Below are 57,671 nucleotides of genomic sequence, written 5' to 3'. Positions count from 1 at the left end.
ACGTGCATTTGCGAAGTGAGGTTAGGTACGTGACTGTAGAAAGTGCAATGCCCATTGAGTTTTCTGAGGCAGCGGCAAAAAAAGTGAAAGCGTTGATTGAGGAAGAAGAGAATCCTGAGTTGAAGCTACGTGTGTATATTACTGGTGGTGGTTGTTCAGGTTTCCAATACGGTTTCACCTTTGATGAAAAAGTCAATGAAGGCGATATGACCATCGACAAAGATAGCGTCACCCTTGTGGTTGACCCAATGAGCCTACAATATCTGGTCGGCGGCGTTGTTGATTATACCGAAGGTTTGGAGGGGTCACGCTTTTTGGTCAATAACCCTAACGCAACAACGACTTGCGGCTGCGGCGCTAGCTTTAGTATTTAAATGTGGTAGGGCAGTTGCATCGCCCGGATTGCAACTGCTAATCTCTGTACACGTTCTGTTGAATAGCACACTGTTATGATGAAGTTATACGGTTCAACCACCTCTCCATTTGTTCGCCGTTTACGTATATGGCTTTCCGCCGTTGAGCACGAATTTATCAACATGCAAATTTTTGATGGCCCCGACCGTGAACAGCTAGCGGCGCAAAACCCAGCCATGAAGATCCCCATGCTCGATGATGACGGTAACGTTATTTTCGATTCACGGGTCATTTATCGTTATGTCAGTGATAAGTTGAAATACCCGTCGCCGAGTTGGGATCAGGAAAACCAGCTGACCGTTATAGACGCAGTGAATGATTCACTCGTACAGATTTTGTTGCTACAACGTTCGAACATTAATACTGACGACGACAAAATGTACTTCCGGTTACAGCGCGAGCGTGCCGATATTAGCTTGCTGTATCTCAACGAGCAGGTGCAACAGGGGCAGTTTGACGACTGGCATTACCCCTCTATTTGCTTGTACTGTTTGATCGATTGGATTGAGTTTCGCACTCTGCACGACCTCTCTAAGATGGATCATTTAAAGGCGTTTCATCGCGCCAATCATGATCGCATTGAAGTCACTGCTACCGACCCACGCACAAGCTAAGCTTTTACTGGCTTCCCCACGCTGGAGGCGGCGTGGGCTGAGGTTTACTTAAATCAAAATCTACCCGGAATTCGCGGGCTGGGCGAACCAATCGGTAGCTAAAGGTTTTCTCATCAATGAGCATTTGCCACGTATTGTCATTCGACTGCGGGATGTGTTGCTCGACAAACATTGTCTGAGTGAATGTGTCAGCGGGGAAAGACTGTACACTCGGCCATCCTACGGTCGTTGCAACACCGCCATACTGTGTCAGGGCGTCCTCACTGCCATCGGCATGGCGATGATCATGTTTCAGCATTAAGTTGCCGCCGACATTGCTTAACACCCATGTGCGTGAACGATCTTCGCCGACATGAAACGGGATGCGGATCACGCTTTCAGAGCAATCGCTGATGTGCATAATGAGCGTATCATCAAACCCGTCACTTTTCGGTGTATCAACCGTCACTTTACCAGCAAATGCCTGGCCACAGAGCGAACTTAAATGATTGAAAAATGTTTGCTGCGCTGCTGGCAGGGCGGGAAGTGCTGCCTGAATAGTCTGTTGTTTCGCGACTGCCGAACTGATGCCAATCAATGAAATGACTAGCATGGTGTGCTGTAGTGCTTTCGCCGTACTTGTAAACATGAGGGCCCGTAAGTGAATTAACTCAACGTGCGCAAAGCATGCCAGTAAATTAGCAAATCGGCAAATAAACACGCCCTAGTACCCTCTGGCAAAATCCACCACGTAATTGAGCGGCTCGTTGCGCTGCCAACGCATACAATTTTCTCGAAAGACATCAAATACGCTATCCGGACGGGATATGGCGGCGGTGTGACAGGTGACAATGGCATTGGGTAACTGCCAGTACGGGCTGTCAGGCGGTAGAGGTTCCTGAGCAAACACATCCAATACAGCCGCCTTTATCTGTTGATGTTGGAGTGCGTGGATCAGTGCTGTGTCATCGACTGTCTGACCGCGACCCGCGTTGATCAATACGCTGCTGCTGGGAAGCGCGCCAATAAACTCGGCATCAATAAAATGCTGCGTTGCCGCCGTGTCGGGCAATAGAGAAACGACATAATCTGCGCCATCAGCAAATGTTAAGCGCTGCTGTGGTGTAAATACGGCGTCATAGTGTCCGTTTGCTTGGCCACTGCGAGTCAATGCCCTTGTTTGCATACCAAAGGCCGTCGCTATCGGCACCAAGGCTTTGGCAATATCACCGGCGCCTAGCAATGCCAGCGTCTTACCCTGCAATGGCTCAAACACAGGGCGATGCCAGCTTTTCGTTTCAAAGGCAGGCAGATTTCGCGCAAAATGCAATAGATAGGCGAACACATATTCCCGCATAGCAGCACCAAAGATACCTTTCGCGGCAGTGAGGATGTAATCATGTTTTGCATGATTGATCAGCGGCGCATTGCCAGCCCACATGGACTGTAGCCACTGTAAATTGTTGCAGTCACCAAGTACCTTGAGCGCTAAATCAGGTTCGCTGAGCAATACCTGAACGCGGTTAGGTTGAATGCGCAAAGGATTGTCGGTAGCGATTGCCAGCGTCAGCTGATCGTGAGCACTGGTTGATGTTGGCTGTTCCATCCAGTTGCGAAACAAAGTCTCGTACGTGGCCGCATCGCGACTAAGAATGGTGACTTCAAGCATGACGTTTGCGCATCCTCAATTGGTTTAAATCGTGTGTACACGCTTGTCGGGCAGTGTGCACAACTGATTCGTCAGAGTAAATCTATATTGACAGTGCTAGACAAATCGTTCCTTTCTAATGTCATATATTCGTTTACAGTGCCGCTTAAGCGAATTATATTCGTTACAAAACGATTAAAAGAGAACTGAAATGTCACAGCTGCCTTCATCCTTTAATAATTCCAAAGTGCTTTCTCCAAAGCGCAATACTTCAAGTGCAACAAATATTGATGAACTGGTGGTAGAGCAGTTAGCGCACTTTGGCATTGAGCGCGATACTGAATATGGTCAGGCGCTGGCCGCTGCGGCTGCGCATTTGTATCAAACGCAATCGGATGTCATGCAATTGTGGTCAATTACGCAAGCAACCTTATCCACCATTAGCCAGCAAGAAAAAGTCGCTTATTTTAATGCAAAGAAGTTTCTGTCATTTCAAATTGCGAAAATCTTAGACTCGCTGCAAAACCCGTTTCGAGCCACTTACCAAAGTCTGTCGAGTGCAGATGCCAACGCTGGAAAATCACATTACCCCCTGTTTGACAATGTCACCGCGTTGTTCTCAGCAACCCCGGTGGTTGTGCGCACTGCGACCTATGTTTACGCCTGTACCGAATGGGTAGATGATGCGTTTCAGGGAAAAGAATCGACCCACCAGATTTATACACGCCTGCTCAACCCCACCAATATTTCACTGGCAAACGCTATTGTCGATATGGAGGCCGGCCCCCATGCCGCCGATTATCTCGCTTGGAACTTCAATTCGGGCATGGCGGCGATTGATGCACTGCTGTCCAATGTGCTGTCTCGCGGTGATGTATTGGTTGTTTCCCGCAATGTTTACGGAGGCGTGTACCAATTACTGCATGACTTTTTTGCACGTGAAAATCGTTATGATATTCAACTTGTCTGGTTTGATGGTTACAGCGCAGACGAGTTTGAAGCGTGCTTTACTCAAGCGCAATCGGATTATGCTGATCGCCTCGCTAATGGCAGCAAGTTGCATGTCTACATGGAGTCGCCGTGTAATCCGCACGGCTATGTGTTAGATGTGGCCGGAATTAGTCACATTGCGCATCAGCACAACGCACTGGTGATGCTTGATAGTACGCTAGCAACGCCGGTGTTGGCGCAGCCGCTGCAACACGAAAACAAAGATTGTCGCCCTGACTATGTGGTACACAGCTATACCAAAGACATTTGTGGCACAGGCGCGACGACAGCGGGCGTCGTCATCGGTGAAGCCTACCGCATGTTTCAATCTAAGGGTGATTGCGTTAATGGTTGGGACTGGTCGAAAACCCTGTTCTGGGATGTTTACTATATCAAAGGCGCGTTCCTCGATTCTGAAAAAGCGTTCGACGTGCTCACGGGTATGAAAACGCTGCCGCAGCGGAGCATGAACAAGGTCATCAACACGCGTGTCTTTACTGAGTTTCTGGCTTCTCATCCCGCATTCAACGTTAACTCCCACGCACTGGAACAACACAAAAATGCGGCACTGCGCCGGCACACGATGAAACACGCTTGGCCATGCGCTCTGTTCACGGTTGATATGGAATCTGCTCAGCTTGAGCGCGATACCTTCGTACGCTTTTTCGATGCATTAGAACCCGCATTTGGGCATCAGGTAAGTATCGGTCAAACTAACACCATTGTCTTGTGCCCGGCACTTACGTCACACAGTGAGCTAAGTGCTGAGGAGCAGCGTAAAGGACAAATCTACCTGACCACCATGCGCATCGCTATGGGTACCGATAGTGTGAAAGCATTGATTGCTCACTTCATTCAAGCTGCCAAGCTGCATATCGATCCCAGTCATGCTGGATTCTCCGAGCAGTTTATGTCGCCAACTGAAATCGATGCACTTCACCAACGTATTGCTGGTGAAGTGTGTCAACAGCATTTCGCAGCGCAACCGAGCATGCAGGCGCTCATGGGGTTATCTGAGTAACGCTATAGACACCGGAGTCGCAGTCGATACACTAGTGACATGATTTGTACGGGATATAAGTAACGATGTTTCAGTTATCGCTGACCTTGCTGGTAAACGCAGATGCCGAAAAAGCTTTCACGGCTTTTTCGGTACCTGAAAAACTTATTCAATGGTTTGCGCCGGGTGATGCTCAAGTCACGCAGGTAATGGCAAATTTTACGGTCGGCGGACGATACGCATTGACCATGCGGGAACCCAATGGCGAAGAATTCCAACTGGTGGGTGAATACCTCGCCATTGAGGATAATGCCCATCTGCGTTACTCGTGGGCGTGGGCCGATGCGCGGGAAGAAACCGTCATGACCGAGGTTGATGTCGTATTCGTTGAAACGACTCCTGACACCACGGAGATCACGCTAACCCATTCGGGTTTTGCCAATGAAGCGGAGCGCGATCAACATCAACACGGCTGGGTTGCTTGCCTTGAGAAGTTATCGCGCCTGACACTTTAGCTGGCAACGTTCTCAACTACTGGGGAGTTTCATGCTCGCGCAATAGGGCGTCCATAAATCGTACTCCCCAGCCGGATGCGCCCTTCGGGGCGATATCGGTTGCTTCGCTCAAATAATCGACACCTGCGATGTCCAAATGTATCCACGGAAGATCATCAGCCACAAAAGTCCCAATCACTGCGGCGCCGATACTCGCACCAGGGTTACCTGCGCCAGAATTTTTGATATCAGCAATGTCTGATTCAATTTGTTTGTCATGATTAGGGTGTAGCGGTAAAGGCCACACGGCTTCGCCCGAACGCTCACCCAATGCCATCATCTGCTCGCTCAAGGCCCAATCACGCGTGATCAGTGCCGCGTACTCGTCACTCAATGCGCGCGCCGCAGAGCCGGTGAGTGTGGCAATATTCAATAACAGCTTCGGTTGATATTGTTGCTGAGCATAAGTAACAGCATCCGCCAAAATGAGCCGCCCCTCTGCATCGGTCGATATGATTTCAATGGTTGTACCCTGCATGGTGGTCAGCACATCGCCGGGGCGTATAGCGTCTTCGGCAGGCATATTTTCTGCCAGTGGCATAAGTCCCACGACATTAATTTTGGCATTGCGCTTCGCGGTGGCAAGCATTGTACCGGCAACCGCAGCGGCACCAGACAGATCGGATTTCATGGCCCACATCCCATCGTTGCGTTTCAAGCTGATGCCGCCGGTGTCAAAGGTAATTCCTTTGCCAGCCAGAGCTATCGGCGCAGTGTCATCGTTCGCGCCGCGATATTCAATGATCAACAAGCGTGGCTCGTGGATAGACCCTTGACCGACGCCCAACAAGGCGCCCATGTTGTACTCAGTCATTTGCGCAACATCGAGCACCGTGATCGTGACATTATCCAGTCCAGAGAAACGTTCAGTGACTTGGTCAACGAAGGCTTGCGGGTAAATGGTTTTACCGGGTTCGCTCGACATATTGCGTGCGAAGCTGACCCCTTCAACTAAATGCGCCAACTCTTTAGTATACAGCGTTGCAGGCGCCTCACCTTCGGTGGAATGAACAACCAGTTGGCTAGCCTGCTTGGGTTGAGGCGTGGTTTTGTACTTATCAAATCGGTAACTACGCAGCGCAGCCCCTGCTGCGAAGTGAGCAAGATGGGCTGAAGATGCCGAAGACGAACCCACAATAACGTGTAAGTTATCCGTCGGCTCGTGTTGATTTGCAAGCGCGATCGCTTGACCACCGAGGCTTTGCCACTGTGATAATGCGGATTTTTCGGCAAGCTGCTGTTGAGGAACGTACTTGATTAACACCTTGCCCGACGACATGATGCCATACAGCACTCTCGTTTTTGCAGTGTCGTCAAACGCAAACGACGTCATGGCGTCGGTAAGGCGTTGGCTTGCATTTTTACCCAATAGATCAGCGTGCTGACTGATCGCCTCGGGGCTGTCGACCAACAACAATACGTCACCAGACAGTGGCGTTGATTGAGTGTTGGCGAAGCGCACTTCAAGTGCTTGGGCCTGTTGGCCTGCGAAGGCAAAAGCCATAGCAAGCGCTGCAATAAATCGGATCATGAATAAACTCCTTGTTTAATGGACATCTAGTATTACTAAATGACATGCACAAAAAAACCTGATTATTTATACCAAATAATCAGGTTTTCACTGTGCTTTAAAAACGCTCGACGTTACGGAACTGGGGGGAACTCGGCCAGCATCGCCGCGACAACCGTGTTAATTTTCTCTTCTCGCTCTTCAGGCGATAAATGTTTAGACAGGGTGTTTTCCGCAGAACTGCTCCACACGACCGCTTTCTTATCGGCATCAATAATATCAACCACTAACGTGCCGACTTTATACTCTCTTACGCGTGTTTGGGGGATATGGCCCCGAAACAGTGGGTCATAACCCCAGTAAGGGCGGATCCCCCAGGCGGTATAGTAAGTGTCAACGTCGATACGCTTTTCATAACTGGTATGGTAAGCAACCAAAAAATCAGCGTCGGCGTCACTCGTTTTAGTATGCCCATTTGCCACTAGATGACGCTCTAACGCATCACGTACACGTTTAGATAACAAGGTGGTGACCGTGGCTTGTTCAGCGGAGTCAGGGGCAAATGCGAAAGTTTTATACTGCGCAAAATTGCTGGCGGTATCAAAATCGGTATGAACACGCGGCGCAGACGCACAGGCACTTAAAAGTACTAAAACCACAGCGGCAATGCCAACTCGAAAAATCATGTATTAACTCCTGAAAATAAGGAAATGTACAACAACACTATGGTATAGACACTCAAACGTCCGCACAAGTTCAGACTGCGACAGCGCGGCGTGAATATGCACAACCGGCAACCATCACCAGGAGGCTCATATAGAATACACCGCACTATCAACCAAGGGGAGGGACTCAAATTCGGGTTTAGCGAAATAATAGCCTTGAAACAGGTGAATACCGAGCGTTCTAAGTGCAATCATTTCTTCGCGACTCTCTACCCCTTCTGCCAACGTGGTAATGCCCAGTTCGTCATTGAGTTCGACCATTTTTGACACAATGGTGCGCTTGATCGGATTCAGGTGAATATCGCGGATCAGTTCCATGTCTAATTTAATGATATTGGGTTGAAAGCTAGCCAGTAGGTTAAGGCCAGCGTAGCCGGCACCAAAATCATCAAGCGCTGTTTTGAACCCCTTGGTTTGGTAGTATTTAACAATATTGCTGAGGTGTTCGTTGCTCTCTACGCGTTCTACTTCGGTCACTTCAAACAGTATGCGCTCAATTGGGAAGCCATGAACTTCGGCGGCCTCCAGCGTTGTGCGGATGCATTGCTCTGGGCGATACACGGCATTAGGTAGGAAGTTAATGCTAACGTAGGAGCGGATGTCTAACTGCGCCGCTAAACGGATGGCTATGACACGGCAGTCTTGATCAAAACGGTACACGTTTTCATCCGTAACCTGGCTGATCACATCACGAGCAGGTTGCCCCTGCAACCCTCTGACCAGTGCTTCATAGCCAAATATACGCTCATTTTGGGTATCCACAATCGGCTGAAACGCCATGGAAAAATCAAAATCTAAAGGCTCGCTGTTTCTGCATTGCTGGCAAGTAAGTGATTGCGGAATATCGCGTTTTTGCATCGGCGGCGAACACTCTTATTTTTTTCAATAGTGGATAGAATAGGCCAAGTCAGCTGAAATGCAAAAGTTACGGATACACCGGTAGCTGTTGGCTCACTTTTACATCGTACACTAAGGCAGTTTCAACATGGTTGACTTCTTGGCGACTGGTTATTTGGTCAAATACGAAATCGCGCAGGTGAAGCGCGTTAGGTACGCTAACGTGCAGGAGAAAATCGTTTTCGCCGCCAGTGTGGTAAATTGAAACAACTTCGGTCGTTACCAGTAAGTCACGTTGGAAGCCAGCCACGGTGTTGCGGTCATGAGCCGACAACCGCACCGCTACCATGGCCTGAATATGCCCACCTAAGCGCTCCATATCAACGTGCAACTGTGTTGAGATGATCACGCCTTCATTGTGCAATCGCTTGACCCTTTCATGACAGGAGGATGGAGCAAGCCCGACCTGTTCTGCCAGCGTTTTATTATTCAAATCAGGCTGCGTATACAGAGCAGCGAGAATCGCTATATCAGTGGTGTCTAGTCCGCGCACAGGCTCAATTGTCTGTGCGGTTAAGGGCCAGGGCCAGCATAATACGCTTGTTGTTACTGAGCTGTTCGATACGGGTTGCTGCCAGTTCAGTGAAAGCAGCGCGCTCTTTCGCATCAATCGGGTCAGCTTTTGGCAGTTCTACGGTGCGAGGGTTACGGTGTACACCATCAACTAAAAACTCGTAGTGCAAGTGGGCGCCAGTGACCATGCCGGAGCTTCCCAAGTAACCTATCACTTCGCCCTGTTTCACCCAATCCCCAACTTTCACCGCGCGTTTTTTGAAGTGTAAATACTTGGTGGTGTATTTCTCGCCGTGTTGAACGAACACATGATGCCCGTTGTATTTGTCGTAGCTGGACCGGATCACTTTACCATCGCCCGCAGCCATAACTGGCGTACCGACTGGCGCGGCGTAATCAACGCCCCGGTGCGCTTTCCAACGCTTTTGCACGGGGTGGAAGCGGCGCGGATTAAAATTAGAACTTACATAAGAAAAATTCACTGGCGCGCGCAGGAAGCTTTTCCGCATGCTACGGCCATCTGCGGTATAAAAATTACCGTCAGTGTACTTAATGGCGCTGAAAACTTCGCCTTGGTTACTAAATTCCGCCGCAACAATGTCGCCGAAGCCAACGAACTCGCCATCAATGTAGCGCTCTTCAAACACCATGTTGAATGTATCGCCTGCGCGTAACTCAGTGGCAAAATCAATGTCCCAGCCGAAGATACCGGCCAGCCGCATGATCTGATTATTGGTTAAGCCTGCTGCAACACCCGCATTCCAGAAACTGGACGTGATTTCACCCTGTGCAAAGTTATATCTAATATCGACATCTTTTCGTTCAACGGACGATGTGAGCGTTCGTTGTTCCGCTTGATCCATCGTGGGCGTGATATACAGGGTTTCGGTCGGGGAAAAGGCATAACTCAACCCGCCAAACCCGTGTTCTGGATCTAACTTGATGTTGATTTGCTCTCCGGGCAGCAAAGAGACCAGCATCTTTGCTAGCTCGCCAGCACTGCTTACGTTATACGTATCGCGGGCAGTTAAACCAGCGCGTTTAAATATTTTTGCGAGAGTATCGCCTCGTTGCACTGTGTAAGTTGCCCACTCCAGACTATCAGGCTCTTCAATGATCAAGCTATCGTCGCCGATCGTGGGGACATCTAATTGATAGCGAACGCCGGTTTCTAAAAGCGCTGTTTCCGTGTGCTTTGAGGCCACAACGGGTTCCGAGGGTAAAAAAAGCAAAACTGCACACACCGCAGCGGAGGTGGCCACCGCTATTTTATGAGGATGCGGCAATTCCTTAATGAACTGCATAAGGCGTTGTTTAAGTAACATATCCAAGAATCGAAGCTTCAACACCACGGCAGCTTATAATGAATTGACGGATAACTCCAGTAAAGCGACGCTGCAAAACACATTTTTTAGGTTGTTTTATAGACAATGGGGGTTAAAAAATTATACCTAATCCTTCCCATCAAGCGCACTGGAAAGTACACTACGCGGTTTATTATCAATGACCTAAACAGTGGGAATAAGCATGGCGGATTGGCAAGCGGCGTTGGCCGAAATTAAGCGCGGCGCAGACGACATTTTGGTTGAAGCCGAGCTAGTCGAAAAGTTAAAGACGGGTCGTCCGCTAAGAATAAAAGCTGGTTTTGATCCTACCGCGCCTGATTTGCACCTTGGGCATACCGTGCTAATCAACAAACTGCGCGCATTCCAGCAGCTCGGCCATGAAGTCATTTTTTTGATCGGCGATTTTACTGGGCTGATTGGCGATCCAACCGGTAAAAATGTGACGCGCAAACCACTCACACGCGAAGCAGTGCTGACGAATGCAGAAACCTATAAGGCGCAGGTTTTTAAAATACTAAATCCTGAAAGAACCACCGTTCGTTTCAATTCTGAATGGATGGATTCACTCGGCGCCGCTGGCATGGTTAAACTAGCCGCAAGCCAAACCGTTGCCCGCATGCTGGAGCGAGACGACTTTAAAAAGCGCTATGCGGGGGGGCAACCCATCGCTATTCATGAATTTCTCTACCCATTAGTCCAAGGTTGGGACTCCGTTGCATTGGAAGCTGATGTCGAGTTAGGCGGAACCGATCAGCGGTTCAATCTTCTGATGGGGCGTGAACTACAAAAAGAGCAAGGCCAATCGCAGCAAACCGTGCTAATGATGCCGTTGCTGGAGGGGTTGGATGGTGTGCAGAAGATGTCTAAGTCGCTGAATAACTACATTGGTATTACTGATGCGCCGAACGACATGTTCGGTAAAGTCATGTCAATTTCTGATGACTTGATGTGGCGCTACTACGATTTGCTCAGTTTTCAGCCGTTAGATACGGTGGCTTCAATTAAGCAGTCTATCGCTGAGGGAGCCAATCCCCGAGATGCTAAAATTGGTCTTGCTAAGGAACTTATCGCTCGCTTTCACTCGGAAGAGGCTGCAAAAGCGGCTCATAACGATTTCATCCAGCGCTTTTCGAAAAATGCCATCCCTGATGATATGCCTGAACTGACCTTAACACTGTCATCGGAAGGGGTGGCAATTGGTAACTTGCTGAAAGATGCGCAGTTAGTGGCATCCACTTCAGAGGCGATGCGAATGATCAAGCAGGGTGCTGTTAAAATTGATGGAGAGCGGGTGGAGGACACTCGCCTCGTGCTTTCAGATGATGGCACTTTTGTCTTTCAGGTCGGCAAGCGCAAATTTGCACGTGTAGCGCTTAAAAGCGCGTAAAAGCGCCATTAGGCGCTTTTACGTCAAGCGCTCGATAGGCGCGGCAGGTATTACGGTTTAACGTCGGGTTTTTCCAGAGGCAAATTGCTTTCTTTCCACGCCATAATGTCGCCTTCAAGATGCAGAACATCACTAAAATTCGCTTCGCTTAAGATATCTGCGGCTTTCGCTGCTCTGTACCCAGAGCGGCAATAAACCACCACGGGTTTGTTCTGGTACTCGCGAATATCCGCCAAACGACCCGCTAGCTCGGTGTGGCCGATGTTCATTGCACCCGGCACATGGCCATCGGCGAACTCTTCTGCACTGCGCACATCAAGGATCAACCATTCAGAGTAGTCCGCTGCATTTAGCTCACTAGCAGAAACGGATGCTACTTCATCTGCGATGGCGCTCGCCGAGGTCATCAGGCATACCAACAGAATAACGAGAAAATTTTTCACGGTAACACCTCCAAGTATCAGTAACGGTAGTCGTCACTTTTGAATGGGCCTTCAACCGTCACATGAATATAGTCGGCCTGTTGTTGTGTTAGGCGTGTAATCACACCGCCAAACCCTTCTACCATATACCGGGCCACTTCTTCGTCTAACTGTTTTGGCAGTACTTCAACAGTGAGCATATCGCGCTGCTGTTGCTCAGACTGTTCAGCAAACGCTTGCTTAAACAAGTGAATTTGAGCCAGTACCTGATTGGCAAAGGAGCCGTCCATGATCCGCGATGGATGACCGGTCGCGTTGCCTAAGTTCACCAAACGCCCCTCTGACAAAAGGATCACGTGGTCTGCATCGTCATCACTACGAAAGAGTTTGTGAACTTGCGGTTTAATTTCGTCCCAGCGCCAGTTTTTGCGCGTGTACGCGGTGTCGATTTCATTATCAAAGTGACCAATGTTACAGACAACAGCGCCATTTTTGAGGGCGCTGAGCATATATTGGTCGCAAACATTGACGTTGCCAGTGGTAGTCACCAATAGATCAGTGGTTTGCAATAACGGTTTATTGACTGTGCTGCCATCACCCTGATTGATGCCATCAACATAGGGAGAAACCACTTCATAGCCATCCATACAAGCTTGCATAGCGCAAATCGGATCGATCTCGCTGATCTTGACCACCATGCCTTCCTGACGAAGCGATTGCGCAGACCCCTTGCCAACATCGCCGTAACCGATGACAAGCGCCTTTTTGCCCATCAGTAGATGGTCGGTTGCACGTTTGATGGCGTCACTCAAGCTATGACGGCAACCGTATTTATTGTCGTTCTTGGATTTCGTCACCGAATCGTTAACATTGATGGCTGGCACCTTGAGTGTGCCTGCTTTGAGCATTTCCAACAAACGATGCACGCCAGTAGTGGTCTCTTCTGTCACGCCATGAACGTGTTCGAGAACCTGCGGGTATTTATCATGCAGCAGCTGCGTTAAATCGCCGCCGTCGTCCAAGACCATATTCGCGTTCCAGGGTTGCCCCTCTTTCAAAATCGTTTGCTCTAAACACCATTCATATTCAGCTTCTGTTTCGCCTTTCCAGGCAAACACAGGCACACCGGCTGCGACGATGGCAGCGGCAGCGTGATCTTGGGTTGAAAATATATTGCACGATGACCAGCGCACCTCAGCACCCAAGGCAACCAGTGTTTCAATCAGCACGCCGGTTTGAATGGTCATATGAATACAGCCAAGGATCCGCGCTCCTTTGAGCGGCTGTTCAGCCATATATTTATCACGTATTTTCATTAGCGCGGGCATTTCGCTTTCTGCGATTGCCAACTCTTTGCGGCCCCAATCGGCCAGTGAAATGTCAGCGACCTTGTAGTCGCCCGTTGCCATTACGTGATTTTCTTGATTCATAGAATTCTTCATTATGTGAGGGTGAAAAGGAAACTTGTTACGTCAATCTATACGCAGTATATCGGCTGTGGTTCAAAAACCAACAATCTCTGTATTGATTTCAGTCAATCTGCGGCAGCCGCTGCATGAATACGGGTGCACAAATGCGGGAGTATCTGCGTTAAACGTGGCGTAAAACGGTGGATAATATCACCCTCCACCGCAATGATCGGGGCATTTAGCACCTTCTGATGTGGCGTCCAAAACAACGCAAGTTGAGCCGGGCTTGCGTCGATAGGCGTAATTAATGCGACCGGTTGACGACGTAACACTTCGGTGACTCGCACTTCAGGGTAATCGGTTGGTGCGTCGGTAAAAATGGTCTCTGCACCGCAGTAGCGTAAGACCTGATTCGCCCATGCATGCTCACCGATACTCATCATGGGGGTTGTTGAAAGATAGAATAATACAGGGTGAAGGAACTTGGCCTGGGCTCGGGAAAACTTGGCATCGATCGCATTTAACGTAGTTATAAACTCGTCGGCCAGCGCTTCTGCACGCGATTGTTTCGACAGTAAACGCCCAAGCTCACGCAATTCGCGAGCAATATCCTGCGGCGTTTTGACCGATGAATGAAACAGTGTAAAACCGAGCGATTCAAGGCGCGTTAAATCTTGTGGTTTATTGCCGCCCTCCCACGCCAAAATAATACTCGGCTTTAGCTTGAGTATCTGTCTGAAATTAACCCCGTTAGCGTCAGCAATAACCGGATGTTCGGCGGCTTGTGCTGGGACATCGCTAAATGCGCTCACGCCAACAATGTCATCTTGCGCGCCGAGTAGGTAAACCCATTCAGTTAAATGCGGTGCTAACGTAATAATACGTTGTCGTTCGCCGGCATGCGCAACGGCAACAAAACACAAGAGCGTGTTCAACGCCAGCACGGTGATAAACCAATGCATCGTCAACCAAATCCCATCATAAACAGGAGTGCCGCCGCGATTAAATACCCTGACAATAGCGCCAGTTTGGCCGCCGTGACATAGTTCAAAAGTAAGTTCAGGTGCGCTAATTTTAGTGGTTTTTGTTGATGGTAACGGGGGTGGCGAAACTTCGTGCCCGCATACAGTGCGGGACCACCCAGTTCGCAATCCAGGATCGCCGATGTGGTTTTGATGAAACGGTATCGATTGGGTAAGGGCAGTGAGGTGAAAAATGCCGGCAAGGTTTTCCACGGGCGAAAAAACAGGCCGAGCCACAAAGTATTTATCATACCGGGAAACCACTGTACGACGCGATTGGCGCGAGCAATCGGCGCGCCAAAGTACTGCATGTGCGGTTGGCGAACGTGCCACACATGGCTGCACTCCAATACCACCCTGAGCGCTAATGCGGGTAAAGCACCCAGACAGAAAAATAGCAATAACACGGCAGCATATTGATAGTGTAAGCGCAGTGCGACACTCTCCATGGCTGCCTTGGCACAGCCCATGGGTGAGAGCGATTTTGTGTCACGCAATACCAGTGTGCCGGCCACCTCTCTAGCCAATACTTTCTGTTCTCTGGCAAGGCGCACGGCAGTTTGTCGTGCTCGTGTAATCACTGGCGTAAATGAGAGTGCAACTAACAACAGCAACGCATCAAACACAACGCGGTAGTGCACAACACTGAGAAACAAAGCCAAGATCAGCAATAGCGGAGTAAACAACACGACAAAACCGAGCCCGCCCGCTATCGCATTTTGCCGCGGGGAGGTTTTGCTGCCCTGATTGACTTTTTCCGCCATACGCAGGGCGAGTAATCTTACAAAGGTGAGTGGATGGTATTTCTCAGGCCATCGCCAGAGTGACTCAATGGCAACTACAACCAGCATAACCACAAATGCCTGAACATAGTGATTTGCTAAAAGCTGCTGCCATAGCTGCATCGGTTAGTTAACCCTTAACATCTTTTAAACTTTTGATCATGCCCATAACCAGTTGTGCCGAATGTTCTGCAGCCTTATCAATGTAAGATTTAAATGACACCGAAGAGCTTTTTCCTGCGATGTCTGACAACGAGCGGATCACCAGGAAAGGTGTGTCTAGCATAAAGCAGGTTTGGCCAATAGCCGCGCCTTCCATTTCTACAGCACACATGTCAGGGAATAAACCGCGCAAACGATCTACCGCTTCATCGCAGCCGATAAAAGAGTCACCGGTACAGATAAGACCACGTTTGCTGGTGACATGGATCACATCATGTGCTGCAGCTTCCGCTGCGTCAATCAGGCGAATGTCACAGGGGTAAATATCGGGCATGCCAAACACCTGACCGCGGGCGTAACCAAAGTGTGTTACGTCGACATCATGATGTTGAACACCACTGGCAATCACCAAATCGCCAATTTCAAGCGTTGGATCAAAACCACCGGCCGAACCGGTATTAACCACAAAATCAGGTGCGTATTTATCGATGAGTACCGTTGTCGCAACCGAAGCGGCAACTTTGCCAATGCCGCACTTGGCAACGATTACGTCAACGCCGTGCAGTGAACCCGAATAAAACTGCAGGTGGGCATACTCTGCCACGGTAACGTTTTCTAACGAAGATTTAAGTAGCGCAACTTCCTGATCCATTGCGCCCAAAATAGCGATTTTCATGCATTCTCACTGCGGGAATAAATTTTGCGCGCAGTGTAATCGAAAAACGCGCTAACCGATACCCTGCGCTACGCGGTAATAGGCCGACTTGAGCGCAGTGGGCGAGTCGGGCGCTTATTGCCATCAGCGAGCTTACCGTGGCCATTCACTAAAGGTTCGCGTGTCTGCGCCTTGCGGTACATGATGAGTTTCGCCTCAATTGAATCTCGCACCTCTGCAACCGTATAACCAGATTTTACTTTAACCCGCATATGCGGCACTTTTGCCGCATCCAGCGCACCATTCACAAACCAGTCGCGTTGCTGCTTGTAGCCTTCTTTGCCGTGCTGATTGACTAAGTCAATGGCGAGTACGGGATCCATACTCTGTTTGTCACACAACACAAAATCAAGTTGTTTACCGTTCGCTTTGGATAACGCTAGTTTGCTGTTCTTTTGATGCGTGTCTGGACGAATGCTGATCATGTCTGCCAGCTTCACACGACATAAAATACGGAATTCGCCACCAATCGCGTTTTCGAGCAACGCTAAAAAATTACGCTCTGCCGGGGTGAACAACTGTTGTCGCCGCCGAAAAGGAAAAGATAACTGAGACGCTGTTGCCTGATCGCTCAGCTTGACCGCGCCAATCCCCACAACAATGAGCAGCATCATCAACACAATCGCAAGTTCCATGGTTTACCTCATCAAAATCACATTCAGACAGTCGCCCAGTGCCAAGTTTTTGACGAACCTGATCACCAGACGGGGCTAGGAAGCCCATTGCAACGGCAGTGCCAGAATGATTTTTTGACGCGCTTACAACACCAGAATATCGATTTGCGAACCTTGACGGTCGGTCGAAATGGCGACTCGCAAATCGTCTTGCTGCGCCATCATCAATGTGTGTTGATTGACTGATGAATGAATACGCAGCGAGTGACGCTGAAAATATTCCACCGTGCTTTGTGGTGACATAGGAACATAAAAGCTCAGGGACCGGCCAGTTTGCTCTGCGCTGGGGGAAAACTCACGGCATAAGGTAGCGCCTTCGGGCAACGGAAGTGATTCGAACGTCGTGGGGCATGCTGATATTGCAACAGGTGCTGAATGAACGCTAAACGCTAAAGCGACTGTGGTGAGCAATACAACGCGTTTCATAAGAATCCCTAAAATATTTTGTATCTCGCTCACTATAGCTCGCAATGTGAGGTGGAACAAACGCGCAATCAATACTCAAGTATAATTATATCAACACGCCTTAATCTGATGAGTCTAGGCTAGGGAAGAAAAAAAACGCGGCTCAAGCCGCGTTTTGTGACAACCTTATTGCCGCTAAACTTTAAACTGCTGAATAGACTGTTGCAGTTCTTCCGCCAAGCGAGCGACTTCGTGGCTGGATTCAGAGGTTTGCTGTGCGCCGATCGTGGTCTCTTCGGCGATGCCAACGATGCTCTCTAATCGTTCACTGATTTCCTGAGAAACCACATTTTGCTCGCGAGCTGACTGTTCGATTTGTGAACTCACGTCGTGCGCTTTATGCACGGCATCTGAAATCAAGTCGAGCGCTTTTGTAGCCTTATCCGTTTGTTCAACGCACACAGACGTTTGCTCTTTGCCTTGATTCATCACGGCCACCGCCTTTTCAGCACCCGCTTGCAGAACTTCAATCATGGCATTGATCTCTTGCGTACTCTCTTGCGTGCGGCTGGCGAGCGTGCGAACTTCATCAGCGACAACGGCGAAACCGCGGCCTTGTTCACCGGCACGAGCAGCCTCAATCGCCGCGTTGAGTGCAAGCAAGTTGGTCTGGTCAGCAACACCACGGATCACATCGAGAATACCGCCGATACTGGCGCTGTCCTGATGGAGCTTGTTAATAACATCGGCCGCTTCCTGTACATCACTGGCGAGCACTTCAATAGTGCGTTTGTTTTCCAGCGAGATGCTGCGCACATTCTGTGCCTCAGAATCGGCATGACGAATTTGCGCGAGTGTATCTTCAGCACTCTGTGTAACCAATTGCGACGTACTGTGCATTTCGGTAGTGGCTGTAGCAACCTGCGCAATCTGTGATTTTTGATCCTGAATCGAAGCCGTCGTTTGCGTTGTGACGGTAGAGGTTTGTTCCGATGCGGCAGCTAGCTGCTCAGCACGTGTGCGAATACCTGAGATCAAACCGGTTAGGCTGTTGATCAAGTTGTTACAGTTACGCGCCAGCTCGCCAAATTCGTCTTTGCTGCTTTGATCGAGTTTATGCGTTAAATCGCCCGACGCCGCAATGTTCAGCAACTCATTCACTTTGCGTAACGGCACGGTAATCGCACGTACGGTAAGATAAGCGATGGCGGCAGAGATAATCAGGGAAATAACAATGATCACCCATATTTGCGTGTTGGCAGAATTGACCGACTTATTCACGCTTTTTTCTGTCGTTTTAACTTTCTCGTCGGCTAACGCAAGCAATGCATTCAGCTCTTCGATACCGGTTTGAATGTTTTCGTCAGACAGACTCAATGATTTGCGTGCAGCAATATCACTTTCGAGACGCTCTACGTGCAGGGCAAGCACACCGTCGTTAGCTGTAATGGCTGACGTGGCGGCGCTGATCAGCTCTGATATTTCTGACATGGTTCCAGAACTATCGCGGCCACCCTCGGCTTGTTGCATATTGGAAAGTTGTTCGGCAACCTGACTAACTACAATATCAACTTCGTTACCAAGCGTTTGTGAACGTTGTAATGTCGTGGTTTTTGCGTACTCAATGGCAACCGTTACCAATGACAATAAATTGGTTTCTATACGGCTACCGATTTCCGCTGCGCGAGAAAGGCTGTCACTGGATTGAACCGCATCAAGGTCGCTAAAATCGAGAATGAGTGATGAAGCATCATCTGCGTTATCTTCTAAATCGCCAATACGACTTTGCGTTTGATTACGTAGCTCAAGCTCTTTTCGATGATTGGCATACATCGACTCGACATTATCAGTGTACTCATTAAAGGTGTTTGACACACTGGCAAGCGCGGTACGAAGCTCGTCATCACCGGACACCACTTGCTGCAGAATTTGTAATTCTTCGACAAAATTTTCTCTGCTGGTCGTAAAGCCCGCTTTCTTCTCATCCAACCCGTCGAGTGTCGGTTCGTAATACGATTCAAAGGTTAATCGCCCCATATTCAAGAAAGATGCCTTGAGACTATTACTGCCCGCGACTGCCGGAATGGCGATTTGATTGACTTTTTCGGTCTGCTCCTGAATGGAATTGAGGTTGCTTAACGATGACCAACTGATGATCAACAACAACAGGGTGATTATGGCAAACCCCCCGATAATGCGCATTGCAACGGTTATTCTCATGCGAGCTCCCAAATTTATTATGTGTCTACCAGTGAGTAGATGTTTTGTTATGGAAAAAAGGCGCTTGTTTATTGACCAAAACGTCCATAGGGTCTGTTGATCTTTGCTGCACAAGTTTTGCTCAATTATAGCCTTTCTGATCGCGACGCTTGTCCGCAGGCTTAGTTATTCTAAGTCAAGGGCAAGCAACAAAGAGCAGGAAGGCTATGGTTGAACCCTTCACGCAGGGCTTGTGCTTCATTTCTACTGCTTTATCGTTCCTTTATGTAGAGTCACTACACCACAGTCACTCTGCATTGCATAAATGAAGCACAAACCGCTGCAAAATTGAACAGCAAAGATCAACACACCCAAGCCAGTTTGACAAAATTAGCGTTCAATTACACCCCCTAAAGCGAAAAAACTTTCGTTTTACCACCGGCGATCTAAGCTTTTATCGACTTATCTTGCAGGGACTTTAGCGGCGAGGGGTTCGAAAGGTTAACGAGGCGCGCTGCTCGCGAATAAGCGCGAATCTTCCAGGCGTATGCAGGTCATCTTTCCCCCCCATACATAACCGGTATCCAAGCCAATAAATTGCGGCTGCGTGAGTACGCCATTAAGCGCCGCCCAATGCCCGAACATAACTCGCTGTTCCGGTAAGAGTTGTTGGTTAGCGCAGGCAAACCAGGGTTTCAATGCACTGGGTACTTTGCTGGGTTTGTCTTTATGCGAGAAATCCAGTGCGCAAGACGTGCCCACGTAACGCATTCGTGTGCAGGCATTAATGGTAAAGCGATGTTTGTCTGACACCGGTAAATCGTCAGCCCAGATGCGCGGTTCACTGCTGTACATATCCTGTAAAAGGTGGGTGTACTTCGAACTTTGTAGGACCTTGCTGACCAGGTCTGTATTGGCAAGACATTGCGCAAAACTCCAGCGAGGGTAAAGCCCAGCGTGAACCATCAATGTATTGGGCTCGATGAGTCGTGCCAGAGGCTGCTGACGCAACCAGTTTAATAAGTTATCCCGTTCAGGAGATGCCAACAGCGATTTCAGATTGTCGCTGGGTTTGGCCGACTTGATACCGCTGGCAATTGCCAGCAAATGAAGATCGTGGTTTCCCAATACCGGCTTAAACGCGTCGCCTAGATTATACAGATATTGTAACGTTGATAGTGAATCGTCGCCTCTGGCGACCAAATCTCCGACCGCCCACAGTGTGTCAGTGTTGGCGTTAAAATTGATTTTCTTGAGCAACGCGCAAAGGCCTTTGTAACAACCTTGAATGTCGCCAACAACATAACTAGACACGATCAGTTAACAGCGTTGGGAACACGTAAACTGAATACATCGATGGGGGCTTTGACTCGCTCGCCACTGGACGTCAGCATTTCATAATAGCCTTGCATGCTGCCTACCGGCGTTTCGATCACTGCACCGCTGGTGTAACTAAACGATTCACCAGGCTGGATCGTGGGCTGTTTTCCTACCACACCATCACCACTCACTTCTGATGTTTTTCCGTTTCCGTCGGTGATCAGCCAGTATCGTGTGAGTAATTGTGCAGCCTCATCGCCAAGATTTGAAACAGTCACGCGGTACGCAAAAGCAAACTTACCTTCCTCAACCGGAATTTGATCCTCAAGAAAACGCGTTTGTACCTTTACCTTAATATCAGGAGTGATCACCATCGCGTTTCCTTTCCACAAAGTTAGCCATTTCTGCGAACTGCGCCAAAGAGACATTTTCGGCGCGAAGATCCTCAGCCACACTCAAATGTGACCAATCATCAGGCCCAATCAGTTCCTTCAGGCTATTACGCAGCGTTTTACGCCGTTGATTAAATGCCATTGCCGTTACCTGATTGAGTCTCTCAAGGTTATCAACAGCCACTGGCGGAGATTCGTAAGGGATTAGCCTTACCACCGCGGACTCCACTTTAGGGGCTGGCTTGAATGCAGTCGGGGGCACAGGTAACACGGGCATCACTTTGCAATAATACTGTGCCATAACCGACAAACGCCCATAGTTCTTATGGTTGGGCGCAGCCGCTAACCGGTTAACCACTTCTTGTTGCAACATGAAATGCATATCAGCGATACAGCCAGTGAAACTGAAAAGATGAAACATCAATGGCGTTGAAATATTGTAGGGCAGGTTGCCAAAAACGCGGATTTTCTTGCCGTCTTCGACCAAGCTTGAAAAATCGAAATTGAGCGCGTCTTCTTCTATCACTGTGAGCTTAGACTGCATAAACGGATGCTGACGTAACCGCTTAGCTAAATCTCTGTCTAATTCGACCACGGTGAGCGCATCAATCACCTCGCACACTGGCTCTGTGAGCGCGCCCAGACCGGGGCCTATCTCAACTAAGTTCTGGGCATTGGTTGGCGCAATCGCGCTAACGATTTTGTCGATAATGTATTCATCGTGCAAAAAGTTCTGTCCGAACCGTTTGCGAGCGGTATGACCTAAATGGGTTTTACTCATGCGTCGGATTGCCCGTTGCGTTTTGCTAATGTAATGGCTTTCGCCAACGCTTTTTGCATACTACCGGTGTCTACATCGCCACTGCCGGCTAAATCGCAAGCGGTACCGTGATCCACCGAGGTTCGAATAAAGGGCAAGCCAAGCGTAATGTTGACCGAAGCGCCAAAGCCTTTGTACTTTAACACGGGTAACCCCTGATCGTGGTACATGGCCAATACGACGTCTGCATCCTCTAAATATTTGGGCTGAAAAATGGTATCGGCTGGCAGTGGGCCAATGATATCGAGGCCAGTGGCGCGCAGCTCATCCAGTGCCGGAGTGATGGTAGTAATCTCCTCCTTACCGAGATGCCCGTTCTCGCCAGCGTGGGGATTGAGGCCACACACGTAAATACGCGGTTTCTCGATACCAAATTTCAGACGTAAATCGGTATTAATAATATGGATGACTTTATGTAAACGCTCTTTGGTAATCGCTCGCGACACATACTCAAGCGGAATATGAGTGGTTGCCAGTGCCACGCGTAATCCTTCAGTGGCCAGCAGCATGACCACATCCATGGTATTAGACTGTGCCGCAAAGTATTCGGTATGGCCAGAAAATGAGATGCCAGCCTGATTGATGATCCCTTTGTGCACGGGGCCAGTGACAACGGCATCACAGGTGGCTTGCATATTTGCCTCACAGGACGCACGCAATGTTTCAACCACATAATATCCGTTATCGCTATCAAGTTGCCCGGCAATGACGGGTTTGTCGCAACTAATATGCTGAACGAACAGCTCACCGGGCGATTGTATACGATGATCATCAATAGAAAAGGGCGTCAACGTCAGTGGCACGCCCAGTTGTTCAGCCCGCTCGGCTAACATCGTTGTGTCAGCATAGACTACCAATTGAGCATCCCACTGCTGCTGCGCTATTTTGATCACAAGGTCGGGACCAATCCCGGCAGGTTCTCCCGGCGTTATCGCAATTCGAATCGTCATTCTCGCCCTTTACACATTGCCGTCATTCAGCACTTCGATATAAGCGGTATCACGCATTTCACGCAGCCAGTTATCGGTCTCTTCGGCAAATTTTCGGTTGAATATAAGCTGATAAGCGCGGTCTTCTTTTTTCCGCTCTGTTGCATCATCAATGCGGCGATCGATAAGCTGAATCAAATGCCAGCCATGAACTGAACGTACCGGTTCACTGAACTCGCCCGGCTCCAGTTTAGCGAGTGCATCACGGAAAGCAGGAACATAGGCGGAAGGATCGGTAAAGCCCAGTTCACCACCACGCAACGCTGAACCCGGGTCAACGGAATGCTGTTTAGCCAGTTCCGCAAACTCAGCGTCACCGTCGATAACACGCTGTTTGAAATCTTCAAGCATCTTCTTTGCTTTATCTTCACTGAGGATAATGCTTGGTTTGATAAGAATGTGGCGCGCATTCACTTCTTCAATTTCGACCACATTGATACCGCGAGTTTCCATCACCTTTAATATATGGAAACCTGCGCCGCTTCGAATCGGGCCTACCAATTCGCCTTCGCGTTTAGACTGCACTGCTTCAGCAAATAAAGTCGGCATAGCATTGATGTTCATCCAGCCCATATCACCGCCTTCTAACGCTTCGGCACCAGAGGAGGAAGCTAACGCAATTTTGCCGAAATCTGAGCCGCTTTCTAACAGTTCAAGCACTTTCGCCGCTCGATCTTTGGCGTCAGCGATATCTTCATCAGTCGCGCCAACGGGGAAACCAATCAGTATATGGCCAAGGCGATACTCAGCTTCTTCAGCACCTTGTTGATCAATCAAGTCAACCAACGTCTCGATTTCCTGCGGTGTGATATAGATCCGGCGGCGCACGTTTGCACGAGTGACTTCGCCAGAGATCAGTTCCTGACGAACCTGTTCGCGATACATCTCATACGTTAACCCTTCTTTGGCGACTTGTTCGCGCAATTGGTCAACCGTCATGCCTTCATTTTGAGCAATACTCGTGATGGTTTGATCAAGTTGCGGATCACTGACACGGATGCCCATTTTTTCAGCCATTTGGGCTTGTAAATTAGTGAGGATCAAACGTTCAATCGCCTGAGTACGAAGCGCACGATCGGAAGGGAGAGATTGATTGTTGGCCAACGCATTGCGCTTAACAGTGTCAATCAATTCCTGCACTTCACTTTCAAGGATAACGCCCTGATCGACGATAACAGCGACACTATCCAACGCCACTTCTTGAGAGTGGGCAGAAGGGCTAAACGCGGCTGTGCCCATGAGCAAAATGGCAGACAGTAATAACGGCTTTATCATAAAAACACTATTTCTCTTTCAGTTAATTCAACACATAGGGTTGTCGGTAGCCAAACATCCCATCTTCAAGCATCGATCGGCTGCTTTTCTGACCACCAATGCCTTTAAAAATAAATTGCAGCGATACGCCTGAGTCAAACTCATCGATTCGTTGGCTACCACTGCGGTCAAATCGGTTGCTTAGGTGACGCTGCGCCACGACGCGCACAGCCCAACAGCATGATTCATATTGTAACCCGAAGTAAGATTCAATACTTCGACTTAAGTTCAAATCGCGATAGTAACGGCCCACCCAATGCCAATTTTCGGCAATCGGCCAACTGGCTGAGAGTCCGATTTGGTCGATTTGTTCACCGGAAAGGTTACGCACAAAGCGATGACTAAGCTGAACCAGACTGTCTTCATCATGTCGATATTCAAGCGCTACGCTGCTGCGCTCAACACGATCTGACTCGGTGGTAACCTGCACATCGGTATGCGCGATCCAGTGGTCGCTAATTCGCCAGTCAAGCTCGGCGGCAACGGCTGAACTATCACGATCTTTGGCTGCCGCGATGACTTTATTGTCGCTTAGATAAAATATCTGGCCGACGCTAAAAACAAATTGTTCCCGGTTGGATGCATCCAATAAACGGCTAGTGACACCCAATGTAATCTGATTATTATCACTGATGCGGTCAAGCCCGGTAAATTCCTGCCCCCGAAATAAACCATCAACATCATTCAGTAACAAAGTCGTATCGTACATACCAATATCGGTTTGCTGTTCGAAGCTAGTGTATAAGTATTGAAACTGAGGCTCGAAGGTGAGTGTGGAACGTTGACCTGCCCATTGCTGCTCCCGTTCAAACACCACATTACCGTACAGTCGCAGTTGTCCCAATGTGCGATTAACTTCCTCGGACAAAGACGTATTTTCAACGTTGTCCTGTTGATAATATGTGTTGAGAATACTCGCCTCTGCAAGCAACTCACCCCATTGGCGCTGATACGGTAGCGCTAACGTAGGAGCGACATGCCAGCGCAACGCAGTCGGTGCCGTTTCAGACGTATTGTCAAAATACGCTAGCTCTGAGTTAACTCGCAAGTTCAGGTACTGCGTCAAATCTGCCCGGTATTCAAGTTTGGTTTCAGGCAGCGCGCGGTAGGTATCCGGGTGGTCGCCAATAATCTCAAAGTCGCGAAGCTGCGCGGTAAAATCAAGTGAGGGTGTGTAGTAGCTAACACCCAGCGTGCGATAGAGATGCGTGTCGGCGCGATTGTAAAAATCAGAGCCGAGGTCAACAATATAGTTGTCATCGCTTAACCCGTTAAAGTCGATATTAAGCTGCCAGTTTTGTGACAGTTGACCCTGATGGAAAACGCGGTAGAAGTATCTGTCGTCATCATCTGACGCTAAGTCATCATCACTGGGCAAATATTCTACATTGACACTACCGTACCCGGTCTTTTGTAAATACCTAAACTCACTCTTTAGCTGAATTCCACGCTCGGTCATCAGGCGAGGTGATAAGGTTAAATCGTAATTCGGTGCAATATTCCAGTAAAAGGGTTGTTCAATATCAACCCCAGTGGCGCTTGAACTGGTTATATTTGGGAACAGCAGACCGGTCTGCCGCTGGTTGCTTACAGGAAAGGCAAAATAAGGTAAATAGAAAACGGGCACTTCGCCCAGATAAAACCGCGTATTACGCGCTTCGCCTCGGTTTGAGCCTTTTTCAATACTGATCTCGCTGGCGCGGATTTGCCAGTCTTCATCGCCAAGAGGGCAGGTGGTAAAACTCACGTCTTGAAGCACCACGCCTGATTGCGCATCGACTGAAATATTGTCCGCAGCGCCGTGGCCAACAAACCCCGTGAGTTGATATTGAGTGTCAACTAGGTTCAATTTCTGTGTCGTTGAATCGAGATCTACCGATTCGCTGTTAACTTTTATCTCAGGATTTTGAAATGTCACGTCGCCTTCGGCATAAACCGTTCGGCCATTATTCTCAATACGCGCTTTCGCCGCGCTGATCACTGCTCGCTCGGTAGTGATATCAACATCACCATCGAACATAGCCGATTGATTTTCAGCAACGACTGCGTTCACTGAGCGCACGATCACTTCACCATTTTTAGTTAACTGATCACTATCGAAACTGATCGGCTGAACCGCGCAAAAATCCAATGGGTCTTGAGCAGCAGCGGCTGCTGGGAGCAGTGCGACAAGAAACGCGGATGATTTGTACAAGGAACTCAAGACATTGTCGCTCTAAACCGAAACAAAAAATTAAACAGGCAGCGCTTATTACCAGCACTGTGCCTATTGTATCGAACAATGTCACGATTTTAAGTGTTTAGGCATCAATTACCAAGCAGCGCGTCAAAATAAATCAAAATAAGGCGAGAAACGGTGCTGCGCTCGTGAAGTTCCTGACGCAAGCGGCGTTGCAGTTACCACAACATGATCTTCAGTTGCGTCGCTTCTTTTGTGGATCGCAATCGGTTAGCATTTAACAAACTTCATGCAAAGGTTGGCTATGGCATACTGGGGTAAAATCATTGGTGTCATTATTGGCGCAGCAGCATTTAAGCTGCCGGGGGCCATCATCGGTTTGATTGTCGGTCATTTTTTTGACAAGGGCTACAGTCAGGATTTTAGCCAAATGGGCGGTTTCGGCCGATTCTTTACGGACACGCAGAGTTTTAAAAAGCAGGCCATTTTTTTTCACACCTTGTTTGCATCGTTAGGGCACCTTGCGAAAGCTGATGGTGCCGTTACGACCTCTGAAATTGCGGTAGCAACGCGCCTGATGGATGAAATGCAATTGACCGGTGAAGATAGGCAAACGGCACAGGATGCTTTTCGAGAGGGCAAAGCGGCGGATTATCCGATCCACGACAGCATTCGGGAATTCGTTGAGTCTTGTCATGGGCGACGCGACATTTTGCAGATTTTTCTGGAAATCCTTATCCAGTCTGCTTTTTCGGATGGTAATCTTACTGCACCTGAGATGAATGTGCTGGCGAAAGTTGCGGACTCTCTCGGGTTCAAGCGCCGAGACCTCGATTATTTGATATCTATGTACGAAGCAGAAATACGTTTTCGTCAGCAGCATGATCAGCAGCGCTCTCATTACAGCAATGCGCGCCATCAATCGCACCGGCAATACCGCCAGCAGAGCGGGACAGGTGCCTATACTGATACTGCCCGCCTCGCTGATGCGCATAAAATACTCGGTGTCTCACCGGATGCAGATGACGCTGCGGTGAAAAAAACCTACCGAAAACTGATGGCGACTCACCATCCCGACAAGTTGATGTCAAAGGGATTACCTGAGCAGGCCATGAAAATCGCAAAAGCGAAAGCTCAGGACATTCAAGCAGCCTATGAGCTGATCAAGGATAAACGTGGCTTCAAGTAAAGGCAGGGTGCCGCCAGCGGCAGCAGATGCCATCGAACTTTTTATTCAAATGCTATGGCTCGAAAAGGGGTTAAGTAGCAATACACAACAAGCTTACCGCCGTGATTTAACCCACTTTGCATTATTTTTAAGCCGTGATGAGAGCAGCAATGATGACCTATTCGCGGTGGATCGCGACGATATTCAGCGGTATTTAGGCTATCGACTCAAACAGCAACTGAGTCAGCGTAGTACAAGCCGAGCGCTCAGTGCGCTGCGCGCTTTTTACTTACACGCGATTTCCACTGGGCAGGCTGCAGGCAATCCTCTCACCGATTTAACCAACCCCAAGATAGGCGTGTCATTGCCAAAAACGCTCAGCGAAACTGACGTTGATGCGTTGCTCGCTGCGCCGCTAGACGATGATCCAGTTGAGTGTCGTGATAAAGCGATGTTAGAGGTGCTCTATGCGACGGGGTTGCGCGTGACTGAGCTGATCAGCTTACAATTGTCTCAGATTAGCTTGCAACAGGGCGTCGTTAGAGTGACCGGCAAAGGGAACAAGGAACGATTGGTGCCACTGGGTGAAGCAGCAGTCGACACATTGGAAATGTACATCAAGCAGATGCGAGGCATGCTGTTAAATCGTCCGTCGGACATTGTTTTTCCCAGCCGACGGGGCCGGCAAATGACCCGCCAAACGTTTTGGCACCGCATCAAACACTATGCTCAACGTGCTGGTATCAACAGCCATCTGTCACCACACACGTTGCGTCACGCCTTTGCAACGCACTTATTGAACCATGGTGCAGATTTGCGGGTCGTACAAATGTTGCTGGGTCATACAGATTTGTCTACCACTCAAATTTATACACACGTGGCAAAAGAGCGGCTCCAGTCAGTCATCGCGCAACACCATCCGCGTGGCTAAAAGGCGTTGGTTGGTATGCTCGGGTTTGTTACCATTCTCAGCTTACCGTGACGCATGAAATCAATTTGCCTTCGAGGCGGTCAATGCAAAGACGAATAACTGTGGTGATGTGGTAAAAGCATTTTCTATCTACGAGAGAGAGTTGTTGTGAAATCAGTTTTAGTAAAATTAGCCATTGCGGCAGTGAGTTTAACGAGCGTCGTGATGAGTCACGCACAAGACACGCTCGATGTTGTGAAGCAAAAAGTGGAAGCGCAAATTGGCTTTCCTGTGACGTCTGTCGCTGAGTCACCCGTGCCTGGTCTCTTGCAGTTGAACACAGCTCGTGGGCTATTTTATGCCAGCGATGATGGCCAGTATCTTCTACGCGCTAATATCTACAATCTGGATGAGGGGCTTCGCAACGAAACCGAAGTGGCGATGAGTCGTATTCGACTTGATGGATTAGCCGAGTTTGAAGGTTCCACGATTGATTTCAAAGCACAGAATGAAAAGTACGTGGTGAGTATTTTCACCGATATTACCTGTGGCTACTGTCGCAAGCTACATCGTGAAATTGAAGATTATAATGACCTAGGCATTACCGTGCGTTATTTCGCATTTCCTCGCGCCGGTCTGAACAGTGAAGGGTATCAGGATATGGTGTCTGTATGGTGTGCTGAAAATCCTCAAAAGGCGATGACCGATGCGAAGTTAGGCGACTCTGTTACGCCAGCCAAATGCGCCAATCAAGTCGCAGAACAGTATCGTTTTGGTCAAAAAATTGGGGTAACGGGTACGCCTAATATCATCATGCCCAATGGCACCGTTGTGCCAGGCTACCAACCTGCCAAAATGCTTGAACAGGCAATAAAAGACAATTCATAACGGCTAAAACTGCCACAAATGATGGCGCATGAGGTATTATTACCTTATGCGCTTTTTTGAATCTGAGATATGTCCTGCACTATTGTTCGTCGTCAATTTCATGCACCTGACAAGCGCCCGCAATGGCTGCGCCAGCTTGCTTTGCACCCTGTGCTGGAAAACATCTATTTAAATCGTGGTGTTGAATCGTCAGAGTCTCTGGATTGCAGTGCGACCAATCTGGCGAACTACGCAAAGATGAAAGGTATTGATACTGCTATCGATATCCTAATAGATGCGCTAACAACACAATCGAAAATTCTTATCGTTGGTGATTTTGATGCCGACGGTGCCACGAGCACCGCATTGTGTTTGCTCGCACTAACCGAAATGGGCGCTAAGCACGTTGATCATCTGGTGCCTAACCGGTTTGAATATGGCTATGGCCTGACACCACCGCTGGTTGATATCGCCGCTGAGCGTGGCGCTGAACTCATTATCACAGTCGACAACGGTATTTCTTGTATTGCCGGTGTGGCGCATGCGCAAAGCCTAGGTATCAAGGTGATTGTCACGGACCACCACCTGCCAGGCCAACAACTGCCGCCCGCTAACGCGATTGTGAATCCAAATCAGGCAGATTGCGGTTTCCCGTCCAAAATGCTTGCAGGTGTTGGTGTTGCATTTTACGTGTTATTGGCTCTGCGTGCCGAGCTGCAACGCAGAGATTGGTTTGCAAACCAGCAAATCCCGCTACCAAACTTGGCAAACTATCTGGATTTAGTCGCTGTTGGCACCGTTGCCGATGTGGTTCCACTTGATCAAAACAACCGGGTTTTGGTACATCAAGGGCTGCAACGCATTCGTGCTGGGCGCTGTCGCCCCGGCCTGACCGCATTAATCGACGTGGCAGGGCGCGAGGCTAAGTCGCTGACATCGACCGACTTGGGGTTTGTGATTGGTCCCAGGCTTAATGCTGCGGGTCGGTTGGACGATATGTCGTTAGGTATCGCGTGTTTGCTGGCTGGCGACGACTCGAGTGCGCGCACCTTGGCTGGCGAGCTGGATCGACTCAACCATGAACGCAAGTCGATCGAAAGCTCAATGCAAATTGAGGCTCAGGCCGCAGTAGAGTCATTACAGTTCAATGATGCTCAGTTGCCATTGGGCTTAGTGGTGTATGAAGAAAGTTTTCACGCGGGTGTTATTGGTATTGTTGCGGGGCGCTTAAAAGATAAGTTCGCTCGTCCTGCCATCGTATTTGCAGAAGAGAGCGATGATACCCTAAAAGGTTCCGCTCGTTCGATTTCAGGTGTTCACGTTCGCGACATTTTGGAACAGATACACACTCAATCGCCGACGTTAATTCTAAAGTTCGGTGGTCATGCCATGGCGGCGGGTTTGAGTATTCGTAAACAGGATCTTGCCCTATTCACGTCGGCTTTTGCTGAGGCGCTGAAGCCATCGCAGGGCGAAATTCTCCAGACCGGTGTTGTGTTATCAGACGGTGAATTAAGCGACGAGTACTTATCCATTGATTTCGCTAAACTGCTTCAGTATCAAAGCCCTTGGGGGCAAGGCTTCGAAGAACCTATATTCGATGGCACATTTACTTTAGTTAACCAACGTATTATCGGCGAGAAGCATCTTAAACTGGTGTTGGAAACACCCAACGGCAATCATGTTGATGCGATTGCTTTTAATGTAGATACCGCTATTTGGCCGAATTTATCAGCAAAGTTGGCTAAAATTGCGTATAAGCTTTCCGTTAACACCTTTCGCGGAAAATCTTCTGTTCAATTAATGGTCGAGGCACTCCAACCATGTTAGTCACCTTCTTGAGCGACCTCCAATGAGCACCAAGCTGCCTAAAGAATTAGCGGGTTTGTTAAAAAAGCATCCTAATCTGGTGCACACCGAGGCGTGCACGGTGAGTTCGCATGTTCAGCGACAGGAAGATGACTGGTACATTAACACCATCATGATCAAAGGTTACGACGTACCGTTTATTTACAAACGCCGCAAACCGTATGCTTCATTGAAGGGGGCTGTGGTCAATGTGACCTATTATCCAACCACGCAAATGGTTGCCGATATTCCATTTGAAACAATGAAGATAGTGCGTCTGAAACGTGCCTAGTCAACAGTGTCTGGGTTATGTGTTACACCGAACGCCTTACCGGGAAACCAGTTACATCGTAGACCTATTTACCCGTGAGCGCGGAAAACTTCGTGGCATTGCAAAGGGAGTGCGCGGTAGCAAGGGAGACAGAAAGAGCCTGCTACAATCTTTCCAAGCGTTGGACATGACGATATCGGGTCGTAATGAGCTGAAAAATATCGGTAAACTTGAGGCGGGCGCGTCCCGCATCACGCTGGTCGACAAACCGCTGTACTGCGCCATGTATGTGAATGAATTACTCAATAGAGTATTGCCGGAAGAAATGGATTTTGAGCATGTTTTCGCCGAATATCAGCGTTGTTTGGGGAAATTGGGCGCTTATAGTGTGTCTGGGGCAAGCGAAGTGATGGCGCTGGAAGTGATATTACGCGAATTCGAGTGCCAGTTGCTCGTGCAATTGGGCTACGCACCGGATTTTGACCTGAGTGCAGATTTTCAGCGATCTATTTTGGCAGAGAGTGACTATCAGTTTGTTCACGACCTGGGGTTTGTTGAATTGTCTGGCGTTGAAATCCGCCCGAAAGGAACAAACTCAACGCAATTTAGCGGCTCAGATATACTTGCCATAGGGCAGCAACAATGGACCTCGCAAAGTTTATCGGCGTGTAAACGTCTGATGCGTGTGGCGCTTAAGCCGCTATTGGGAGAAAAGCCATTGAAAAGCAGAGAATTATTTAAAGCGGTTCGCTAACTGAAAAAAAGAGGCTAGCAAGTGAAAGACATTTTCCTAGGGGTCAACATTGACCATATCGCCACATTACGAAATGCGCGCGGCACACAGTATCCCGATCCTGTCCACGCCGCCAGTATTGCTGAGCAGGCAGGCGCTGACGGGATCACAGTGCATTTGCGTGAAGACCGCCGCCACATTACCGACCGAGACGTTGAATTACTTAGCCAGACAGTACAAACGCGCCTGAATCTTGAAATGGCCGTGACAGCGGAAATGTTGGACATTGCGACGCGTCTGAAACCGGCATTCTGTTGTTTGGTGCCTGAAAAGCGCGAGGAGCTTACAACCGAAGGCGGTTTAGATGTGGCAGGGCAACTCGAAAACATTAAAGCAGCATGTCAGCGGCTCACAGAAGCGGGCATCGTGGTTTCCTTATTTATTGACGCCGATGAACGCCAAATTGAAGCGGCGCAGGAATGCGGAGCACCTTTTATTGAAATCCATACTGGCCAATATGCGGAAGCGAGCACAGCCGCCGAGCAAACCGCCGAACTGAGCCGGCTGATACACGGCATTGAGTATGCCGACAAAATTGGATTACGCGTGAATGCGGGTCATGGGTTGCACTATCACAATGTAAAGCCGATTGCCGCTATTCCAGCATTATATGAACTGAATATTGGTCACGCCATTATCGCGCGGGCGGCGTTTGACGGACTGGCCAAAGCGGTTTCAGATATGCGCGCACTAATGATAGAAGCACGGCAGTAATCGACTATGATCATGGGGCTTGGCACCGACATTGTTGAAATTGAGCGTATCGAGGCACAGGTCGCGAAGTCAGGTCGTCTTGCTGAGCGCATACTTACCCCAGCAGAGCTTGCCACTTTCTCACAGCATCATCATCCGGCGCGTTTTTTGGCCAAACGTTTCGCCGCGAAAGAAGCTGCGGTGAAAGCCCTTGGAACGGGTATCGGTCATGGAGTGAGTTGGCAGAACATTCAGGTAGAGAACAGCGAGTCAGGGCAACCTTCCTTGCGCTTTAGTGGTGAGTTTGAAGTACTCTGTGTAGCGCGTGGTATTACGCACAGTTTTGTGTCGATTTCTGACGAACAGCGCTATGCGATGGCGACAGTTGTTCTCGAAGCGCAAGGTGTGAGTTAGGCGTTATGGTTGCTTTTTTCAAATCTCCACAGAGCCAGCGTAAGCGTAAGGCACCGACTCATCAGATCATGAAAGGGGTGTCGATTGATCGGCTGGATCATCAGGGCGTGGGCGTATCGCGTCAACGCGATCCCGTTGTTTTGGTTGAAGGTGCGCTTCCCGATGAGACTGTCAATGTGTCTGTTACCCAGCAGAAGAGCCGATTCATCAAGGCTTCGGTTACTGCGGTGTGTACACCCAGCGCCGCCCGAGTTACACCATTTTGCGAACATTCGGCTGTGTGTGGAGGCTGCCAGCTTGATTACATCGAGCCTGCTGAATTGCGCTTATGGCGTCAGGACGCGATACAGACGTTGCTTGAAACCACTGCGAATGTCGAGCCGCTTAATTGGTTAGCACCGATAACTGGCAATCAACTGGGATATCGGCGCAAAGCACGTCTCGCCACAGACGCCCGCAACCCGCAACAACGCAAATTAGGTTATCGTGCCGCGCAATCCTCTCAGGTTTTTCGGTTAAACAACTGTGCCGTACTAACGCCTTCACTGCAAGCGCTGCTAAAACCGCTTCAGGCATGGTTCGACGGCTGTGATCAAGCACAGCATGTTGGGCATATCACGTTACTTGAGGGGGAAAACAACACGCTTATCCAAGTACGAATGCTGCGCCCCTTAGCGGATAAGAATCAGCAAGCGCTACTTGCGTTGGCACAATTGCACCGCTGTGTGCTGGTTGTGGAGAGAGATAATCATCGGTTGCAGGTATTGCACGGTGAGAGTGCGCAAGTCACGTATAGCCCGCAACCGCAACTTGAAATTCCCATTGGTGGTAATGACTTCGTGCAAGTTAATCATGCGGTCAATCAGCAGATGGTTGCACAGGTGCTAGCATGGCTGCGGGAATATCACGGTACGGGAGCAAAAGTACTCGATCTTTTCTGTGGGACGGGTAATTTTTCCATTCCGCTGGCGCGGGCGGGGTTTCACGTGCAGGGTATCGAGGGCGTCAATGCAATGGTGCAAAAAGCATCGGATTACGCAGTGAGTCATGCACTCGCACAGTGCAAATTTAGTTGCATTGATTTGAATGATACGCGCGCCACGCGGTCTTTATTAGAAGATAAAGCCGATGCCGTGGTTTTAGATCCGTCGCGAGAGGGGGCCGCAGTGGTATGCAATGAGTTATCCCCAACGCGGCACCCCGTGGTTGTGTACGTTTCTTGCAACCCCGCCAGTTTCGCACGGGATGCTAAAGCGCTCGTGAGTCGCGGCTATCGGCTAACACAAATTGGGTTAGTTGAAATGTTTCCGTACACGAAGCATAGCGAATTGATTTCGCTGTTCAGTGCGGCCACTGCGCAATAAATTCGCCACAATTAAGAGTGCTCCATGGTTTCAACCCGTAAATTACACAGTGCATCCCGACCCGCCTTCCAACAGTGGATGGAAGCCCTGTCGCTGTCTGAAAGCACACAAGCAAGACTGCGTTCGGTGACTGACAATCCAGAAACGTTGTTTGTGGGCCAGGAAATGGTGGAAATACTGCACCAATTGAATATGGACGATGTGACATTACAAGCAGCGTTAGTTTTCCCCTATTGCCAAGAGCACTTGCTAACGGCCGAGGATACCAGAACGCAGTTCGGTGAAGAGATCAGTGGTCTGATCGAAGGCGTGCGCAAAATGGAAGCCATTCGCGCATTGCATGGTCGTAATCAAAAGGGTAACAAACAGCCCGAGCAGCAGATCGATAGCATCAGGCGAATGCTGCTTGCCATGGTAGAAGACGTTCGCGCTGTGGTTATCAAAATGGCCGAACGTATTTGTGCGCTGCAAAAAGTGAAACGTGCAGACGAAGAAACGCGCGTCATGGTGGCTACAGAGTGTGCCTCTATTTACGCGCCACTTGCCAACCGGCTCGGTATTGGGCAGCTTAAATGGGAATTGGAAGATCTTGCCTTTCGGTATCTTCATCCCGCAACTTACAAACACATTGCGCGCATGTTGGACGAGAAGCGCGCTGATCGCACCGAATATATCGATAGTATGGTGAGTTCGTTAAATACGCTGTTGGCCGAACAGGGTATTCGAGCAGAAGTGTATGGGCGGCCAAAACATATTTTCAGCATCTGGAAAAAGATGCAGAAAAAACACCTGAGTTTCGAACAGCTCTATGACATACGCGCTATGCGTATCATTGCCGATCGATTACAGGATTGCTATGCCGCGTTGGGCGTGGTGCATGCCACTTACAAACATATTCCTGCAGAATTTGACGATTACATTGCCACGCCAAAGCCAAACGGGTATCAGTCGATCCACACGGTTATTTTGGGGCCGCAAGGGCGATCAATCGAGATCCAGATACGCACGCAGCAGATGCACCAAGATGCAGAGCTCGGTGTGGCTGCACACTGGAAATATAAAGAAGGGCCGCAAAGCAAAGCATCCGGGCATGAGGAGCGCCTCAACTGGCTGCGTAAAATTTTGCTCTGGCAAGAAGAGGTGGCCGAGTCAGGTGATTTGGTTGAAGAACTCCGCAGCCAGGTATTTGATGACCGAGTGTACGTTTTCACCCCGCGTGGCGACGTACTGGATTTACCGTTAGGCTCCACGCCACTGGATTTCGCTTACTACGTGCATACGAATATTGGGCATCGTTGTATTGGTGCCAAGGTAAACAAACGTATTGTGCCATTCACTTATCGACTGCAAAGCGGCGATCAGATCGAAATTCTTACGGGTAAGGAAGCCAATCCCAGTCGAGACTGGATGCATCCGGGCTTAGGCTATGTGCACTCATCCCGCGCCAGAGCGACCATTCACAGCTATTTCAAAAAGCAGGATCGTGAGAAGAACCACGATGCAGGCCGCGAGTTGTTGGAACGTGAGCTGAACAAGCTGCATATCCCCATCAAATCAGCTGTTGACGCGTGCGATCGCTTTAACCAAAGCAATGTCGACGATTTGTATACGGCCATTGGGGCTGGCGACCTGAAGGTGATGTCGATTGTTCGCTTCTTACAACAAATGCTGAAGCCTCCTGAGCCTGAGCCAGAAATCCGTACGCCGCAACGAACCAATAAGCCAAAACCGCGAAAGGACAGTGTGGTTGTTGACGGAGTCGGTCATCTTATGAGTCATTTGGCTAATTGCTGCCAGCCAGTGCCGGGAGAACCTATTGTCGGTTTTATCACTCAAGGTCGAGGTGTAAGTGTACACAGGGTGGATTGCGACCAACTTAGCCATCTATTAGAGCAGCATCCAGAGCGAGAGATTGAGGTGAACTGGGCGGGCGACCTAAACGTTGGTTTTGAAGCTCAGTTGTTGCTGAGTTGTGCAGATCGAAACGGTATTTTGCGTGATATCACAACCGTGCTGGCGAATGAGCGGGTGGCATTGCTGGGCGTCAATAGCCTCACGAACAAAAATGACCAATCAGCGAATATTGTGTTAAGTGTTGAAGTACAAAACGTGAAAGCATTGAACAAGGTCAAATCGCGTTTATTGCAAATTCCGGACGTCGTCGATGTCATGCGCAAGGAAGGATAAATGAGCAGTAGCCCGGTTTCATTAGACAATACCCAGCGTCTTCTCGAGATAATGCGCACATTGCGCGACCCAGACAACGGATGCCGCTGGGACCGAAAACAAACCATGTCGTCTTTACTCCGGTACACTATTGAAGAAGCCTATGAAGTGGCGGATGCGGTAGAGCGCGGAGATATAGATGACATTCATGACGAGCTGGGTGATTTACTGTTTCAGGTGGTTTTTTACGCGCAGATTGCCAGTGAACAGCACGCGTTTGACTTTGACGATGTCGCGGGTCGGATAGCCGATAAGTTGGTGCGCCGTCATCCTCACCTGTTTTCAGACGCCCCTCACGATTTAAGCGAGGACGCGCTCGCTGAGCAGTGGCAGGCGATTAAGGCTCAAGAGAAGCGCCAGAAAAAAACTGATCCACGATCAACGAAAAGTATCTTTGATGACATTCACCGTGGTCTTCCTGCATTAAGCCGAGCGGTTGAACTGCAAAAAGCCTGTGCGCAGGTGGGGTTCGATTGGCCGAATGTTATGCCTGTATTAGATAAGGTCGAAGAAGAACTGCTTGAACTCAAGCAGGAAATCACCGCAGAGCAGCCGGCTATGGACTCTGTCCAAGAGGAGTTCGGCGATTTGCTTTTTGCGGCAATCAATGTAGCGCGCCATTTAAATATCGATGCTGAAACGGCGTTGCGTCAGGCCAACCTAAAATTTGAAAAACGCTTTAGATCCATCGAACAACATACGGCCGCCCAAGGCCTGAGCGTAGACCAGCACTCACTCAGCCAGCTTGAAGCGTTGTGGCAACGTGTGAAATCAGAGTCTTGAAGACCAGGCTAGAAAAGTGAGCGGGTTAAACATCTGCAGATACATGTGACTCCCAGCCCCCAATTCTGCACTGTCTGCCTCTGCGAATCTTTGCCTTCGCTCGATGATTTAAGGCTGTGATGGTTGTTCTGTCGCTGTGGCAAAGAATGGGTTTTCCAATTGGTGGCGAGTTCTATTTTCCTTAAGCAGTTGTTGAGCCGTCAGATAGCCGGGATAAGAGGCGAGCATGCGGGAAAACTCCCCTGATGCTTTCATGCGCCGTAAGCCATCACTCAATCGCTCATGCAATGCGGTATTGGACGGTGCAACGAAGAAATAAATGAAGGTTTTGTATTCGAGTAAGTGGTACGGGTCGATCACCAACTCGGCATTGTGCGGTAAGGCAAGTTCTGCGTGCGCTTCAACCACGCCGCGCGGGAAATAATCGACGGTTTGTGAGGTGAGTAACTTTGCCACGCCAAATTGCCAGTCATACCATTCAATGGTACTGACCTTAAAGCCATTGTGTTGAAGAATCGCCGTGTCTGGCCATGCTCTGCCCTGTACCGCCGTTTTTCGCTTGAGAGCGGCGGTGTCCAGCCCTTTCAAAGCGTTAACCTGTTCGCGACCCACAAAAAACACGCGCTTGCCTAACAATCCATCCAAGAGAGGTTCCTTCACGGCCAACACAGCCGCTTCGCGCGCAGGTGTCGTCATTGTCCACATCACATCGGCATCTTCACTGAGTAAGGTTTTGATTTGCCGCTCCTGATTCATCGGGACGGCAAAAGAATTCAACGTGAAAGGGCCGAAATCGTCAACCGTATTGAGTAGCGCTCTTTCCAGTAAATCGACGTAATACTGCTGAATGACAGAGCTATTGGAAATGGTGGTGTAGACAACATGTTGAATGTGATTTTTATGTTCAGTTAAGTCGCTCTCATCTACCGTTGGTGACGTTCGGGTCACTTGAGCATGGGTGTAAAAACCTAACAGCAGCGCAAATGATGCTACGCTAATTTTTACGATGGCGGCACACGCGCGATCAATTAATGCCATAAAAAAACCTGCGTAAAACGTCTTCAATCTGAACGACTCATCCGGCCAACATATCAGATAACGGTGCAATCTGGGTAAAAAGTTACTTTCTCATTGAATAAATTTTATAAATGCGCTTCGCTTTCTGTACAAATTCTGTATAATTCGCGCCCTGCCCAGTTACGCCCACTTTGGGAAAGTGGAAGAATCAGCAGACTCGAAGGGGTCAAATGGTTGATTTTAGGGCGACCGCGATAACCGTATTGAATACCGCGCGGTCGGTAACAGTTATATTTTCGGGTGACGAATAATGAAAACTTTTGTTGCAAAACCAGAAACAGTAAAAAGAGACTGGTTCGTGGTTGATGCCACTGATAAAACACTTGGACGATTAGCGTCTGAAATCGCACTGCGTTTACGCGGTAAGCATAAGCCAGAGTATACACCTCACGTGGATACCGGTGATTACATTGTTGTTGTTAACGCTGAGAAAATCACCGTGACAGGCAACAAAGCGAAAGGCAAAATCTATTACTCACATTCTGGTTACCCAGGTGGCTTAAAAGATACAACTTTCGAAAAGCTGATCGAGAAAAAGCCTGAAATGGTTCTTGAGAAAGCGGTGAAAGGTATGTTGCCAAAAGGTCCTCTAGGCCGTGCAATGTTCCGCAAAATGAAAGTGTACGCTGGCGCTGAGCATAATCATGCTGCACAGCAACCACAAGTTTTGGATATTTAAGGAGCGACACACATGGCAGATACACAATATTACGGCACTGGTCGTCGCAAAAGCTCAACTGCTCGCGTATTCATTCGCCCAGGCTCAGGTAGCATCACTGTTAACCAAAAGCCACTTGACGAATTCTTTGGTCGCGAAACTGCACGCATGATCGTGCGTCAGCCGCTTGAACTCGTTGAAATGGTAGAGAAGTTTGACCTGTACATTACCGTTAAAGGTGGTGGTATCAGCGGTCAGGCTGGCGCTATCCGTCACGGTATTACCCGTGCGTTAATGGAATATGATGAGACACTTCGTCCAGCACTACGTAAAGCTGGTTTCGTTACACGTGACGCACGTCAGGTTGAACGTAAGAAGGTTGGTCTTCATAAAGCACTTAAGAAGCCGCAATTCTCAAAACGTTAATTGTTATGCTTTCGACAAAAACCCAGCATTCGCTGGGTTTTTTTTACCTTCATTTTGGGTCTTGGTTACGTTCGTGCTGGCATCTCTCATATTGCATCATCAGCTAATCACTGCGTCTAAGCCACGCTGCACGACAATTCTCCGATGAGTCATAGCATCGCCAGTGGGATATACTGGTGAAAGTCGAACGGAATTGGATAAATCCTTGTTTTTTGCCAGTATTTCCTTGTCTTTAGCAGGGTTTTTTTTGTATCATTTCCGATCGAAAATAATCAAAAAACGTTTCGTTGTTACGACACGCTTTCGGATTGCTTGTTAAACAAGCTGTCTTACGTCCAAATCTGGAGAACCGTGGATGAGTAATGTATCTGTTGATGCGAGCGAATCATCGCAAGCACAAGGTCAACCACAAAATAATAACCGTCGTCGATTTTTAACCGTAGCAACGTCTGTTGTCGGCGGTCTTGGTGTTGCGGGTGCAGCGGTACCGTTTATTGCCTCTTGGAACCCAAGTGCAAAAGCGAAAGCGGCAGGCGCCGACGTTGAAGTCGATATTTCTGGTATTGAGCCAGGGCAACTAGTGCGCGTAATGTGGCGCAGCAAGCCGGTTTGGATTGTGCGACGCACGCCCGAGTTACTGGCCACGCTGGGCGCTCACGAAGATCAACTCAAAGATCCAAATTCAGAAGAAGAGCAACAACCTGGCTTTGCTAAAAATGAATACCGCTCATTAAAAGCCGAGTATTTGATTCTCGTTGGTATCTGTACTCACCTTGGATGCTCTCCACAGCATTTGAAAGATGGTGCGATGGAGCAATACGCAGAGGGTGTTGCAGAAGGTTTCTTCTGCCCGTGTCACGGTTCTAAGTTTGATATGGCTGGGCGAGTCTTTGAAAACGTGCCTGCGCCGACGAATTTAGTGGTTCCGCCTTATCAATTTGTCGACGATACCCACGTTATTATCGGCTCAGAAGCAGAGGTCGCATAACATGTCAGGTTTTTTAAAATGGATTGAAGAGCGCATCCCGATGATGCGGGTGGCGAATATGCACGCCATTCAGTATCCTGCGCCCCGCAACATGAACTTTTGGTACGTATTTGGTTTTCTAGCCACCATCGTACTGGTCAATCAAATTGTGACTGGCATTTGGTTAACCATGAATTTTGAGCCCTCAGCGGAGCGCGCGTTCGCTTCTGTTGAGTACATCATGCGCGAAGTCGATTATGGCTGGTTAATCCGCTACATGCACAGCACCGGCGCGTCGGCATTCTTTATCGTGGTATACATGCATATGTTCCGCGGCATGATTTATGGCTCGTATCAGAAACCCCGTGAGCTATTGTGGGTTTTCGGTATGTTCATTTACCTAGCATTAATGGCAGAAGCCTTTATGGGTTATGTACTGCCCTGGGGCCAAATGTCTTACTGGGGTGCTCAGGTTATCGTCTCCCTGTTCGGAGCCATACCGGTGATTGGGCCTGATTTGGTCATCTGGATCCAGGGTGACTACGTGATTTCAGGTGCTACACTCAACCGCTTCTTTGCCTTGCACGTTATTGCGTTGCCGCTTGTTATTGTGATTTTGGTTTTCTTACACATTATCGCGCTTCATGAAGTGGGCTCAAATAATCCCGACGGTATCCCAATTAAGCACAAGAAAGGATCGCTGTCTGAAGCAGACAAAACAAAGTGGAAAATTCACGAGTACTACACGGATAAATATGACATCGCTGATGACGTCATCCCGTTTTTCCCCCACATCGTGTTAAAAGACTTAGTCGCCTTCGCGATATTCTTGTTCGCTTTCTGTTACATCATGTTTTTCATGCCAGAAATGGGTGGTTACTTTCTAGAGCACCCGAATTTCGAAATTGCCAATCCGTTGAAAACGCCTGAGCATATTTTCCCAGTATGGTATTTCACGCCGTTTTACGCGATCTTGAAAGCCGTACCGGATAAGTTACTCGGTGTTATTGCTATGTTCTCGGCCATTGCTGCACTATTCGCTTTGCCGTGGATTGACCGAGGTAACGTGCGCTCGTGGCGCTATCGTTGTGGTTTACACAAAGTGAATCTATTGGTGTTTGCTGCGGTCTTTGTATTTCTGGGTTATCTGGGCGGCACGCCACAGGAAAACTGGAAGATTGTGGCATCTCAATTTGCCACTGTGATGTATTTTGGCTTTTTTGTTTTGTTATTCCTCTACAGCCGTAAAGAGAAAACGAAACCTGTACCGACGAGGATCCCACGATGAGAAGAGTTATAGCCGCATTTCTTCTGGCCGTACCCTCGATGGTTTTTGCTGCCGGATCAAACTATCCGCTTGATCATGCTGAGATCGATCTCAACGATAAAGCGTCGTTACAGAACGGTGCAAAATTGTTCATGAACTATTGCTTGGGCTGCCACCAAATGCAGTATCAGCGTTATCAGCGCACCTTTACTGATTTAGGTATTCCTGACGAGTTGGGCCAACAGTACTTACAATTTACTGGTGATAAAGTGTCTGACTATATTACGTCAGCGATGCCGGTAGAGTCAGCGGCAACCTGGTTTGGTGCGCCGCCACCTGATTTAACCTTGGTGTCTCGGGTTCGAGGTCCTGACTGGATCTACACCTATCTGCGTACGTTTTATGTAGACGAAAGTAGACCGTTTGGTGTCAACAATAAAGTGTTTCCTGAAGTGGGTATGCCGCACGTATTGCAAGAGCTGCAGGGCACGCCGCGCGAACACTATGAAACCGTGATGGTCGATGGTGAAATGATTGAGCGTTATGCGGGCCTTAAAACGCAGGAAAATGGCCGTATGAATGCAGAAGAATACGACCAAGCAATGTTAGATTTAGTCAATTTCTTGGAATACACGGGTGAACCCTCACGTTTAGAGTCAGAATCAATGGGTAAATGGGTACTGATTTTTATCGTGGTATTCTTTGTATTTGCATTATTGTTGAAGAAAGAATACTGGCGCGACGTACACTAGTCTCGCGACTTAGGTTATAATCCTGACAAAGGGGCGATCTCGCCCCTTTTTTGACTAATTTAGACAATGATGAAGAGATACCCCATAGGTTTCATCATAAATAACGCGTAGTGCGGAGGAAAGTGAATGGCAGTGGCCACAAATAAACGGTCTATTATGACGATGTTTTCAGACACGCTGGATATCTATAGCCATCAGGTGCGGATTGTTCTTGCTGAAAAAGGCGTGGGTGTTGAAATAAGCTATACAGACCCTAACAACCTGCCCGAAGACTTGCTTGACCTCAACCCCTACGGCACTGTGCCCACATTGGTTGATCGCGAGTTAGTGTTGTACAAATCGCATATCATCATGGAGTACCTTGATGAACGTTTCCCGCACCCGCCACTGATGCCGGTTTATCCTGTCTCCCGTGGCCAGAGCCGTCTGATGATGCATCGCATCGAGCAAGACTGGTATTCACTCGCGCACAAGATCCTTAAAAACGAGGGCGACGTTGCCTCAGCCAGAAATGACTTGCGTGAAGCGATTTTAAGTATCGCGCCGTTGTTTGCTGATACGCCTTTTTTCATGAGCGAAGAGTTCAGTTTAGTCGATTGCTATTTAGCGCCACTGTTATGGCGTTTACCCGCATTGAATATTGAATTAACCGGTGCAGGCAGCAAAGACATTTTAGCCTACATGGGCCGCATTTTTGGTCGTTCGTCGTTTAAAGCGTCGTTGACAGACCAAGAACGTGAAATTCACAATCCACTGTAGATCTGATGCCTGATACTACCCCAATGACATCTAACCAACCGTACCTGCTCAAAGCGTTTTACGATTGGATAGTAGATAATGAACTCACACCTTACATCGTCGTTGATGCGACGTTGGACGGTGTGCAAGTACCACAGCAGTTTGTGAAAGACGGTCAGATCGTTTTGAATGTGTCTCCCAGTGCTTGTGTTCACTTTGAGTTGGATTACGAGCACCTTAGTTTCCAAGCGCGTTTTGGGGGGCAGCCTCAGCGATTATATATGCCCTGTTACGCGATCATTGCTATTTATGCGCGTGAAAATGGCGCTGGTACCGTATTCGCGACTGAGAGCGAATTAGGTAACACAGAAACAACAACGGCAGAACCAAAAGCGAAGGCCCCCGCCAAAGCGAAGTCAAAACCGACGTTAAAAGTGGTGAAGTAGGGCTTTTTAAAGCTGTTAAGGTTTGTTAAACCCGCTAAACCAGCGGGTTTTCTTTTGCTTAGTGTTTACACCAAAAATAGCGTTGCTGTGCCTAGAAAGGCAAAGATGCCAACCACATCTGTGATGGTGGTTAATATCACACTGCCCGCAAGCGCTGGGTCAATCTTGAGACGTTTCATGATGAGCGGTAAGGTCGCGCCAGACAAAGCGGCCGCTATCATATTTGCCATCATCGCAAACGCGATGATCACGCCCAGCATATAATCCTGTTTCCAAATGGCGATAACAGCCGCAATCAACACAGCCCAAATAATCCCATTAAAGAAGCCGATTGCCAGCTCTTTACTGATCAACCAGCGAGAATTCTCTTCGTTAACGTGGCCAAGCGCCATACCGCGGATAACTAATGTCAGCGTTTGATTGCCAGCAACACCACCCATGCTTGGCACAATCGTATTAAGGATTGCAAGTACAGCAAGTTGGCTCAAGGTTGCTTCAAACATATCACTAACCGCGGCAGCCAATAGCGCAGTGGCAAGGTTGACGCCAAGCCAGACTGAGCGTCTGCGGGTACTTTGTAAAACCGGCGCAAAGGTATCTTCTTCGTCATCTAAACCCGCCATACTCATCATCGAGTGCTCTGCATCTTCTCGAATGATGTCAACGACATCATCAATAGTAATGCGACCAACGAGACGATGTTTTTCATCAACCACCGGCGCAGACAACCAGTTGTAGCGCTCAAACAGGCTGGCAACTTCACCATCATTCATATCGACAGGGATGGCTTCTGGCTCATCATCCATCACGTCACCAACCAAAGCATGTGCGGGCTCAGTCAACAGCCGAATGACGGGAATGCTGCCAATCAGTTTGTCATTCCGATTCACCACATAAAAGGTATCGGAATCTTCTGGCACCTTGCTGCGTAAACGCAAATAGCGCAACACCACGTCGATACTCACGTCTGAACGCAAGGTAATGGTGTCGGTGTTCATGATGAAGCCGGCCGTTTCTTCGCCATAAGACATGGCTTGCTCGGCTCGGAATCGATCTTGCGCGTCCATTGACGTTAACAGCGATGCGAGGATCTCCTCCGGCAATGAACTTAGCGTCTCAGCCAGATCATCCGTATCCATTTGACCCAATACATCAACCACATTTGTCGCGGGCATTTGTGTGATAATGCCGTTTCGGACTTCTTCAGACAGTTCTTCTATAACATCTGAATGGGCATCATTATCCAGCAATTCCCACAACTCATTGCGGGTTTTCTTTGGACTGGACTCTAAAATCAACGCAACATCTGAGGGCGGAAGGGTATGCAGCATGCGCCGCACCGTCACAAAACGACCACTTGCCATCGCAGCGTTTATTTCGCTGGTTTGAGTACGTGTGTGATTTGACTCTAAGGCTTCGGCCATAAATTCCGTGGTGTGACGTGGTATGAATGCGGTAGCGGTAGGTTACCGCACATTTGCTCAGGGCCGCTAGTCGTTCATGTCTAAATCTTTCAACTTACGCGTCAGTGTGTTGCGCCCCCAACCTAGTCGCTTGGCTGCGTCCTGTTTATGCCCATGTGTAAATTGCAACGCTTGGGTCAGAAGCGTTTTTTCAAACACGTACAGCGCGTCATTCAATATGTTCTGCTGCCCATTGTGTAGCTGTTTTTCTGCCCATTGCGCCAGCATCAATTCCCAGCTCCCTTCGTGTTGCTGCTTTGGCTTACGCGTATCTTGCTGAATTTCAGGAGGCAGATCAGAGGGCAGAATTTCTTGCCCACTCGCCATAACGGTTAACCAGCGGCAGACATTCTCAAGTTGACGAACATTGCCCGGCCATGACAGTGACATCATCACTTTTTCAGTTGCTCGGCTGAGCTGTTTAGGCTCTACATCAAGCTCCTTTGATGCCCTCATGAGAAAATGTTGCGCCAGTAGCGGAATGTCTTCCCGGCGTTCATTGAGTGAGGGAATGTGCACCCGTATGACGTTCAATCGATGAAACAAGTCTTCTCTGAATTTACCGTCCTGAACACGCTCTTCGAGGTTCTGATGCGTTGCAGCAATGATGCGCACATCAACACGCACTGACTGGTGCCCACCAACGCGGTAAAACTGCCCATCCGCTAAAACGCGCAGTAAGCGCGTTTGCACGTCGAGCGGCATATCGCCGATTTCATCGAGAAACAACGTGCCTCCATTCGCTTGTTCGAAACGACCTTGTCGCGCGGTCTGCGCCCCCGTAAATGCGCCTTTTTCATGCCCAAAAAGTTCTGATTCAATCAAATCCGCAGGGATGGCGGCCATGTTCAGCGCGATAAAAGGTTGCGCAGCGCGCGGGCTGTGCTTATGCAGTGCGTGCGCGACTAATTCTTTACCTGTACCCGATTGGCCGTTGATTAACACACTGATAGACGAGCGCGACAAACGCCCAATGGCTCTAAACACCTCCTGCATGGCCGGTGCTTCTCCAATGATCTCAGACCCTGCTTTGTCATCAATCGCGGCAAAATTGCGGCTGTGTTCTTGTGCATGGATCAGTGCTCTGCGCACCAATGCAATGGCTTCATCAATATCGAAAGGTTTGGGCAAATATTCGAAGGCACCGCTTTGATAGGCATTCACCGCACTGTCGAGATCAGAGTGTGCTGTCATAATAATCACGGGCAATTCAGCGTAGCGATCATGCACGCGCTCCAATAAAGCCATACCGTCCATTTGTGGCATTTTTATATCAGAAATAATAACCTGAGGGGCTTGCCCTGCATCAAGCTGCAACAACACATCTTCGGGATTAGAAAACGGTTGGCACTGGATACTGGCGGCCTGCAGTGCTTTCTGCAGTACCCAGCGGATCGAACTGTCATCATCTACAATCCATACGGCTTCATTCGCTGTCATGTTCGTGTTTCCTTGCTGCTCAATGACGGTCTACCATCATTCAGGTTCATGTTTAATGGGAATATATAGGGTAAATTCCGTGTGGCCTGGGTGAGAGTCCACTTCGATTTTTCCACCGTGATGATCAATTAACGTTTGTGAGATAGATAAGCCTAGACCGCTACCGTCCTGCTTACTGCTAACCATGGGATAAAACAACGTATCGCGAACCTCTGTCGGAATGCCTGGACCGTTGTCGATAATTTTTATTTGCGCACTCAAAGGGCATCGCTTGCCGTGGATCATCATTTGCCGCTCGATTCGTGTCACTAGTGTAATAACCGGCTCTTTAACACGAGCGTCACGCAGTGCCTGCTGGGCATTTTTGACAATATTGATAACGGCCTGTTGGATCATGTCAGGATCGATGTTCATATCCGGTATACTGGGGTCGTAGTCACGGTTAATCGTCACCGGAAAATGCAGGTCTGCATTGATCAGCGTACGCACTTGCTCCAACGACTGGTGTAGATTGCAAACGCGAAATCTGGGCAGTGTATTTGGGCCCAGCAGTCGGTCAACCAAGTTACGTAATCGGTCTGCCTGCTCGATGATCATCGCAGTGTATTCTGTCAGCTCAACATCGTAGAGAGTTTTACCTAGCAGCTGTGCAGCACCGCGGATACCGCCCAAAGGATTTTTAATCTCATGGGCAAGGCCTCGTATCAGTTCCTTTGCGGCGTTCTGTTGGGCATGTTGAAGGTTTTCCTGGCTGATGCGCTTTTGCTTGTCAATGCGACGCACTTCAAAGATCAAGTGCGGTTGAGCATCCAGTGGAAATCCTGTGACGGTAAAATCGACCAGCACGTAGCGCTTGTCACGAAAATGCAACTGCACTTCATTTTCAGTAAACTCTTCACCGGCGTGCAGCGCTTTCGCCAAGCGTTCTTGATTGACGATGTCGTCGACAAAATGCTCACGTAGGCTGCTACCAATAAGCTGGTTCAGACTACGTTCGAAAATGCGCTGCGCAGAAAAATTACAAAAGGTGATGTTAAATTGCTGATCGACGACAATAATGGCAGTATTTAAATTATCAGTAATTGGCGCAATGTCGATTGTCACAGTAGATTACCCAGGTTGCACAAAAATAGACTGCACCAAAATGGTGCTATGCAGTGTAGCGTGCAGTGATGTGTTTCGCAATTCACTGTCTGTGCTGATTACGCACAGCCCACAATGCCCTAATTGCTGTTGATCAGTGCAGAGGCTTGGTGAAGATAGACCGTCTGCGAGGGAGACGATGCAAGGATCTTGCCTGTATTATTAACGATGTTCACTTGGAGCTGATGTGCTCCGCGATTGATACCGGTTAGCTTAAATACGCCCTGACTATTGGCCGCGACCGCTTTACCGTCAAGCATCAACTGATAGGCTCCAGCGGGTTTAGGGGTTGCATTTGCAACTACGGTAAACTCGCCAAGGTTATTGCGTAGTGTCGCTTCTGGTTTCGGTGAAACAATCACAACATCATATTGAATTTGCTTGTCATTTACCGGGGCAGGAACTACCACAGGACCTGTGGATAAAGGCTCGGCCGTGTTGATGCGGCCAAGATCGACTGGCGTACTGCCGCTCACCGGAGCATCGGTGTAGGTAACGCTGCCATCTTCTGCAACAACTTTATAAACGGATTGCGCTAATACAGTACCCGAGCCACTAAGCGAACTTGCGGCGATAAGTAAAGCGGTAGTGAGGCGTTGGTAGCGTTTCATGAGCATAGTGTAGTGGCTCCTGTGCAAATAAAAAAGCCCGCATGAAGCGGGCTTGGTATAAATTGCGATAAGTTTATACGCTGTAGTACAGGTCAAACTCTACTGGGTGAGTCGACATTTTCAGCAATAACACTTCTTCGTATTTCAATGCGATATACGCATCAATCATATCGTCACTCATTACGCCACCTTGCTTCAGGAAGTCGCGGTCGTTGCTGAGTTCTTCTAGCGCTTGCTCTAGTGAATTACACACTTGTGGGATCTCCGCTGCTTCTTCAGCTGGCAGGTCGTACAAGTCTTTATCCATAGCATCGCCGGGGTGGATCTTGTTTTTGATCCCATCTAGACCCGCCATCAACATCGCGGTGAACGCAAGGTAGGGGTTAGCTGTTGGATCAGGGAAACGCACTTCAATACGACGCGCTTTTTCGCTGTTCACGTAAGGAATACGAATCGATGCTGAACGGTTACGCGCTGAATAAGCCAACATGACGGGCGCTTCGAAACCAGGTACTAAGCGCTTGTAAGAGTTAGTCGACGCGTTAGTGAATGCGTTGATTGCACGGGCGTGCTTAATAATGCCGCCAATGTAGTACAACGCTTCTTCAGACAAGCCCGCATATTTATCACCAGCAAACACGTTTTTGCCGTTTTTGCTGATTGATTGGTGGCAGTGCATGCCTGAGCCGTTGTCGCCCACTAATGGCTTAGGCATAAAGGTCGCTGTTTGACCGTACGCGTTTGCCACATTGTGTACAACATACTTGTATATCTGAATTTCGTCGGCTTTTTTCACTAAGGTATTAAATAAGCACGCGATTTCGTTCTGACCGGCCGTGGCAACTTCATGGTGATGCGCTTCAACCGTTAAGCCCATTTCTTCCATGACAAGACACATCGCTGCACGCGTGTCATGCGCTGAATCAACGGGAGGTACTGGGAAATAGCCGCCTTTCACACCGGGACGGTGGGCAAGGTTACCCCCTTCGAAATCAGCACCTGAATTCCACTTAGCTTCTTCAGAATCGATTTTGAAGAATGACCCACCCATATCGGTATGGAATTTAACATCATCAAAGAGGAAGAACTCTGGCTCTGGACCAAAGTAGACTTCATCACCAATGCCAGTAGACTTAAGATACTCTTCTGCGCGGCGCGCAACTGAACGTGGGTCGCGTTCGTAGCCCTGCATCGTCGACGGCTCTAAGATGTCGCAGCGAACGTTAACTTGAACTTCTTCAGAAAAGGGGTCAAGTACAACGGTTGATGCATCAGGCATTAGCACCATATCTGACTCGTTGATGCCTTTCCAACCTGCAATAGAAGAACCGTCGAACATTTTACCTTCTTCGAAAAACTCTTCATCGATTTGATGTGTAGGAATAGAGACGTGCTGCTCCTTTCCTTTTGTATCAGTGAAACGTAAGTCAACGAATTTTGCTTCGCTGTCTTTAATAAGTTCTAGGGCCTTTTCTACTGACATCGTGTCCTCCAGGTTAGGCATATTTAAAAACGTAGTGTCGTTATTTAACGGTGAAGCGATTATCATGCCACTCACGATCACGCTTGCAGGTAGCAAAAGTTGGCAGCATGGGCGCGCCAAATCCACCCTTACGCACCGTTATGGTGCTTTATTGCACCGCAATGATGCAATCGGGCTGACTGACGTCGCATCTGCCTCGCGTACGTTTAACCATCAGTGACCTGTTTACACAGCTCACGTAAGCTTTACAGCCTTGCAAGACTCCATGTTGACTTCGATAGAGTGGTTGCGCCGCGCTTATTTGTCAATGGCGTTAATTAAGTTAAGGTCTTGAATTGCGTAAGACATTTCTTCGAGGGTCGAGATTTTTGCGGGTAAGCGATTAAATGATCGTCGCAATGCCAGAAAGAAATCTGTACAATCCGCGCACTTTAAATTTTGGTAATCAACGAACCATTTGAATTCGTGCGCTAATCTGGCATTTTTCAACAAATCGTTTCAGAACCGCCCCCTTTGGCATTTGAGCTATGAATAAAACAGACATCAGTAAGTTACGCAACATTGCGATTATCGCACACGTTGACCACGGTAAAACGACTCTCGTAGATAAGCTTCTACAGCAGTCGGGCACGCTCGAAGGGCGGGGCCCAGCGCAAGAGCGCGTTATGGACTCTAACGATATAGAGAAAGAGCGTGGCATAACGATATTAGCCAAGAACACGGCGATCAATTGGAATGATTATCGTATCAACATCGTGGACACTCCGGGACACGCCGATTTCGGTGGCGAAGTAGAACGTGTTATGTCGATGGCTGATAGTGTTTTATTGTTGGTTGATGCCCAAGAAGGCCCGATGCCACAAACACGCTTTGTAACGCAAAAAGCCTTTGCACAAGGTTTGAAGCCGATTGTTGTCATTAACAAAATTGACAAGCCCGGCGCACGCCCGGATTGGGTAATGGATCAAGTTTTTGATTTGTTTGATAATTTGGGCGCAACAGATGAGCAACTGGATTTTCAGGTTGTTTATGCATCAGCGTTGAATGGCTGGGCGTCAATGGATTCCGACACCAAAGCTGATGACATGACTGCGCTGTTTCAAACTATCGTGGACAAAGTAGAGCCGCCCGCGGCAGATCCTAACGGCGCGTTTCAAATGCAAATTTCGCAGCTCGACTATAATAGCTATAAAGGCGTTATTGGTGTGGGCCGGATCAGACGTGGTAGTGCGAAGCTAAACCAGCAAGTCACTATCGTGGGCGCAGATGGCAAAAAACGCAATGGTAAAATTGGCTCTATCCTAGGCTACATGGGTCTTGAGCGTCATGATGTTGATAGCGCTTCAGCCGGCGATATCATCGCTGTTACCGGTCTTGGAGAGCTGAAAATTTCTGATACCATTTGTGATGTTTCACAGGTTGAAGCACTGCCTGCACTGTCGGTTGATGAACCCACAGTTACCATGACGTTTCAGGTCAATACTTCACCGTTTTCAGGTAAAGAGGGTAAGTTTGTTACCTCGCGTAACATTCTTGAGCGGTTACACGCCGAGTTGGTTCACAACGTGGCGTTACGTGTTGAAGAAACCGAAGATCCAGATAAATTCCGTGTCTCAGGCCGTGGTGAATTACACTTAGGTATCTTAATTGAGAACATGCGCCGCGAAGGCTATGAATTGGCGGTATCGCGTCCAGAAGTAATCTTGAAGGACGTCGATGGCGTTACTCATGAACCCTTTGAAACCTTAACCATTGACTGCGAAGAAGAAGACCAGGGTTCTATTATGGAGCAATTGGGTATTCGGAAAGCGGAAATGAAAGATATGTCACCAGACGGTAAAGGCCGGGTGCGTCTAGACTTCATTATTCCGAGCCGTGGCTTGATTGGTTTCCAAACAGAGTTTATGACACTCACTTCGGGTTCAGGTTTGCTGTATCACACGTTTGACCATTACGGTCCGCACAAAGGCGGTAATATTGGTCAGCGTAAAAACGGCGTTCTAATTGCGAATGCGCCGGGTAAAGCGTTAACCAACGCGCTGTTTAACCTTCAGGAGCGTGGGCGCTTGTTTATCGGCCATGGCGTTGAAGTCTACGAGGGTATGATCATCGGTATTCACAGCCGTGATAATGATCTCACCGTCAATGCCCTTAAAGGCAAGCAATTGACTAACGTGCGTGCGTCGGGAACGGATGAAGCACAAACCTTGGTTCCACCTGTTATTATGACACTGGAGCAAGCACTTGAGTTTATTGATGACGACGAACTTGTTGAAGTAACGCCTAAGAGTATTCGTATTCGTAAGAAACTGTTAACGGAAAACGAACGTAAGCGCGCATCGCGCAGCAAAGATAAAGCGTAAAAGCTTCCTGAGTGCTTAAAAGGCTAGCGTATAACGCTGGCCTTTTTTGATCGTGTAAATATTTCCATGGCATTCTCCGGTTTACCCGACTAAACCGCCAATCACTCGCCCAAAAACCCCGCAAACACTTGAATTAAAAAGTATTACGTCTGTTCACCCATGAATAGTAAATGTTGGCGCGCAACCTGCAGCGTGCAACTCCGCAATTCTGGTAACGTGCCCAGCAGTTGCTCCCTCGAGCGATTGCATAGATCACAAGGAAATTTCGTTTGAACGCTAAGTTGCTCTTCATTTTTTGTTTAAGTTTAATCACATGGGGTGGATTTGCCACGCTGTCAGCGCAAGAGAAACCGCCTGCAGAAGCTGAGCCCGCGCCGTCGCCGATTTCGTCAGAGCAAGCTGAAAAGCCTGAACGGCCGACGCATGAGTTTAGCCGCGCTTGGCTTGAAGATCGGGCGCAGGCATTGGCAGAGCAGCCCTATCAAGTGCGTCGTATCGACGATGAAAGTCCCCTGGGTCAACTCAGTTATGACGACTACAAACGCATACAATTTGAACGCGGTGCGACCATTTGGCGACGCGAAGACCGAAATTTTCGGGTGACGCCGCTGCACCCGGGTTTTCTGTTCAAGACACCGGTTAACTTAAATCTTGTTGTAGGCGGTGTGTCTCGCCGCATCCTATACACAACCGATATCTTTAACTATGACAATGACTTAACTGCGGTTAAGCAGACTGATGTGGAAGGATACTCAGGCTTCAGTGTGACTCATCCCATCAATACCGACACCAAGTGGGATGAATTTTTGGTTTTTCAGGGCGGAACTTATTTTCGCGCCGTTGGGCAAACGAATTGGTATGGACTATCTGCACGCGGGCTCGCCATCAATACGGCCAAACCCAAAGGCGAGGAATTTCCAGAGTTTACAGACTTTTGGATAGAGAGACCTCGAGAAGGGGCTGAGCGATTAGTCGTTCATGCGTTGATGCAAAGCCGCTCAGCTACGGGCGCATTTACCTTTAGCGCGACACCGGGTGAGCATACGCGTGTTGACGTCGACAGCGTGATTTACCCGCGTACTGACATCCCGCATTTTGGTATTGCGCCGCTTACATCCATGTTTTTGCTTAGCCCTCTGGATTCATCTCGATTCGACGATTTTCGCCCCGCTGTGCATGATAGTGATGGACTGCTGATGGTAAAATCTAACGGTGAGCGTATCTGGCGTTCTCTAGCGAATCCGCAACGTCTGCAGGTGTCTGCGTTTGTGGACAGTAACCCCCGCGGCTTTGGTTTGATGCAACGTAAACGTTCATTCCAAGATTTTGATGACATTGAAGCGCGCTATCATTTGAGGCCTTCTGCCTGGGTAACGCCTAAAGGGGATTGGGGCGAAGGGCACGTTGAACTTATCGAGATCCCCACGCGCGAAGAAATTCACGATAACATTGTTGCTTTTTGGCAACCAAAACGAGCGATGCGACAAGGGCAGCCGTACCCGTTTAGCTACACGCTGCATTTCGGCAGCCAGGCACCGCTGGGTGCTTATCCCGGCAAAATTGTTAGCACCGCCGCAGGGAAAACCCTGGGGACTGAGAATCAACGCAGCTTTGTCATTGACTATGCCGCAGATGAGTTGCCCTCAGACGTTAACGTAAGTGCATCAACGAGCAGCGGCCAGATCACCGGTCACATCAATAAGGTTGTGGAAGAGACGGGGCGGTTGCGAGTGGTTGTCAACTTTGCGCCAGGGGATGAGGATCTCGCCGAACTGCGCGTCGCGCTGACAGTCAATGATAGGCCGTGGGGCGAAACGTGGTTATACCGATGGACGCGTTAAACAAAACCTTGGCGACACCGCCAGAAGTCCCGATGGCAATGCCTGCACAGGACTTTTCTCAAAAACCGGCTGTGAAATATGCCGGGCAGGGATTCAAAGCTTTTTTGGCGCGCTTAATCACCTTTGGTGGCGCGACGCTACTGACTGCATTCGCTTGTTATCAAATGATATTGATTGTGTCTGAAGGCAACGTGACTTTCCTGCAATGGGTCATGGTCGGCTTGTTTGGACTCACGTTTGTATGGATAGCATTGGCTGCCTGCGGCGCCGTTTCCGGATTGTTGCTCTCGAAAAAATCACGCGGCAATAGCGACATGGATATTTCCGACACTCGCACCGTGCTGCTGATGCCGGTGTACAATGAAGATCCCAGCGAAACGTGCGCGGCACTTTATAGCATGGGCATGGCGCTGCATGACAAAGGACTGGGTGAGCAATTCGAATTGTTCATCATCTCTGATTCACGCAATCCTGATGTGTGGGTTAAAGAGACTGCGGCGGTTGATCATTTGCGCCAGTCGCTGCAGGGTAAAATCAATGTGTGGTACCGACGCCGACATGATAATCGTGCCAAAAAAGCCGGCAATGTACATGAGTTTGTTACGCGCTGGGGCGGGCGGTACGACTATATGATTGTGCTTGACGCAGACAGTTTACTGTCAGCTGATACGCTAAACACGCTGGTCGCGGAAATGGCGCATGATCCCAACAGCGGGATCATCCAAACTTTGCCCTGTTTGTATCGTGGCGACACGCTCTTTGCCCGCTTGCAGCAGTTTGCGGGTTCTGTGTACGGGCCAATCGTGGCGCGTGGAATATCAGCATGGCAGGGCAATGACGGCAATTACTGGGGGCATAATGCCATCATTCGCGTTAGCGCCTTTGCTGAGTCAGCAGGATTGCCGACCTTGGGCGGTGTGAAGCCATTTAAGGGTGATATTTTGTCGCACGACTTCGTCGAAGCAGCACTCATGCGCCGTGCAGGTTGGTCGGTGACCATGCTGCCTGATGTTAAAGGCTCGTGGGAAGAAAGCCCGCCAAGTTTATCGGATGTTGCAGTGCGGGATCGGCGCTGGGCTCAGGGTAATATTCAACATTTAGCGGTGTTAAAGGCGAGAGGGTTGCGCTGGCCTAACCGTTTTCACATGCTGACAGGGGTCATGGGCTACATGGCATCGCCGTTCTGGCTGGCCTTGATTGTGGTGGGCATCGCCATGTCTGTGCAGATCCACTACGTTGATGTGGAATACTTTTCTGATCAAATGACGTTAATTCCAAACTGGCCTCTGTTCGATTCAGAGCGCATGATCGAATTGTTTATTATGACCATGGGCGTATTGTTAGTGCCTAAGGTGCTAGGATTATTACGTGCATTCTTTCATCGCCCACTACGCAAACCCCTAGGCGTGATCAGAATGACACTGAGCACGCTGGTCGAAATTTTCTTTTCAGTGTTGTACGCGCCAATTTTCATGCTGATCCATTGCAAGCATGTATTCGATATTTTCCGGGGACGAGACTCTGGGTGGGCAACACAGCAGCGCCAGTCCCGCGGTATTCCGTGGAAGCTTGTGTGCCGACAACATGTATGGCACACGGCTATTGGCGTGGCAACTACCGGCTTACTGTATTATTACTCGCCCGCGCTGCTCATATGGCTATCACCCACGCTGGCCGGGTTGATCCTCGCGATACCATTGGCGGGGCTGAGTGGCAGCAAGAGGTTCGCATCAGGGTTGAAATCATTGGGGATCCTCAATATTCCAGAAGATGTAACTGAGTGCACAGAGATGCAATTGCGAGAGCGCTACGGCAAGTCATTGGCTCAGATGATAGCGTCAGTCAATATACGCACTTTGTTACAGGATGAAGCGCAACAGCGTGCGCATTTTTCATTAGCTTCGAAACTTCCTCCAGCGCCGCGCGGCGAACCTCACATTCACTATTTAAGCGCTTGTGCGAAGATTGATGATGCTGACACCAGTGAAGAGGCGTTGAGTTGGTTAAACAACGATGAAAAGCTGACGATCTTGTCAGACCGTCAGCTGTTTCAGGGCCTTGCTGGGAAGGCGCAGAGCGCTTAACTAGGTCAAGTCAAACAGTTCATCGGATAATGTTCGATTAAAGGTCAGGTCGGCGTCGAGTATAAACGGCGACTGTCCTTGAACACTCTCATCCATTTCAACACGAACATTGACCGGCAGTTGAGAGTCAGTGTCTACCCACAAGGTGATTGTCATACCTGATTCTTGGATTTCGTAACCGGCCACATTAACACCATCAAGCGTTTTTGTTGGCAACACGGCAACGTCGCCCTGATACTGTGTCACAGTGTGAAACCAGTTTAGTGGGTCTTGATCGGGCGTTGCATGAACGTTTTTATTTGGCGTGAAATCAAAAGGCATCCTCATGTCCCCCTGCGGCATAACGATCACACCTTTACCTTGTTCAACATCCAGAATATTAATGATCGGGTTTTGCGCTCCTTCGCCCACCAAGGGCGTGTTCTCTATGCGGACATTAGACGGTGCTCGGTAGAATACCTCCAAACGCATTAACGGTGCGCCGTTTGACTCAATGGTGCCGCGATACGTCATGGTTGAAATGTTCGATAGCGATTGCACTACACTGGCAAATGCAGGCGCAGTGACACTGCTGGATAACAGAATACCGACTGACAGCACGGCCACAAGCGCTAGTGAGGCTGCGGTCGCCCAGACGGGAAAGCCCCAATGCCACCCTGTATTTTTTTCAGCCACGGAATGTTGTGCAATTCGTGCCTGTAGCCTTTGCTGCATTTCGTGATCTTGTGATGCAGAAGGCTGCAACGCAAGCGTCGCGTCGATGGGGGATTGAAGGTTAGGATTTAACGGTTGTTCAACTTGCATAGTGTTCTCCTGATAATTCACGTTCGCCGAGTCGCGCAGAGAGTGTTGATTGCGCTCTGTTTAACGTAACACCCACGGCATTGGTGGTAAGATTGTGCAGTTCGGCAATCTCCTGATAGGAGTAACCTTCGATATGGCGCAGGCAAAATATCTCTGCGTCGCGCGTTTTTAACGCACTCAGCGCACAACGAAAGTTGGTCAGTTCCTGTGCGGTCTGCGTGCGATGAAAAGGCTCATGCTGAGTACTGCCTTGCTGATCGGCAACTTCCTCCCACTCCATTTCGCCACGCCTTTGCTGCTTCCTGAGTAAGTCTATGGCAGTAGAAATAGACATACTCTTCAAATAACCCGGCCAGTGCGACATCGCATTGAACTTGCGGCTCGACATGG

General features: G+C 49.0%; 56 protein-coding genes (1 of these 56 running past the window's edge). 27 read left to right on the top strand and 29 right to left on the bottom strand.

The annotated features are described in order from the left end of the window. Nucleotides 1-47: 47 nt before the first annotated feature. Together erpA and KIU71_RS02395 are read left to right on the top strand one after the other, a co-directional pair. Nucleotides 48-374: an iron-sulfur cluster insertion protein ErpA gene (gene erpA, locus KIU71_RS02400; RefSeq protein WP_250207228.1), complete on the top strand. Its 327-nt coding sequence runs from the start codon at nt 48-50 to the stop codon at nt 372-374. 75 nt (nt 375-449) lie between these two features. Next, nucleotides 450-1,028 (top strand): glutathione S-transferase family protein, encoded by a 579-nt coding sequence (locus tag KIU71_RS02395; protein ID WP_214129553.1) that lies wholly within the window; start codon nt 450-452, stop codon nt 1,026-1,028. 4 nt (nt 1,029-1,032) lie between these two features. On the opposite strand, the gene KIU71_RS02390 is transcribed toward KIU71_RS02395, so the two are convergent. Both KIU71_RS02390 and KIU71_RS02385 read right to left on the bottom strand, forming a co-directional pair. Further along, the gene (locus KIU71_RS02390) at nt 1,033-1,656 is read right to left on the bottom strand and encodes a hypothetical protein (protein ID WP_250207183.1); all 624 of its coding nucleotides are present in this window, start codon (nt 1,654-1,656) and stop codon (nt 1,033-1,035) included. Between the two features lie 75 nt (nt 1,657-1,731). Then, nucleotides 1,732-2,676: a D-2-hydroxyacid dehydrogenase gene (locus KIU71_RS02385; protein ID WP_214129552.1), complete on the bottom strand. Its 945-nt coding sequence runs from the start codon at nt 2,674-2,676 to the stop codon at nt 1,732-1,734. A gap of 190 nt (nt 2,677-2,866) precedes the next feature. Here KIU71_RS02385 and KIU71_RS02380 point away from each other — a divergent pair, with 190 nt between their 5' ends. After that, on the top strand, nt 2,867-4,666 hold the full coding sequence (locus KIU71_RS02380; RefSeq protein WP_214129551.1) for a trans-sulfuration enzyme family protein: 1,800 nt from the start codon (nt 2,867-2,869) through the stop codon (nt 4,664-4,666). Nucleotides 4,667-4,731: 65 nt separating this feature from the next. Continuing rightward, a complete protein-coding gene (locus tag KIU71_RS02375) occupies nt 4,732-5,160 on the top strand; it encodes an SRPBCC family protein (protein ID WP_214129550.1) in 429 nt (142 codons plus the stop codon). A 16-nt stretch (nt 5,161-5,176) separates the two neighbouring features. Here the strand turns inward: KIU71_RS02375 and KIU71_RS02370 are convergent, their stop codons facing one another. The 5 genes from KIU71_RS02370 to KIU71_RS02350 all read right to left on the bottom strand — a co-directional run bounded on the left by KIU71_RS02370 (nt 5,177) and on the right by KIU71_RS02350 (nt 10,169). After that, complete coding sequence (locus KIU71_RS02370; RefSeq protein WP_250207182.1) at nt 5,177-6,730, bottom strand: leucyl aminopeptidase family protein; 1,554 nt, start codon at nt 6,728-6,730, stop codon at nt 5,177-5,179. A gap of 113 nt (nt 6,731-6,843) precedes the next feature. Beyond that, nucleotides 6,844-7,395: a DUF4136 domain-containing protein gene (locus KIU71_RS02365; RefSeq protein ID WP_214129549.1), complete on the bottom strand. Its 552-nt coding sequence runs from the start codon at nt 7,393-7,395 to the stop codon at nt 6,844-6,846. Nucleotides 7,396-7,521: 126 nt separating this feature from the next. Further along, a complete protein-coding gene (locus KIU71_RS02360; RefSeq protein WP_214129548.1) occupies nt 7,522-8,292 on the bottom strand; it encodes an EAL domain-containing protein in 771 nt (256 codons plus the stop codon). Between the two features lie 67 nt (nt 8,293-8,359). After that, on the bottom strand, nt 8,360-8,824 hold the full coding sequence (locus tag KIU71_RS02355; protein ID WP_315853226.1) for an Lrp/AsnC family transcriptional regulator: 465 nt from the start codon (nt 8,822-8,824) through the stop codon (nt 8,360-8,362). Nucleotides 8,825-8,828: 4 nt separating this feature from the next. After that, nucleotides 8,829-10,169, bottom strand: a complete 1,341-nt coding sequence (locus KIU71_RS02350) for a peptidoglycan DD-metalloendopeptidase family protein (RefSeq protein WP_390881767.1) — start codon at nt 10,167-10,169, stop codon at nt 8,829-8,831. A gap of 202 nt (nt 10,170-10,371) precedes the next feature. Here KIU71_RS02350 and tyrS point away from each other — a divergent pair, with 202 nt between their 5' ends. Then, nucleotides 10,372-11,577 carry a tyrosine--tRNA ligase gene (gene tyrS, locus KIU71_RS02345; protein ID WP_214129545.1) on the top strand — a complete coding sequence of 402 codons (1,206 nt, stop codon included), beginning with the start codon at nt 10,372-10,374 and terminating at the stop codon, nt 11,575-11,577. A gap of 50 nt (nt 11,578-11,627) precedes the next feature. On the opposite strand, the gene KIU71_RS02340 is transcribed toward tyrS, so the two are convergent. The 14 genes from KIU71_RS02340 to KIU71_RS02275 form a co-directional block, all read right to left on the bottom strand. After that, on the bottom strand, nt 11,628-12,020 hold the full coding sequence (locus tag KIU71_RS02340) for a rhodanese-like domain-containing protein (protein WP_214129544.1): 393 nt from the start codon (nt 12,018-12,020) through the stop codon (nt 11,628-11,630). 17 nt (nt 12,021-12,037) lie between these two features. After that, nucleotides 12,038-13,429: an adenosylhomocysteinase gene (ahcY, locus tag KIU71_RS02335; RefSeq protein ID WP_214129543.1), complete on the bottom strand. Its 1,392-nt coding sequence runs from the start codon at nt 13,427-13,429 to the stop codon at nt 12,038-12,040. A gap of 104 nt (nt 13,430-13,533) precedes the next feature. Next, on the bottom strand, nt 13,534-14,370 hold the full coding sequence (locus KIU71_RS02330) for a helical backbone metal receptor (RefSeq protein ID WP_214129542.1): 837 nt from the start codon (nt 14,368-14,370) through the stop codon (nt 13,534-13,536). A 2-nt stretch (nt 14,371-14,372) separates the two neighbouring features. After that, nucleotides 14,373-15,335, bottom strand: a complete 963-nt coding sequence (locus KIU71_RS02325; RefSeq protein WP_214129541.1) for a cobalamin biosynthesis protein — start codon at nt 15,333-15,335, stop codon at nt 14,373-14,375. A 7-nt stretch (nt 15,336-15,342) separates the two neighbouring features. Beyond that, nucleotides 15,343-16,050: a 5'-methylthioadenosine/adenosylhomocysteine nucleosidase gene (locus KIU71_RS02320; protein WP_214129540.1), complete on the bottom strand. Its 708-nt coding sequence runs from the start codon at nt 16,048-16,050 to the stop codon at nt 15,343-15,345. 68 nt (nt 16,051-16,118) lie between these two features. Next, nucleotides 16,119-16,724, bottom strand: a complete 606-nt coding sequence (locus KIU71_RS02315) for a DUF2726 domain-containing protein (RefSeq protein WP_214129539.1) — start codon at nt 16,722-16,724, stop codon at nt 16,119-16,121. Nucleotides 16,725-16,847: 123 nt separating this feature from the next. Beyond that, the gene (locus KIU71_RS02310; protein WP_214129538.1) at nt 16,848-17,189 is read right to left on the bottom strand and encodes a hypothetical protein; all 342 of its coding nucleotides are present in this window, start codon (nt 17,187-17,189) and stop codon (nt 16,848-16,850) included. Nucleotides 17,190-17,363: 174 nt separating this feature from the next. Continuing rightward, a complete protein-coding gene (locus KIU71_RS02305; RefSeq protein WP_214129537.1) occupies nt 17,364-19,388 on the bottom strand; it encodes a methyl-accepting chemotaxis protein in 2,025 nt (674 codons plus the stop codon). 480 nt (nt 19,389-19,868) lie between these two features. Beyond that, nucleotides 19,869-20,681: a symmetrical bis(5'-nucleosyl)-tetraphosphatase gene (locus KIU71_RS02300; RefSeq protein WP_214129536.1), complete on the bottom strand. Its 813-nt coding sequence runs from the start codon at nt 20,679-20,681 to the stop codon at nt 19,869-19,871. 2 nt (nt 20,682-20,683) lie between these two features. Continuing rightward, nucleotides 20,684-21,061 carry a Co2+/Mg2+ efflux protein ApaG gene (gene apaG / locus KIU71_RS02295; protein ID WP_214129535.1) on the bottom strand — a complete coding sequence of 126 codons (378 nt, stop codon included), beginning with the start codon at nt 21,059-21,061 and terminating at the stop codon, nt 20,684-20,686. Beyond that, nucleotides 21,045-21,860, bottom strand: coding sequence for a 16S rRNA (adenine(1518)-N(6)/adenine(1519)-N(6))-dimethyltransferase RsmA (rsmA, locus tag KIU71_RS02290; RefSeq protein WP_214129534.1), 816 nt, complete (start codon nt 21,858-21,860; stop codon nt 21,045-21,047). The genes apaG and rsmA overlap by 17 nt, the downstream gene beginning before the upstream one ends. Continuing rightward, nucleotides 21,857-22,849 carry a 4-hydroxythreonine-4-phosphate dehydrogenase PdxA gene (gene pdxA, locus KIU71_RS02285; protein WP_214129533.1) on the bottom strand — a complete coding sequence of 331 codons (993 nt, stop codon included), beginning with the start codon at nt 22,847-22,849 and terminating at the stop codon, nt 21,857-21,859. Before pdxA ends, rsmA begins: the two co-directional genes overlap by 4 nt. Nucleotides 22,850-22,858: 9 nt before the next feature. Continuing rightward, nucleotides 22,859-24,163 carry a peptidylprolyl isomerase SurA gene (surA, locus tag KIU71_RS02280; RefSeq protein WP_390881760.1) on the bottom strand — a complete coding sequence of 435 codons (1,305 nt, stop codon included), beginning with the start codon at nt 24,161-24,163 and terminating at the stop codon, nt 22,859-22,861. A gap of 22 nt (nt 24,164-24,185) precedes the next feature. Beyond that, complete coding sequence (locus tag KIU71_RS02275) at nt 24,186-26,396, bottom strand: LPS-assembly protein LptD (protein WP_214129532.1); 2,211 nt, start codon at nt 26,394-26,396, stop codon at nt 24,186-24,188. Nucleotides 26,397-26,685: 289 nt separating this feature from the next. Between KIU71_RS02275 and djlA the strand changes: the two genes are divergently transcribed. The 11 genes from djlA (at nt 26,686) to mazG (ending at nt 37,718) form a co-directional block, all read left to right on the top strand. Then, nucleotides 26,686-27,570 (top strand): co-chaperone DjlA, encoded by an 885-nt coding sequence (gene djlA / locus KIU71_RS02270; protein WP_214129531.1) that lies wholly within the window; start codon nt 26,686-26,688, stop codon nt 27,568-27,570. Continuing rightward, complete coding sequence (xerD, locus tag KIU71_RS02265) at nt 27,557-28,480, top strand: site-specific tyrosine recombinase XerD (protein ID WP_315853225.1); 924 nt, start codon at nt 27,557-27,559, stop codon at nt 28,478-28,480. The genes djlA and xerD overlap by 14 nt, the downstream gene beginning before the upstream one ends. 147 nt (nt 28,481-28,627) lie before the next feature. Further along, entirely contained in the window at nt 28,628-29,347 is a 720-nt protein-coding gene (gene dsbC, locus KIU71_RS02260; protein ID WP_390881759.1) for a bifunctional protein-disulfide isomerase/oxidoreductase DsbC, read from the top strand. A 69-nt stretch (nt 29,348-29,416) separates the two neighbouring features. Beyond that, a complete protein-coding gene (gene recJ / locus KIU71_RS02255; protein WP_214129530.1) occupies nt 29,417-31,156 on the top strand; it encodes a single-stranded-DNA-specific exonuclease RecJ in 1,740 nt (579 codons plus the stop codon). Between the two features lie 22 nt (nt 31,157-31,178). Beyond that, nucleotides 31,179-31,466, top strand: coding sequence for a hypothetical protein (locus KIU71_RS02250; RefSeq protein ID WP_214129529.1), 288 nt, complete (start codon nt 31,179-31,181; stop codon nt 31,464-31,466). Then, a complete protein-coding gene (recO, locus tag KIU71_RS02245; protein ID WP_214129528.1) occupies nt 31,459-32,199 on the top strand; it encodes a DNA repair protein RecO in 741 nt (246 codons plus the stop codon). Before KIU71_RS02250 ends, recO begins: the two co-directional genes overlap by 8 nt. 21 nt (nt 32,200-32,220) lie before the next feature. Continuing rightward, the gene (pdxJ, locus tag KIU71_RS02240) at nt 32,221-32,952 is read left to right on the top strand and encodes a pyridoxine 5'-phosphate synthase (protein ID WP_214129527.1); all 732 of its coding nucleotides are present in this window, start codon (nt 32,221-32,223) and stop codon (nt 32,950-32,952) included. A 6-nt stretch (nt 32,953-32,958) separates the two neighbouring features. Then, nucleotides 32,959-33,345, top strand: a complete 387-nt coding sequence (acpS, locus tag KIU71_RS02235; protein ID WP_250207181.1) for a holo-ACP synthase — start codon at nt 32,959-32,961, stop codon at nt 33,343-33,345. 5 nt (nt 33,346-33,350) lie between these two features. After that, nucleotides 33,351-34,709, top strand: coding sequence for a 23S rRNA (uracil(1939)-C(5))-methyltransferase RlmD (rlmD, locus tag KIU71_RS02230; RefSeq protein WP_214129526.1), 1,359 nt, complete (start codon nt 33,351-33,353; stop codon nt 34,707-34,709). Between the two features lie 24 nt (nt 34,710-34,733). Continuing rightward, entirely contained in the window at nt 34,734-36,896 is a 2,163-nt protein-coding gene (gene relA, locus KIU71_RS02225) for a GTP diphosphokinase (protein ID WP_214129525.1), read from the top strand. After that, nucleotides 36,897-37,718, top strand: coding sequence for a nucleoside triphosphate pyrophosphohydrolase (gene mazG / locus KIU71_RS02220; RefSeq protein ID WP_214129524.1), 822 nt, complete (start codon nt 36,897-36,899; stop codon nt 37,716-37,718). Nucleotides 37,719-37,826: 108 nt separating this feature from the next. Here mazG and KIU71_RS02215 read toward each other — a convergent pair whose 3' ends face one another. Next, nucleotides 37,827-38,756, bottom strand: coding sequence for a transporter substrate-binding domain-containing protein (locus KIU71_RS02215; RefSeq protein WP_214129523.1), 930 nt, complete (start codon nt 38,754-38,756; stop codon nt 37,827-37,829). 289 nt (nt 38,757-39,045) lie between these two features. On the opposite strand from KIU71_RS02215, the gene rplM reads away from it, so the two are divergent. The 7 genes from rplM (at nt 39,046) to KIU71_RS02180 (ending at nt 44,049) form a co-directional block, all read left to right on the top strand. After that, nucleotides 39,046-39,474 carry a 50S ribosomal protein L13 gene (gene rplM, locus KIU71_RS02210; RefSeq protein WP_214129522.1) on the top strand — a complete coding sequence of 143 codons (429 nt, stop codon included), beginning with the start codon at nt 39,046-39,048 and terminating at the stop codon, nt 39,472-39,474. A 12-nt stretch (nt 39,475-39,486) separates the two neighbouring features. Continuing rightward, nucleotides 39,487-39,879, top strand: coding sequence for a 30S ribosomal protein S9 (gene rpsI / locus KIU71_RS02205; protein ID WP_214129521.1), 393 nt, complete (start codon nt 39,487-39,489; stop codon nt 39,877-39,879). A gap of 355 nt (nt 39,880-40,234) precedes the next feature. Continuing rightward, nucleotides 40,235-40,867 (top strand): ubiquinol-cytochrome c reductase iron-sulfur subunit, encoded by a 633-nt coding sequence (gene petA / locus KIU71_RS02200; protein ID WP_214129520.1) that lies wholly within the window; start codon nt 40,235-40,237, stop codon nt 40,865-40,867. A gap of 1 nt (nt 40,868) precedes the next feature. Beyond that, nucleotides 40,869-42,134 carry a cytochrome b gene (locus tag KIU71_RS02195; RefSeq protein WP_214129519.1) on the top strand — a complete coding sequence of 422 codons (1,266 nt, stop codon included), beginning with the start codon at nt 40,869-40,871 and terminating at the stop codon, nt 42,132-42,134. Next, a complete protein-coding gene (locus tag KIU71_RS02190) occupies nt 42,131-42,865 on the top strand; it encodes a cytochrome c1 (protein ID WP_214129518.1) in 735 nt (244 codons plus the stop codon). Before KIU71_RS02195 ends, KIU71_RS02190 begins: the two co-directional genes overlap by 4 nt. Nucleotides 42,866-42,991: 126 nt before the next feature. Beyond that, nucleotides 42,992-43,624 carry a stringent starvation protein SspA gene (gene sspA, locus KIU71_RS02185; protein WP_214129517.1) on the top strand — a complete coding sequence of 211 codons (633 nt, stop codon included), beginning with the start codon at nt 42,992-42,994 and terminating at the stop codon, nt 43,622-43,624. Between the two features lie 23 nt (nt 43,625-43,647). After that, a complete protein-coding gene (locus tag KIU71_RS02180; RefSeq protein WP_214129716.1) occupies nt 43,648-44,049 on the top strand; it encodes a ClpXP protease specificity-enhancing factor in 402 nt (133 codons plus the stop codon). A 65-nt stretch (nt 44,050-44,114) separates the two neighbouring features. Here the strand turns inward: KIU71_RS02180 and mgtE are convergent, their stop codons facing one another. The 5 genes from mgtE to glnA form a co-directional block, all read right to left on the bottom strand. Then, nucleotides 44,115-45,473, bottom strand: coding sequence for a magnesium transporter (gene mgtE, locus KIU71_RS02175; RefSeq protein WP_214129516.1), 1,359 nt, complete (start codon nt 45,471-45,473; stop codon nt 44,115-44,117). Nucleotides 45,474-45,539: 66 nt separating this feature from the next. Further along, nucleotides 45,540-46,952 (bottom strand): nitrogen regulation protein NR(I), encoded by a 1,413-nt coding sequence (gene glnG / locus KIU71_RS02170; RefSeq protein WP_214129515.1) that lies wholly within the window; start codon nt 46,950-46,952, stop codon nt 45,540-45,542. Nucleotides 46,953-46,988: 36 nt separating this feature from the next. Next, nucleotides 46,989-48,056 (bottom strand): nitrogen regulation protein NR(II), encoded by a 1,068-nt coding sequence (glnL, locus tag KIU71_RS02165; protein ID WP_214129514.1) that lies wholly within the window; start codon nt 48,054-48,056, stop codon nt 46,989-46,991. A 119-nt stretch (nt 48,057-48,175) separates the two neighbouring features. Further along, nucleotides 48,176-48,712: a DUF4124 domain-containing protein gene (locus tag KIU71_RS02160; protein WP_214129513.1), complete on the bottom strand. Its 537-nt coding sequence runs from the start codon at nt 48,710-48,712 to the stop codon at nt 48,176-48,178. A gap of 67 nt (nt 48,713-48,779) precedes the next feature. Beyond that, nucleotides 48,780-50,189, bottom strand: a complete 1,410-nt coding sequence (gene glnA / locus KIU71_RS02155) for a glutamate--ammonia ligase (RefSeq protein ID WP_214129512.1) — start codon at nt 50,187-50,189, stop codon at nt 48,780-48,782. Between the two features lie 34 nt (nt 50,190-50,223). Here glnA and KIU71_RS02150 point away from each other — a divergent pair, with 34 nt between their 5' ends. The 4 genes from KIU71_RS02150 to mdoH all read left to right on the top strand — a co-directional run bounded on the left by KIU71_RS02150 (nt 50,224) and on the right by mdoH (nt 56,477). Beyond that, entirely contained in the window at nt 50,224-50,409 is a 186-nt protein-coding gene (locus tag KIU71_RS02150) for a hypothetical protein (protein ID WP_214129511.1), read from the top strand. Between the two features lie 307 nt (nt 50,410-50,716). Next, entirely contained in the window at nt 50,717-52,552 is a 1,836-nt protein-coding gene (typA, locus tag KIU71_RS02145) for a translational GTPase TypA (protein ID WP_214129510.1), read from the top strand. A gap of 269 nt (nt 52,553-52,821) precedes the next feature. Continuing rightward, entirely contained in the window at nt 52,822-54,393 is a 1,572-nt protein-coding gene (locus tag KIU71_RS02140; RefSeq protein WP_214129509.1) for a glucan biosynthesis protein, read from the top strand. Further along, nucleotides 54,381-56,477, top strand: a complete 2,097-nt coding sequence (gene mdoH / locus KIU71_RS02135) for a glucans biosynthesis glucosyltransferase MdoH (RefSeq protein WP_214129508.1) — start codon at nt 54,381-54,383, stop codon at nt 56,475-56,477. The genes KIU71_RS02140 and mdoH overlap by 13 nt, the downstream gene beginning before the upstream one ends. On the opposite strand, the gene KIU71_RS02130 is transcribed toward mdoH, so the two are convergent. Together KIU71_RS02130 and KIU71_RS02125 are read right to left on the bottom strand one after the other, a co-directional pair. Next, a complete protein-coding gene (locus KIU71_RS02130; RefSeq protein WP_214129507.1) occupies nt 56,478-57,281 on the bottom strand; it encodes a hypothetical protein in 804 nt (267 codons plus the stop codon). It abuts the gene before it with no gap. After that, nucleotides 57,271-57,671, bottom strand: partial view of an RNA polymerase sigma factor gene (locus KIU71_RS02125; RefSeq protein ID WP_214129506.1) — the 3' portion only. Its footprint extends 142 nt past the window's final position; the window shows 401 of its 543 coding nt (coding positions 143-543); its start codon lies beyond the right edge, outside the window; it ends in the stop codon at nt 57,271-57,273. The genes KIU71_RS02130 and KIU71_RS02125 overlap by 11 nt, the downstream gene beginning before the upstream one ends.

This window comes from Alteromonas oceanisediminis (assembly GCF_018474025.1).
In the GTDB taxonomy this organism is placed as follows: domain Bacteria; phylum Pseudomonadota; class Gammaproteobacteria; order Enterobacterales; family Alteromonadaceae; genus Alteromonas_E; species Alteromonas_E oceanisediminis.
This window is presented reverse-complemented; position numbering and strand designations above follow the sequence as displayed.

What these genes read in the sequence shown, in the direction of transcription:
- erpA (WP_250207228.1), top strand. Translation starts at nt 48, where the DNA reads ATGCCCATTGAGTTTTCTGAGGCAGCGGCAAAAAAAGTGAAAGCGTTG.
- KIU71_RS02395 (WP_214129553.1), top strand. Translation starts at nt 450, where the DNA reads ATGATGAAGTTATACGGTTCAACCACCTCTCCATTTGTTCGCCGTTTA.
- KIU71_RS02390 (WP_250207183.1), bottom strand. Translation starts at nt 1,656, where the DNA reads ATGTTTACAAGTACGGCGAAAGCACTACAGCACACCATGCTAGTCATT.
- KIU71_RS02385 (WP_214129552.1), bottom strand. Translation starts at nt 2,676, where the DNA reads ATGCTTGAAGTCACCATTCTTAGTCGCGATGCGGCCACGTACGAGACT.
- KIU71_RS02380 (WP_214129551.1), top strand. Translation starts at nt 2,867, where the DNA reads ATGTCACAGCTGCCTTCATCCTTTAATAATTCCAAAGTGCTTTCTCCA.
- KIU71_RS02375 (WP_214129550.1), top strand. Translation starts at nt 4,732, where the DNA reads ATGTTTCAGTTATCGCTGACCTTGCTGGTAAACGCAGATGCCGAAAAA.
- KIU71_RS02370 (WP_250207182.1), bottom strand. Translation starts at nt 6,730, where the DNA reads ATGATCCGATTTATTGCAGCGCTTGCTATGGCTTTTGCCTTCGCAGGC.
- KIU71_RS02365 (WP_214129549.1), bottom strand. Translation starts at nt 7,395, where the DNA reads ATGATTTTTCGAGTTGGCATTGCCGCTGTGGTTTTAGTACTTTTAAGT.
- KIU71_RS02360 (WP_214129548.1), bottom strand. Translation starts at nt 8,292, where the DNA reads ATGCAAAAACGCGATATTCCGCAATCACTTACTTGCCAGCAATGCAGA.
- KIU71_RS02350 (WP_390881767.1), bottom strand. Translation starts at nt 10,169, where the DNA reads ATGTTACTTAAACAACGCCTTATGCAGTTCATTAAGGAATTGCCGCAT.
- tyrS (WP_214129545.1), top strand. Translation starts at nt 10,372, where the DNA reads ATGGCGGATTGGCAAGCGGCGTTGGCCGAAATTAAGCGCGGCGCAGAC.
- ahcY (WP_214129543.1), bottom strand. Translation starts at nt 13,429, where the DNA reads ATGAATCAAGAAAATCACGTAATGGCAACGGGCGACTACAAGGTCGCT.
- KIU71_RS02330 (WP_214129542.1), bottom strand. Translation starts at nt 14,370, where the DNA reads ATGCATTGGTTTATCACCGTGCTGGCGTTGAACACGCTCTTGTGTTTT.
- KIU71_RS02325 (WP_214129541.1), bottom strand. Translation starts at nt 15,335, where the DNA reads ATGCAGCTATGGCAGCAGCTTTTAGCAAATCACTATGTTCAGGCATTT.
- KIU71_RS02320 (WP_214129540.1), bottom strand. Translation starts at nt 16,050, where the DNA reads ATGAAAATCGCTATTTTGGGCGCAATGGATCAGGAAGTTGCGCTACTT.
- KIU71_RS02315 (WP_214129539.1), bottom strand. Translation starts at nt 16,724, where the DNA reads ATGGAACTTGCGATTGTGTTGATGATGCTGCTCATTGTTGTGGGGATT.
- KIU71_RS02310 (WP_214129538.1), bottom strand. Translation starts at nt 17,189, where the DNA reads ATGAAACGCGTTGTATTGCTCACCACAGTCGCTTTAGCGTTTAGCGTT.
- KIU71_RS02305 (WP_214129537.1), bottom strand. Translation starts at nt 19,388, where the DNA reads ATGAGAATAACCGTTGCAATGCGCATTATCGGGGGGTTTGCCATAATC.
- apaG (WP_214129535.1), bottom strand. Translation starts at nt 21,061, where the DNA reads ATGGTGATCACTCCTGATATTAAGGTAAAGGTACAAACGCGTTTTCTT.
- rsmA (WP_214129534.1), bottom strand. Translation starts at nt 21,860, where the DNA reads ATGAGTAAAACCCATTTAGGTCATACCGCTCGCAAACGGTTCGGACAG.
- pdxA (WP_214129533.1), bottom strand. Translation starts at nt 22,849, where the DNA reads ATGACGATTCGAATTGCGATAACGCCGGGAGAACCTGCCGGGATTGGT.
- surA (WP_390881760.1), bottom strand. Translation starts at nt 24,163, where the DNA reads ATGATAAAGCCGTTATTACTGTCTGCCATTTTGCTCATGGGCACAGCC.
- djlA (WP_214129531.1), top strand. Translation starts at nt 26,686, where the DNA reads ATGGCATACTGGGGTAAAATCATTGGTGTCATTATTGGCGCAGCAGCA.
- recJ (WP_214129530.1), top strand. Translation starts at nt 29,417, where the DNA reads ATGTCCTGCACTATTGTTCGTCGTCAATTTCATGCACCTGACAAGCGC.
- KIU71_RS02250 (WP_214129529.1), top strand. Translation starts at nt 31,179, where the DNA reads ATGAGCACCAAGCTGCCTAAAGAATTAGCGGGTTTGTTAAAAAAGCAT.
- acpS (WP_250207181.1), top strand. Translation starts at nt 32,959, where the DNA reads ATGATCATGGGGCTTGGCACCGACATTGTTGAAATTGAGCGTATCGAG.
- rlmD (WP_214129526.1), top strand. Translation starts at nt 33,351, where the DNA reads ATGGTTGCTTTTTTCAAATCTCCACAGAGCCAGCGTAAGCGTAAGGCA.
- relA (WP_214129525.1), top strand. Translation starts at nt 34,734, where the DNA reads ATGGTTTCAACCCGTAAATTACACAGTGCATCCCGACCCGCCTTCCAA.
- mazG (WP_214129524.1), top strand. Translation starts at nt 36,897, where the DNA reads ATGAGCAGTAGCCCGGTTTCATTAGACAATACCCAGCGTCTTCTCGAG.
- KIU71_RS02215 (WP_214129523.1), bottom strand. Translation starts at nt 38,756, where the DNA reads ATGGCATTAATTGATCGCGCGTGTGCCGCCATCGTAAAAATTAGCGTA.
- rplM (WP_214129522.1), top strand. Translation starts at nt 39,046, where the DNA reads ATGAAAACTTTTGTTGCAAAACCAGAAACAGTAAAAAGAGACTGGTTC.
- rpsI (WP_214129521.1), top strand. Translation starts at nt 39,487, where the DNA reads ATGGCAGATACACAATATTACGGCACTGGTCGTCGCAAAAGCTCAACT.
- petA (WP_214129520.1), top strand. Translation starts at nt 40,235, where the DNA reads ATGAGTAATGTATCTGTTGATGCGAGCGAATCATCGCAAGCACAAGGT.
- KIU71_RS02195 (WP_214129519.1), top strand. Translation starts at nt 40,869, where the DNA reads ATGTCAGGTTTTTTAAAATGGATTGAAGAGCGCATCCCGATGATGCGG.
- KIU71_RS02190 (WP_214129518.1), top strand. Translation starts at nt 42,131, where the DNA reads ATGAGAAGAGTTATAGCCGCATTTCTTCTGGCCGTACCCTCGATGGTT.
- sspA (WP_214129517.1), top strand. Translation starts at nt 42,992, where the DNA reads ATGGCAGTGGCCACAAATAAACGGTCTATTATGACGATGTTTTCAGAC.
- KIU71_RS02180 (WP_214129716.1), top strand. Translation starts at nt 43,648, where the DNA reads ATGACATCTAACCAACCGTACCTGCTCAAAGCGTTTTACGATTGGATA.
- mgtE (WP_214129516.1), bottom strand. Translation starts at nt 45,473, where the DNA reads ATGGCCGAAGCCTTAGAGTCAAATCACACACGTACTCAAACCAGCGAA.
- glnG (WP_214129515.1), bottom strand. Translation starts at nt 46,952, where the DNA reads ATGACAGCGAATGAAGCCGTATGGATTGTAGATGATGACAGTTCGATC.
- KIU71_RS02160 (WP_214129513.1), bottom strand. Translation starts at nt 48,712, where the DNA reads ATGCTCATGAAACGCTACCAACGCCTCACTACCGCTTTACTTATCGCC.
- glnA (WP_214129512.1), bottom strand. Translation starts at nt 50,189, where the DNA reads ATGTCAGTAGAAAAGGCCCTAGAACTTATTAAAGACAGCGAAGCAAAA.
- typA (WP_214129510.1), top strand. Translation starts at nt 50,717, where the DNA reads ATGAATAAAACAGACATCAGTAAGTTACGCAACATTGCGATTATCGCA.
- mdoH (WP_214129508.1), top strand. Translation starts at nt 54,381, where the DNA reads ATGGACGCGTTAAACAAAACCTTGGCGACACCGCCAGAAGTCCCGATG.
- KIU71_RS02130 (WP_214129507.1), bottom strand. Translation starts at nt 57,281, where the DNA reads ATGCAAGTTGAACAACCGTTAAATCCTAACCTTCAATCCCCCATCGAC.